This window comes from Bradyrhizobium sp. SUTN9-2, assembly GCF_003122645.1.
GTDB lineage: Bacteria > Pseudomonadota > Alphaproteobacteria > Rhizobiales > Xanthobacteraceae > Bradyrhizobium > Bradyrhizobium yuanmingense.
In genome coordinates, this window is record NZ_LAXE01000001.1 from 4,796,122 (window position 1) to 4,849,209 (window position 53,088).

The window sequence follows — 53,088 nt, forward strand, 5'->3', positions numbered from 1 at the left end:
GAGCCCACAGCAAGCAGTGACCGCAAACTGGTCCCTATCCAATCGTTTCTAATCAACAACAAGGCTGTTTTGCATGCTACAGACGGCATCTCGTCCTTCTTGATATCTGAGGCAGACGGGCTCACCGGCTATTTTGCGGGTATGCGCGCGGTTCGTTCTGTTTTGCAGCATGCTTTGCTCAACGATGGATATATTCCTATACATGCCGCGGCAGTAACAACAGACCTAGCGGCGCTACTGTTTGTTGGTCCAAAGCACGCTGGAAAAACGTCGAGCCTATTGAGTTGTCTTGCCACAGGGCGGTTTGGCTTTATGGCAAACGATACCGTCTTTTTGAAACGCCACAACGAAACGATCGTTGCCAGAGCTGTTCCCGAAGCTGCGGGCCTCAAGCGAGATACGTTGCGTAACGTTTGCAGTGCTACACAGGCCACTTTTGATCTGAGCGCACACATTGATAATAATGCGGCCGGCGACAAAATCTACGTTGCCCCGAGAGATCTTGCCGAAGCTTTTACCTGCCCAGTAAACCTGAGCGCGAGCGTCCGGGCAGCGGTATTCATCACACAGGTCAGTGGCGAATTCGGCTTGTCCAGAATCGACGCCTTGGAGGCGAAGAACTTACTTGTGGCGAACCTATTGACCGAACGGCTGGAAACGTCGGAGGGCGCCGTTCAACGACAACTCATAGCGTCTACGTTGGTCACGGCTCGTCGATTTTCAGCATTCTTGTCCCGACGCAAAACTGATTTTGATCCAAATTGGGCTCTGGATTTGCGTGCAACCCTAGGCTAGACTTCGCTTAAAGCATCGTCATTTCATTGTGGTCTAGGAGGCTCGGATGCGCACTATTAGTGCTATTGCCGTTCTTTGTGTGCCTGCTTTGGCCCACGCGCAAGGATTGGCTCCAGCTCCTGGTGCAGACCCAAACCTAATATTAGATATCTCTCGACTAAAGCTTCAAATTGCGACCGCGCCGACAACGTCGCAACTTGGAATCGCGGGATATGAGGCTCTGACGAACGAATTTCGGCGAAAGCTCGAAGAGGCCGAGCAGAAATACCGCGGCACCGCTTATGAGCCAATTGTACAACAAGACAAGAAGTGGGCGCAGTCGACCTACATGGTCACTGTATCTCGCGAACACATCCCCTCAGAGAAGATTTCGCAAATTCCCCCTTCGGATGTCCAAGGAAAGACTTTCTCCTTCCAGGCAGTGGGCGAAGCAGTCCTTCAGAGCAAGGCAGCTCGCGTTCTGAATGCGCTTGGTCAAGAGGTCAAACCTTCCATGGCGGAGATCGCGATGGCGGGTTCGAGGGTTATTGTTTGATTTGAGAAGCTCGGTTTGATCGTTTTGCTCGTTCTCGATCTGCTTGGTTGTGGCGTCGCACTGTTCATGGTCGCTTAAGCGCCTGATGGCATGCTCCAGCGGGTGAGCGCAGGTTTGCGGCCGTCCGCACAATTAGGGACTTATAGCAAGGAAGTATGCCTAGCATCGGCGCGAGATTACCCACGTGTGGCGTCTCCTTGAATCGGGGAGTTCATTAGGGCTCGCCTACTCCGCCGGCATCGGGACCAGTTTGAATCTCGAGAAGGTCAAGGAGCACGAGACTACCAACGACCTCTACGCATTTCTGACCACGGAGCCCAACGTCAAAGTCGGCGGCAATCACCCAAATGCGATGCCCGTGATTTCGGTTCACTGCCTTCCACGGCACGGCGGAGTGTCAATCGCTAACCCCTTCGTTCTCGATGGGCTCCTTGCCGGTCGCGGCACGCGAGACGTTGAGACCGTACATGCAGACGTCCGACAGTGGCCCGCCGGTAGTCAGCGGCTTGCAAAGAGGTTTGCGATACCGCCTTAAAGTGATCGAACCGGGCATCGTGCTGTGATCGGGATAGCCGTCAGCAAGCGGCTGCCATGACCGCCTTAAACTTTTTTGCCCCGTCTGAACCCTTCGCGGGTTTTGGAAGTGTTCATTTCAGCGAGGACTGCCGTGAGGACACTTTTCGGGATGGCACTAAGCTTTGCCGCGCTGGCAATGACTCCCGCAAAGGCCTGGAACAACTTCGGACATATGGAGGCGGCGGCGGTGGCCTGGAGCCAACTGACCCCCGCGGCCAAGGAAGAGGCCGCTCGGCTCCTCAAGCTCAATCCGCAGTACGAGGACTGGGTGCAGGGTGTGGCGGCCAGCCAGCATGACCAGGTGGCGTTCGTCAAGGCGGCGACCTGGCCCGATCAGATCAAGTCACTTCCTGGCTACACCAGCGACGGCACCCAAAACGGCAACGTCGCGCCGGATACGCCGGAGGCCGCGCAGAACATCGGCTACGTCGATCATTTCCGACACAAGTACTGGCATTTCATCGATCTACCGTTCTCGACCGACGGAACCGCGCTCAAGCAGCCGCAAAGGCCCAACGCACAGACTCAGATCGCCCTTTTCAAGGCCGCGCTCGCGGATAAGACGGCGTCGGACGACTTGCGCTCGTACGACTTGGCATGGTTTCTTCACGTGGCGGGGGACCTGCACCAGCCGCTCCACGCGGCCGCGCGGTTCACGCGTGCGGGAACCGACGGTGACGCTGGCGGCAACGGCGTGAAGATCAAATGCACCAAATGCGGCAGCGCGCGCGAGCTACATGCCTTTTGGGACGGCCTGCTTGGCCCCACCGGCGCGCCCCCCAGCGACGCGATCGCCGCCGGCGCCGCCCTGAAGAAGGTCGACGCTGGATCCACCGACGAGCGGGATTGGATCCAGGAAAGCTTCGTGATCGCGAAGCAGTCGGTATACGCGCCGCCGATCCGGAGCGGCAACGGCCCTTACAAGCTCACAGCTGCCTATCAGTCCCGCGCGCACCGGATCGCAAATCAGCGCATTGCGCTTGCCGGAGCACGGATCGCCGCGATCCTGAATAAGGCGTTCAAGTGATGTGATGGCCTTCCAGCGCGCCAGCGCTGCCGATCCTTTGTTTACTCAACATCAATCATCTTACCTCGTCCGCCCGAACCAGCCCAGTCACATTGATGCTGCAAAGTCTAACCAGGCTCGCCGAAATGCACTGGGGGTCCAACGCGCTCTACTGAGGCCACGAGGTCTCTCTGCCCCGATCCAACTCGGAGGGCCATTTTTTTTTGCACCCCGCCGCTGCGCGCGACCAACATCAACAACCCCGCCGACTTGAGGAAGCAGCGCGAGCAAAACGAGCCGAAGCATCGCGAAATCCTCCGGTGCCGGCCGTACGGCACCGAGGGTAGCCCACGCGACGAGGTTGATGGTGGCCTCGGTTTGAGGGTCCGCATCCCGTCCAACAGCGGCAACGGCGACATCCAAAGCTTGCCTACGCTCGACAACCGTGGCCTCGCGGTCGCGGCAAAACTTCCCCACCCCACCCTTGCACTCGCGATCTCGGGCAACCATCGCATCAGAAAGTGCACCTTGCGCCGCCGTTACGGCTGGCGTGACGCGTGACGCGGCTAACAATCCGATGACGAGGGAGCGGCGTTCCGCAGTTTCTAGCCCAGATACGACACGTCCTTCGCGCGCGACGCGAGCTCCGCCTCGATCCTGTCGATCTCCGCTTGGTTGCTGGCAATAAAGTCGGCGAGCTCGTCGCGTGACATTTCCGAGAGCGACTTTTGCTGAGAGCTCATCTCCTTGCGAGTGGGCGCAATGTGTCCTGCTCGATCCAACACTTTGATCGAGAGATCTGCTCGGACGCGCGCGCTGACGCTTGCATCTTGTAACAACGACTTTGCCACCCGATAGGCCAACGGCGCCCCAACAACAGCCAAGTCCAGCTGGATAGAGTCTGAGATCGCCGCCGCAACGGCCGGCAGCCGCATTGTCTTGTAGACGGATTTTGGGTGATAACCGGCGAGCTCGGCCGCCTCCTCGGGCCGCCTACCCTCGTTCACGATCAGGCGCACCAGTGTCCGCTGCTGCTCTGTCAAGTCATAAGCCGCAATCGAAGGCATACAAACTCCTTAATTCTCGCGAGATGCGTTTGCTGCTGCGATAAGCCGACGCAGATCAATGTTGTATTGCGGCACATTCGGGTTCTTGATCGGGCGCTCCAGTAGGTATGCGGCTACGTTCGGATCAAACCATGCCATATGAATGATCTCGTCAGCGTTCTGCTTGTTCGATGGTAGCATTTCGAGAAGCAACTTGAACCGCTTGATCAAACCGCCGCCGGCGAGATCGCCCTTGAAGTGTCGGACGGCCAGCTGCGCCCAGCCAGGAATGTTGATTTTCTCCGCAGTGTCACTACCCCCGGTCGCCCGCTTCTCGGCCTCCTTGAAGTACGACAGGATCTTGTGCGCTTGGCGCAGATTGTTCATCTCCTCCGGTGAGAAGGTCTTAGCGAGCAGCGCCTCGTTGTCTTTGAACTCCTTGGCCAGCCGCGCGAACTGGACCTCGAGCGTCTCGCCCACTTGACGCGTTCCCTGCACCTTATCGGCAAGGACTTCCGACACGGCGGCTTTCCAGCCTCGTTGCGCTTGTGCGTCGTTGCGGACCAAGGCGCTAATTTCGTCCAGCTTCTTCGATCCACCGTATTTGTCGTTAAGAATGTTTGACGCCGCCTCACTCGGGTCTTCGCGGATCAAAGTGCCAATCACCGACCGGTCCACTTCTGCCTCGGTAGCATTCCTGGCCGTACGGGCGGCCTCGAGATCGGCGCGCGCTTGCGAGTGCATCTGCTCGCCTCGACGTGCCTGTGCGACGATATCGTCGAACTCGCGCCTGATCGCTGGGAACTGCGCCAAGATATCCGCATGATTATCTGCCCACGCTGACGCTCGAATCGGGTTGATCGTGCCGTCCGCATTCAGCGCGGACATAGCCAAGCTCGAGCGGTAGTGGTCCCGGAGCGCTGTTTCGCCGGCGGTCATGGCCCGAGAGCCTTGTAGCGCGCGCGGCAGTGTGGCCGCGGCCTCCGGCGACGACAGGAACCTGCTCGCGGTCTCGCTCGGCGGCGTGGCGCCGCGGTTAAGCTCGCCGTCAGCATTCTGGCCGCCTCGGTCGATCGCCCTGGTGAACTTGGCCATCGGATCGTTCGGCTCCGGGCGGAAGCGCTCGGCGAAGCCTCGATAGTTCGCATTCGCGTCGGCGTAGCCCGGGGCACCCTCGATCGTGCGATTGATCGCCGTGCGGAGGCGGCCCAGATTGTCAGCAAGGTCGAAATTGCCACGCGCTTGCGCCTGCTGCTGCGCCGGACCGATGAACTTGCGGAGATCGGCCAGATCAGCTCCCAGTGCGGTTCCCGGGCCGCCCATGTTGACCATATGGCCGCTCCCCGGCGGATGCTCGACCATCTGCGGCCGCAGCGCATCGAGGCGTCGCATGAAGTCCTCCGGCAGCGTGCCAGGCGCAAGGTCATTGGCCTGGCCGCGGATGCGGTCGATCGCGCCGAAGACGTCATCGGCCGGGAGCTCTTGATTGCGCCCAGGGGCCGCGTCGAATTGACGGTTTTTCTCAGCGCGGGCCGGAATGTAGGTCTCCTCAACCAAGGCCCGGTCGAGGCGCCGGGATGCGTTCGCCTTTGCCTCGGAGTTGGCTATAGCGCTGAGCGGTTGCCCTTGATCGCGTCTGATCTGGTCGAGCGAGCTGACGGCGTCCTCTCGCTGTAGGACGTCGGTTTCTGCGGCGTTCATGCGCTCCGTCCGTGCTTCAGCCGCCCGGCGCATGACAGCGCCCAGATCTGCCTCAGGATCGCGCATCGCCTCCACGCGTTCGGCGGCTGCGGCCTTTACGGCCTGGTCGCGCTTAATGAAGTCGGGAGCAGACTTAAGGCGCGCGCCCTGCTCGGCTGCAATGAGGCCCGGATCTCGGGAGAGCAATCCTGAGGTCGGCATGGCCGATGCCTGGAGCGGCGCTGCGCCGTCATCGGGCTTCGCAAGGCGGGCTGCGTTTTCACGAATGTCCTGGGCAAGGGCCCGAGGCGATCCGGTCGCTGCCGACTGCATCTTGGCCGCGGCACGGTCGACATCGGAGTTGCTGTAGGGCGTCTTGGTGGCCGGATTGAGCGGGATGGGCGCCGGTGCTGATGTGAAGGTCTTCGACGCAATATTTCGGATCAGTCCGCCCAGGCCATCAACGCCTGCCTGCAAGGTGTTCGCGCCCGAAGCCCCGGCCAGTGGTGCAAGTACGTTGGTGACGTCCTTGAGGCCGTGCCCGACATAGTGGCCGAAGACGCTCGCATCGGCCGGAACGTAGTTATCGGAAGCATTGACCGCGACGCCAGCGCCGACGCCTCCGATCGTATCCCCCACTAAGGTCCGCGCCGGCGCTTCCGTGTAAGGGCGCGCCATATGGTCAAGGATCCGCCCGGGCACTGTGTCGGAACGCGTCGTCGCAGCCGCCACCTGCGGAGCCCGCCGCGCCAACATGGCGCCGGTGCCGACGGCTTGGGTGCCGAACCGGTTGGCATCGTAGGCAAGTTTCTCGCTACGCGACATCGTGGCCGGATCGATGACCGGGAGTCCGGTGGCGTCGACGGCCTGCTCGACCAGCTTGGACGCCGGCGTGGCCATCGGGATGTTCGTGCCGAACAGCTTGTTGATGCCGGTGGTAGCAAGATTCTGCGCGCCGGCCACGAGGTCGAACGGGCCGGTGACGATGTCGGTGAGCCCCTTGCCGACGCCTTGCGCGCCGACTTGGAAGTCGCGGACGGCGCCGCCGACACTGCTCGGCAGGACCGATGCGGGGCGCTCGATCGGCTTGGGCGCTGTATTTGCCGGCGTCACAACAAGACGGCCGTTCCGGATGACGACGGGCTCCGTCGCGATGGGCGGCGACGCGTCGAACTGGTCGAACGGATTCGGCGTCTGAGCCGGAACGACAGCGTCGAACTGGTCGAACGGTGGTGTCGGATCGAACGGCGGCTTGTCGAGCCTGTAGCCGGGCGGCAATGGCGGGACCGTAGCTGGCAGATCGAGTTTGTAGCCCGGCGGCAGCGGAGGCATCGGCTGCGGCACACGCGGGCGAGAGCTCAATGCGCGCTGAATCTCCGCTTGGGTGAAGTCGTCTGGAAACTCATGGCGCTGGCCTTCGAACTCTACGAGTTGCGGCATCTTCAGTGCGCCTTGATGGTGTAATTGAGGGTCAAGATGGATGCCGCTGCAACCCGGCACCGCCGGAGCCCACCGTGATAGAAAACGGACCAGGCTGAACCGACAGCGTCGAAGCCCTCGGCGCGCTCGCGCAGATGCTTCACGTCCGTTTTCAACGCACCGAGCGTCTCCGAGACTGCATGGATCTCGCCGGTCATCAGATGTCTCGGCCTCGACGATCAACCCAGCCGTAGGTCGCGACGATCAGCGTCGAGCTCGAGCTGCCCGACACTGCTCTAATCTGGCCATTGGTGTTCGTGCGTATCCGCATTTGCGACGCATGAGCGACGTTCGACGCGGGAACGACCATGTTCATGTTGCCGGCCGGGGTATTAATCGCCGCTGCTGCCTCATCTGGAGAGTTGATCAACCCGCCGACTGACGCACTAGCGTGGTTGAAAAGCACCCTGATCAACGCCTCAACTTTAACCCCGGTTGGCACACTGAGACCGTAAAGCGTGGCCGTCGTACCAAGGTTTGATACGTTCACGTTGGAGCTAGGCGTATCCCACAGAAATTCGTCACCGACCTGGACAAACTTCCCCCACTGGCTTGACCCATCCGTTACCATTGAGCCAATGCGGCGGAACAGCGTGTAATTCTCTGGCAGAGTCGGAGCGCTTGCGCTCAGCGAAACCAGAACGTCAACAACGCCCGTATCAGTACGTTTGATCAGATAGACGTGGTACCAGGTAGACGCCGCAATCGCACCTGTGTCGAGCGCGCCATTGCCAGTGCCTACAGCCCACGCGCTGGTGGTCTTCGTGTAAGCCGAAGCCAGCTTCATGAAATCGGCTTGAGTAGAATCCACCGCGACGCCGGCCGCGACGCCGAAGGTTGCCGACGAACTCGCCGTCGAAAGTGTCAGCCCGGCGAGATAGCCTCTCGAAAGGCCTACGTCAAACTGGATGTCGTTGGTCGAGGCCACCAACCCGTGGCTAAGAGTGAAGACGCCAGTGTTGCCCGCAAGCGACGTAACTCCCCCCGCATCGCCGGCGCGCGAGAACTGCACGGACAACAAATCCGCGGCTGAAAATGTGCCGTTTCCGGTCACGTAGGCGACCGTGATCTGTTCCCAAGTCGTGTTGTCGGTGACAGCGGCCGTAACCCTGAAGATTGCGAACGTTGACGGCGTTCCGATCTTGCGGATCTCGATCGTGCCGCGGTTGACGCTGCTTCCGCTGCCCCACGTCGACAGGTACGAACGGATGTTCGGGTTGCCGGTTGCGTTCGTCAGCGCGCTCACCGCGATCGCAGTGACCGAGGCCAAGGTCGCGTTGTTGAGACGCAGGAGACCCGCCCCGGGATCGGCCATGGTCGTGGTCGCGCTGAAGGCGTATTGATCGCCCATCACGACGGTCGCGTTCGCGGCCGCACTCGTCGCCGACGCCGCAGCGCTTGCAGAGGCAGTACTCGCCGCTGTGGCGCTCGACGCGGCATTCGTCGCCGACGTCGCGGCGTCGGCGGCTTGGGTAGTAGCGATTCCAGCCTGGGCGGTCGCCGTGGCGGCGTCCGCGCTTGCCTGCTCGGCCGCAGCCAAAACGGTGTCGACAGACGTGATGTCGCCAATGGCCGCCTTCACGCTAAACGTAAGCTGGTCGAAACCTACGGACTCATTCGCCAAGGCCCCGTCTGCACGGATGGACTTCTTGAGAAAATCCACGATCTCTGCCGTCGACAACGCGACCTGGTTGAGGTCGGAGTGCACTGACGTTGCTGGCAGTGGCCGATTGGGATTGGCGTTCTGATACGAAACGTAATCGTACTGGCGGAAGTATTTTGTGGGGTAGCCCATTTATCGCCGACGTGGTGAGAGGGAACTGCGCGGGATTGCGCGGTGGGTGCCGTCGGCGAAGCGGCGTAGACGTCCGTGAGATGAAGGTAACTCAGACGCGGTTATCGAAAAATGAATCGAAGATGGCGGTGAAATGAACTAATTCACCCGAGCGAGCCGCGCGCCTTCTTGTTCGAAAGCCCAACGAGCAGCTTCTTTTCCAAGATCGAAAGGCCAGAGCGCCGCGTTTAATGCAACTTCAGCGCCGCACGAGCGGCGACCTTCCTGCGGCAACACCGTGCAAGCAAATCGCTTCGAGAAGAATTCAAAGGAGCCAACTACTCCACCCGTGTAGACGAGCGAGAACACGAAAATTGCGATCCACCTGCTGATAGACGTTCGTTTCCGATAGTGTTGAACGAACGCAGGCGCCGGGAGGGCTGGGGTTGGCGGTCCAGACACTAGTGGGCGGTGGGGCGGGTCGTGTCGGTGATCCCAAGCTTCATCCTGCTCGGCGATGCTCGCCGCTATTGCGAGTGCGCTACGCCGCGCACCTACGCGCGCGTGATACCATGCCCATAGCGTGACAAGTGAAAGCGTCACGGCCGCGAAAATTGCTGCCTGCCACCACATGATGTGATTTCCGAATTTGAAACGATCGACTGAAACACCCTGAACTTCTCAAGAATCCGAAAATTAGTCGAGCGGCTTTGCGGCCTTTGGACTGCGAGCCGGCCCCTCCCCCCGGGGGGCGGATGCCGGGCCGGGGGTGGTCTCCGGCCGGGCCCTTCGCGTTCGCATGCCGGCGCGCGTCAAGTAAGCGAGCCCTTCATCGATCGTCTCGGCCAAGCGCGCCATCATGGCACGCCCCTCTCGCGTAAGCACATCTCCCCGACCAAGGTGAGCCAGGCGTTCACGCTCGAGGTTGCGCTTGGCGCGAATGCCTTGCGCTGTGTAAGCCGGGCATGTCTCGAGTTCGATGATTGCCGCCAGATACTTCGCATCATCTTCACCGGCAGCCAGGACGCGCTTGTGGGCAACGACGGCAGGATCATTTGCGGGTGAAATTCGCTTGTCCTTCATGATGCGCTCCTATTCGGCGCGCTGAGTCTAGCTAAGTCCTTGATGCAAAGCGAATCTCAGAGTCACAAAAGTGCCTGCGGCACAGCTATTTCTTGTATTGTTTTGCGAGTTTGAAAGTCGACAGGCGACAGCTACGCGAGATGAAAAGCGAGCGCGCTCAATAACAAGCGTGTCTGGTTTTACGTATTAGACTTTTCCAGACAAAATATTCGTTGCTGAGTTCTCGGCAGGCCTCATCCTGATCGCGGGTCGAAAGCCCAAACATCAGCCGATAGCCAATCCGGTCAGCGGCGATCACAAATCTTGTCCAGGGGCCGCGCGCGTATGTCCAAGGCGCACGCCCAAAGGTGCGCGGGGCCGTCTGATGTCGGTCATTTCGCCCCTGGACTGCTCATTTGCTCGAAAGGCAAAACATCATGCGCAACTCAGTCGCCCTCCGCACCTCGACGAACTCCAATGATCTCGGCGCCCTGCTCGCTCGCCGCGGTACCGACCTAATCTTAGCCATTGAAGACCGAAACGCACTTGTCAGGTGTCAGGTGAGCTCGGCGATCGCCGCCGCGATGCTGGCGCCGCTCAAAGGCAAGGCCGCTGGTCAATTCCGCGCCCTGCCCGGCAACCTGGTCGAGATCGACGCGGCCGTGACTTTGCCGACGGCGCTGCAGATGATGGAAGCCAAAGCAGCAATCGAGAACAGGCTGCACTGAACCGCTGCGCCGGCCTCTGTCAAAGCCGGCCAAAAGGCTTAAAATCTGCGCTCGTGCTTCCCCGGTGCTTCCCCGTGGGTGGCGCGGGCGCAATCGGCATGGAAAGGAGAACAAATGTCGCCGCAGTTTCAGCGGGTTGGTTGGTCGGGGCAGCTGGATTCGAACCAACGACCTGCAGTACCCAAAACTGCCGCGCTACCAGGCTGCGCTATACCCCGAATGTCCGGCGAGCCCCGTCGATACACGCTTCCCGGAGCGCCAGCAAGCTTTCCAAAGCCGCCGGCCTGGGCCGCAATCGCCCCTGCCCGTCCTATTTGCCGCCGAACAGGGGGTGGCCGACGCGATCACCGGGGCGGATGCCGTACTTCTGCGCCGTCCCCGCCACCACCTCCAGCACGGCCCGGGCGGGTCCCCGGGAGGAGATGATCTTCGTCGACAACGGCTCGGTATTCTCCGCAATGCGCAGGATGCGGCCATCGGCGCGGATGAAGATCATGTCGAGCGACACATAAGTGTTCTTCATCCACATCGAGATTTCCTGCTCGGGATTGAAGTCGAACAGCATGCCTTTGCCGTCGGCCAATTCCTTGCGGTACATCAGGCCGGTCTCCTTCTCCTCCGGGGTCGTTGCCATCTCGACCGAGAACACCTGCACGCCGTTCTTGGTGACGATCTCGAGCGGCTGGAAGCTCGCGGCGCCGGCCGGCGCGCCGGCGACGGCCCAGCCGGCGATGACGAGGATGGCGGCCAGCCAGCCCTTCAGAGCGGACCAGGCGGCCTTTCGATCAGAATTCATCGGGGCTCTCGCGGCGTGGGACTTCAATCAGTCCTTACGCGGCGACCGCCGGAAAAGGAAGAGGCGCGCCGGACTTGCAGCGCGCCTCTGCTCACAATTGCTGGAAGTCATAGCCTTAGTGCGACTGCAATCCCGGCGATCCGGTCTCGGGATGGATCTCGGCCGCCATCATGCCCTTGGAGCCGGGCCCGAAGCGGACCAGCACATACTGGCCCGGCCTCAGCTCAGTCATGCCGAAGCGGCGTAGCGTCTCCATGTGCACGAAGATGTCGGGCGTGCCCTCGCCGCAGGTCAGGAAGCCGAATCCGCGCAGCCGGTTGAACCATTTGACCTGGGCCCGTTCCAGCCCGCTGGTTGGGGTGACCGTGACATGGGTGCGCGGCGGCAGCATCTGCGCCGGGTGGATCGCGGTCGACTCGTCCATCGAAACGACGCGGAAGGCCTGGTAGCCCTTGGCGCGCTGGATGCACTCGACGACGATGCGGGCGCCTTCATAAGCCGTCTGGAAGCCATCGCGCCTAAGCACGGTAACGTGCAGGAGCACGTCCGGCCAGCCATTGTCGGGAACGATGAAGCCGTAACCTTTGGAGGCGTCGAACCATTTGATGACGCCGGTGACCTCGACGAGGTTGGCGCTGGCTTCGCCCAATCCGGTGAAGGGATTGAGCGCATTGTCGCGGCCGGCTCCGCCATGCTCGCCCGGCGTCAATCGCCCTGGCGAGGTGCCCTGTCCGGGAACTCCAAGCTTCTTGGACTCAAATCCGTCCGACGACCCCATAACCCCGGACCCCACACTGCCATGCAACCCGCCACATTGGCGGCGCCCGAATCACGCGCCTTAAGAGAATGTTCTCAATTCGACGCGACGCGAATCTTTCGACTCAAAAGATAACACTCCCGGTTGAGACGCATAGACAAAAAAGAGATTCGCCGGAACCTATGAACAGCTTGCACAGCCGCGAATCAAATTGATGCCTCAATTGCCGACAAAGGGCCCGAGCGTCTCGCCGATGTCGTGGTGGATGACGAGGTCGGCGATGTCGTCCTGCTCGGTCGGCTCGCGATTGATGATCACGAGACGTGCACCGGCGCGCTTGGCCATGATCGGAAAGCCGGCCGCCGGCCAGACCACCAGCGAGGAACCGATCGCGATGAAGAGATCGCATGCCTGCGACAGCGCTGTCGCACGCTGCATCTCCTCGTCTGGCATCATCTGGCCGAAGGAAATCGTGGCGGTCTTCACCGGCTCGTCGCAGGCGGTGCAGTTGGGCGCAGCGCCATCGCCCTCGAAACGCCGCCTCACCCAGTCCAGCGGATAGTCCTGCCCGCAGCCGATGCAGCGCGCATAAGTGGTATTTCCGTGAAGTTCAATCACGTGCTCCGGCGCGAAGCCGGAGGCCTGGTGCAGATTGTCGATGTTCTGGGTGATGACGGCGGGAACCTTGCCGGCGCGGTAGAGCGATGCCAGCGCCCGATGGCCGCGGCCGGGCTTCGCTGCGGCGAAGACCTTCTCCATCGCAAAGCGGCGGCGCCAGGATTCGTCCCGCGCTGACTGGCTCGCGACGAACTCGTCGAACGGGATCGGACGGTTACGCGTCCAAATTCCGCCCGGCGAGCGGAAGTCGGGAATGCCGCATTCGGTCGAGATGCCGGCACCGGTGAACGGCACGATGGTCCTGGCCTCGGCGATCATGTCACCGAGCCGTTCGATACCGCTCTGAAGATCCGATGCGATCAACCGCGCCTCCCGAATAGTTTGGCCTGACAGCAACATGCGCAAGCGGCAAGATCGTTGACGCTCTTATCAAGCGCTAACGCAATGCGCTCGGCAATTTCTTCCGACCTTCGCATATCACAATCCTGCAATGCCTCCTCCCCATTGACGCCCCATTCGGAAGTGCCAATGGATGTGTTGACGCGACTCAACGTGATTGCGGCGGCAGTGCTTGAGTTCGGATGTGCACATACTCAGGTGTAGAGGGGATTTGACATGACCGAAGACGAACAACGCAAAGAGCGCGAACGCGAAGAAATCGCCGCCCGTGTCGCCGCCTTCCGTGCCACGCAGGAAAAGTTCAAGCGCGAGCGCGAGGAATATTTCGTGGCGACGCTGGAGAATGCCCGCAAGGTCGAGCGGCCCTCGCTCTGGCCGTAGGCATCATCGCGCCGGCAAGCGCGAAAATGGGCGAGTAAACAAGACCTGCGAATGAAAAAAGCCCGGAGCTCCGCTCCGGGCTTTTCGCTATTCGCCGACTACCAATGACGGTAGTGGTGGTGACGGTAGTACGGCCCGCCGTAATAGGCGTACGGACCCGGTCCGTAATAGGCGGGACCGTCGTAGTAGCGGTAGCGGGGACCGTAATAGCCATAGGGCTGAGAAGCCGCGACTGCGCCCGCGGTGATTGCGCCGGCGGCGAGGCCGAACGCGAGGCCCGGGCCGATACCGCCGCGGCCACGCGCCTCAGCCGGCGCGGGCGCCGCGACCGCGGTCACACCGACCGCCGCGATGGTGGCCAGAACTGCCAGTGTCTTCTTCATGCTTGTCCTCCTTCGCGTGTCGCGGAGACAACGGCGAGCGCCTGCGATGGTTGCCGCATGGATGGAACCAGCCCGCAGGCGAGAAATGTCGATGAAGCGGGAACGAAACGGCGAGACGGGGGTTAGCCTCTCAAGTGCGGGAGCCTCCGCCATCCGGGTCGAGGCGACAGCACGAAGACCCCGTCAGCATCTCCGCGGTGCTGGCGGGGTTTTCAGTTTCATGGGAGCAGATGGCAGCAGACCATGACGGTTGCCAGCGGGGACGACAATCATGGAGGAGAGTTTGCCCTTATCCGCTTTGCTGGCCCGTATCCGCAAATTGGTTCCCAGATCCGAGGATGAACATTACGACGAGATCGTCCGCAGCTTCGGTGTCGGCACGCTGCGCCCGCCGCCGACGCCGATGAGCGACCGCGAGCTGGCGCAGGCCATCGCCGAGTTCCTCAAGGAGCAGCCGTCGAGCGAATCCGTCGCGACCCTCGGCCGCCGGCTCGACCCGACCACCCGGCTCTGAGTTTCTTCGCAGGAGTATGGAACCAGGAATGCGCGCGGACGTTGAGTCCGTTCCCTGCTGAGCGGAGAGAAAGAGATATGCCCGCCTGGCTCGAAGTCTTGCTCAACCTGTCCGGCTATGCCGGCTTCGTGGCGCTCGCCTCGCGCGGCGCCGGATGCCCGCAGGCGCGGGCCGATGACCGCCGTTGCGGCGACGAGCGTTAATTGGCGCGCGGCGTTAATTGGCGCGCGCGGCTTGGCCTGCCGTGCGGACCAGCCGGTCGGCCTTGACCGCAACGCGCGTGTCCTCGGCCTGCGGCCGCAGCGAGAAGCTGATCACAACGAAAGCAAGGCAGAACAGCGTGCCGACGACGGCGACGCGCCGGTAGGTGTGCCGGTCGCCTTGGAAAAAGGACGGAGCTGAAAAAGGCATCATGGCAAATTGCTGCTTGGGCAAATCGTTTTCGGCAAAGGCGTTTCTTGCTTGTCTTTGCCGAACACCTACCCCAAGGCGCAGCAAGCGCAACGCGATTGGGCTTTTAACCTAACCGAATAGGGTTATCGGCATCCGTATAAGCTATCGTTAGCCAGACGCATCCGGCACCTTCGCGGCGAGAGCGGCGCAAGAACGCCCGGCTTTGTTCCAGCTTCGACTCCGTTTCGTTCGCGAAGAACGAATCGGAGTCGCAAGAATGCGCGGAGAGCAACTCCTAACGATCGATGAAAGCGCTCACACCATCGACGCGGCAGGACCCTTCTTCGACAAGTCTCTTCCTCGACGAGTGTCTTCTGCAACAGACTCTTCATCGACGAAACTTCGAGAAGACTCTTCGCCGGCAAGCAGCGCGGCGAGAGATCAAGCGTGCCCCCTCGGAGCGGATCGCGCTTACGCGTTGCCGCGTGGCGTCGACAAAGTCAGGCGGCCCTCTTCGGCTTCTCCTTCGAGAAGCATTCGAGGATCTGGATGCGCAGCTCCTCCGCCGCAGGGCCCTCGACCTTTCTGAGTTCGTTCCAGAGCCTGATCACTTCGCGCTGTTTTTCGACGGTCATGAGCAACCTCCAACGGTCCATCAAGGCGCCTCACTAGAACAAAATGAGAACAAAAAGTCCAGCCCCGGACGTAAAATTTTGGTGGGGCGGCGTTGAACCTTTTCGGCGCGGCAAGCACCTATGGAAGCTGGGGATTTCAGCGCCCAGTTACACGGCAGCGCCGCCTGACGAACATACTCCGTCGTGGCGGCGCTGTTGCTTTTTGCGATTTCAACTTTAGGTTAAAGCCATGGCTGTCGGCCAGGCGCTGAAATCCCAACGCCGTCAGCCAGAAAAGCCTCGCGCGAAAGCGCGGGGCTTTTTCTTGTGAAGCGGATGAGGATGGTGAGGGAACGAAGCTCGTCGTTCAGGACGAAGGGAGTACCGCGTGCTGTTTACCCTGATGGTCGTCTTGATGTTCGGCCATCGCGATGGCCGAGCACCACCTGGTCCTCGGCCGTTGATTGCTGCGCCGGCGCGTCAATGAGCCCACCGCACCGACATCCCCGGCACGTCAGACGGCGTCCTTGGCCACCTTCAGCGGCGAGGCCTTGACCGACTTGCTGGCGGGCTTCGCTGCAAACTGCATCGGCTCCTTGGTGAAGGGATTGATGCCCATGCGGGCTTCGGTCGCCGGCTTGTTCACGACCGACATCTTCACGAAGCCGGGAATGACGAACTCGCCGGACTCGTTGAGCTCCTTGTAGCCGACCGTCGCCATGTACTCGATCACCGACTTCACGTCGTTCTTCGAAAGCTGCGTGCCCTCGGCAATTGCATCGATCAATTGGGTCTTCGTCATCTTCGCCATGGTCTGAATTCCTTTGAATGGGTGCGCGGAGCAATTCTGCTGCTGGGGACGCGGCCGGACCCGCGAGTGCGCGCTGCTGATTCATGCCAGAAGTCATGAAGCGATCGGGCTTAGACCCTATCGAGGCCAAAAACGCAAGCACGGGCTCCGCGAGGTTCCCGACTTCCTGTGCAAGACGTTGCAGGACCTGCAATTTTAGGACCTGCAATTTCTCGAGCCTGACACAGCGCCGCGGCTGCTATAAGCCAGGAAGGGTATTTGATGGGGTTCTGATGAAGGTCGCTATCGTCATCGCAGGTTTGATCGTGGTCGCCGTCGCAGCCCTCGTCGCGATCCAGCCTAGCTTCTTGAAGCCTGCGTCCTTCGCCCTCGTGAAAAAGTCCGACATGTTCGGCTTCTCGCCCGGGATGACATTCGAGGAGGCCAACAAGCTCGTCGCGCGACGCCACTATCTCTGCCGGCCGAGCCGAGGTCCGTACACGCTTGCGTGCGACATCAACGGCGCCAAGGTCGCCGTCGACGGCGACGAGACCGATCCCAGGCATCCGATCTGGCGCGTCAATGCGACGCTGAACAATCCGGGATCGCAGGAAGCTGCCGTCAAATCCATCTCCGACCAGTTCAACGCCTCGGCCATCAAGGACCGGGAAGGCTGGATCTGGATCGTCGGCCGCGGTTTCAAGCTGAGCTATGACGGCGCCAGCTTGACTCTCGTCGACGAGGCCGCCGAGGCCAGGCTGCGCAAGGAGGACGCCAAGCGCTAGATCGCATCGCGCTTCCTCGTTCGTGAAACTTGTGGCCGGCGATCCGTTGTTGACGCTTCAGTAACCTAACGCGACCAAGCTTCTGTCAGGTTGGTTGCGTTGGAGTATCCTCAAAGTGCTGGATTTTAACGAGCTGCGTGAACTCGCGGCAGATGTTCGTGTTTTTGTCGATGTCGCCGAAGACAAGGCCGAGGCGCTCAGAGCCGTGATCGCGGCCTACGACGTGGTGCTGGCGATCTTCCCCGTCGATGACGGCATGGGCCTCCACGTCATCAAGGGCAAGGGGATCCTGGACCAGATCGCGACGTCGCGCACACACGCGATGTACAGCCACACGGCGATCGCGGTTCCAGATCTCGCCCATGCCGAAGCGCTCAAGTTCCTGACGGCGCCGGTCGAACAGCGGATTGCGGCCTGAGCATCGTTCGGCCGCTCCGCTCGCGTAGAGCGGCGCGGCGACATGAAGCAGCCTTGTCCGGACGCGCGGGCTCAAGCGGTTCGCCGCTTCCGTCGCAGGCCGATGCGCGTGCCCGGCAGATTGATGCCAAGCTCGATCGCGCGCGACCTGATCGATGCAATGGGGCGCTTGAGCTTCACGATCATCAGCGTCAGGCTCTTGCCGGTTTCACACATGGATCGAAGCAGCCGGTCGTCGTCTTCCGACCAGCGTTCGTGATTGTAGGTGCGGGCAGCCATCGACGTTTGCCTCTGAGGCCAATGAGGCGGGACCTTAAGCGGGAGAATGTCAAAGGACCCAGCTTCGCCTGTTCTGAGCGCGGCGGCTGGGTGTCAGTTGAAGGGCGGCTTGTTACGCTGCCGCCTGACGCAGAGATAGTTTTTCGGCGTCGATTTTCAACCGACTTACGGATTTGTAATGGCCCGGCGCGGGCGCATCCACGTTCCAGCGACGCGGCGCACTTTCGTTTGAACTTTCTTGCCGCTCGCGCGTCTTACAGTTGAAGCGTCCCTAAGCTTCACCTCGACAGAGAACCCCGCTTCCTCAAGGGCGGGGTTTTCGCTTTTGGCGCTGCATCAGCTCGCCCGGGATTTCAAGCGCTCTTTGCCGTTGACCCGGCGGCCGTCCGGCCGCACTTTTTGCGACGGGCAGGGTTTTGAGGAGCCGTGATGCCGAAAACCCTTGTGGAATTCAGGGCGCAGAACCTTCGTTTGCTCGAGCGGCTTTGTCCCGACGACCCGCGCTACATCGCGGCCTGGCTGAAGCAGTTCGACGAGCAGAACGGGATCACACCAAGAGCTGGTCCGAAGTCCGGCAAGAGCCGTGCGGCTGCCTCTCCGCGAAGCAAGACCGCTTCGCCCGCGCGCACGAGGTCAGCGCCCTCCTCCTCGGTCTCACCGCGCTGATCGGCAACGATAGCCGCGCAGTCCCGAGAGCCGCTTGGGCGCTCACGGAATGTCCGCGGCCTTCCGGTTGTCCCCGATCGAAACCGGCTTGTTGAGGAAATACTCGCGATTGCCGGTCGCCGCTTCCGCGTATTGGTCGATGGCGACGATGATGGCCTGGACGTGGGCATAGCACCACCCTTCCCGCGTCGCTCTGCGGCGAACGTCCTCGAGCGCAGTCAGGAAGGGCGACAGGTCTCGCTCGTCGTCGAACCACCGCCTGCTCACCACGTCCTCCCGCCGAGCACCCTGCCCTTGGTCTGGCGCGGCTCTGCCGCCTTCAGCGCGTCGCGTTGCGCGCACAGGCTCTCGACCTTCGCCTCCATCCGCGACAGCAGCGCTTCGGCCGAGGCCGTCCCGATCCCCGCCCGCTGCAGCTGGAGGATCTCCTTCCTCTGCCTGCCCATCTGGATGCGCATCCGTTCGATCTCCCGCCTGAGAAAGTCCAGGTCCGGCATTGTTCCGCCTCGCGAATTCGAGATATGGCCCATGAGAACAAAAACGGAACGAAGAGTCGAGTCCGACGTTCTACGGAAAACGGAATAGGAGATGTGCGATGGCCGACAACACCCGGAAGGACCCGAAGGATTGGGTTTCCGGCGACGATCCGATGACGGGAGCCCAGGAATCCTATCTCAAGACCCTCGCCGAGCAGGCGCACCAGGACCTGCCCGAGGACGAGCTGACCAAGGCCGAGGCCTCGGAGCTGATCGACAAGATGCGGCAAAAGGCCGGGCTGGACGAGTGAGCCGTCCGATTGCGGGAACCCGGCTCCGTGCGTATGCAAACGAAATTGGGAATCGAAAATGTCTTATTTCGTTTGCGCCCGCGACGGAGCGGGCCAGATCATCTTGAAGAGAGACACAAGGGAAGCGGCCGAGAAGAAAGCCGCCGAGCTCCGCGACATGGGCTATTTCGAAGTCGAGATCGTCGCCAAGGGTGACGAGGAGACGGCGTGAGGGAGTGGGCATGGGCGGCGAAGTTGGCCGCGCATGATCAAAGCAACCCTCGCAATCTTTCCATCATTTGAAGCCAGCGCCTCATGCTTCCCTCAGCACCTTGACGGCGCTGAGAATGATGAAAGCACCCAGGCCGTAGGTCAGTGCATTCACGACCCAGGAAATGGCGATGCCGACGAAGGTCGGTCCTCCGACCGCTCCCCAGAAAAAATACGCTGCGCTGATGCCGGGCCACTCCAGCCAAAGAAACGCGAAGTCGGTCAGCGGCTCCAGCACAAGGAGCACCGTCGAGATGAGCGCCCCGATGGCCAAGGCGATGACGAGATGCGTTCTCAGCCAGGGCATCAAAGACCCAGCAGACCGGCGATGACGGGAATGAGGAAGAAGGCGGCGATCCCGAGCAGCCCGCCAACGACAAAGCGCGCCGCGCGGCCGTGAATCTTCGTATCTAGCCACGCACAGATCGCCACCACAGCCTGTCGCAGCCAGCCACCCACGAGGGTTCTGACGAGATCGAACAGGAGTTCTGCAACGAATGCGGCCATGGCGTTTGGTCGGCGTGGCCTCTGGCGGGGTTCAAGTGCGCGGGATGACCATGTCCAATCGGCAACAGCGCGAGAGTGAGAAACTTTAAGGGCCGGTAGACCGACGAACTACCGTTACAAGCTCGCGATGATCGAGCATCCGCTCGTCCTACTCGATCGACTTCATCGGCAAGGGCGAACGGCGAGAGCGATTGAAAGCCTGCATCGCTGGACTGCACCTCCCGAATAACACAAGATGGTCAGTGTCAGTGCAGCAGATCGCCTGGCGGCCAGCGTGAATTAAGTGCACCGCAAAAAATCAGAAAGCGGCAGGGAAGAACGATGCAGGGAAAAAGAAATCTGGCGCTTAATGATGCGATGGCTGGCCTGGGTCTAGTCGCGGCCATCATGGTCGTTGCGATCTCGCCGGCAAGCGCCGACAATTCGGCCAACATACCGCCCGCGCTCAAATGCGCTGACCTGACCGGCTGGAAGATGCCGGGTTCGACGGCAACAATCACCAAGGCCGAAGTAGTGCCGGAGGCGCCGCCGGGGACCGTGCAGCCGTCACCGCCGGCGCCGGCCACAGTATCGGTGGCGCTGCCGCCGAACTGCCGCGCGGACGGCGTGATCGATCAGCGCGTCGGCGTCGAGGGCAAGTCCTACGCGATCGGCTTTGCCGTTGCCCTGCCCGATCGCTGGAACGGCCGGTTCTTGTTTCAGGGCGGCGGCGGTTTGAACGGCTCGATCCGGCCACCGCTGGGTTACCACGCGGCCGGCGAGGTGCCGGCGCTGGCGCGCGGCTTTGCCGTGGTCTCGACCGATAGCGGTCATCAGGGCGCGGTGTTCGATGCCTCGTTCCTGAAGGACCAGGAAGCCGCGCTCAACTTCGCCCATGCATCCGTCGGCAAGGTGACCATGGCCGCCAAGGCGATCGTCGCGCATTACTATGGCCAGCCCGCAAAGCGCTCCTATTTCACGGGGTGCTCGACCGGGGGCCGCGAAGGCATGCTGGCGTCGGCGCGCTATCCCGAGCAATTCGACGGCATCGTCGCCGGCGCGCCTGCGCTGCGCACCGGCAATTCCAATATCGGTCTCGCCTGGGCCAACGCCGCCTTCAGCCAGATCGCACCGAAAGATGCGTCCGGCAAGCCGGAGCCCGCCAAGACGTTTTCCGCGGCCGAGCGAAAGCTGATCACCAACGCGATCCTCGATGCCTGCGACGCCAAGGACGGCGTCAAGGATGGCCTGATCTTCGACGGCAAGGCCTGTCAATTCGATCCCGCGGTCCTCACCTGCAAGGGCGACAAGACGGATGACAAGACGGATTCTTGCCTGGCGCCGCCGCAGGTCGATGCCTTGAAGAAAGCTTTTGCCGGACCGAAGAATTCACGCGGCACGCAAGTCTATCCGCCGTTCCCATGGGACAGCGGCGTGGCAGCCGAAGGCGTTGCCATTCCCGGCATCCTGACCACAGGCGCGCGCAGTCCGGTCGGACCGCCTGTTTGGGAAAACATCAACGTCGATCAACTCGAAGACCGGGTCAACGCGAGCGGGATGGATCGCCTCACCAACACCGCCTACTGGACCAACCTTTCGAGCTACTTCGGCCATGGTGGCAAGCTGCTGTTTTACCACGGAGTGAGCGATCCCTGGTTTTCGGCGAACGACACCGTGAATTACTACGAGCGCATGGCGGCGGATTCCGGCGGCATGGAATTGGTGCGGGAGAAATCGAGCCGGGCCTTCCTGGTGCCCGGCATGGGTCACTGCTCGAGCGGCGCCGCGCTCGATCGTTTCGATCTCCTCAGCGCAGTCGTGGACTGGGTGGAAGACGGCAAGGCGCCCGATCTGGTGGTCGCGACGGGGCCAGCCTTTCCCAGCCGCAGCCGGCCGCTTTGCGCCTATCCGCAACATGCGCGGTACAAGGGGCAAGGCGATCCCGAGAGCGCGGCGAGTTTTGAGTGCAAGTAGAACTTGCGAACTTGCACTAAACTTGGCGCGTAGGATCGGTAGAGCGAAGCGAAACCCATCGAGGGCTTTGTCGTGTGACGAAACGCGTTTCGCAAATGCTCTACCTATCCTGCGAGCTAACCGAGGTTGCATTGGGCCTCCTGATCTGCATTCAACAACTTGGCCTTTGGGCTCACGACGCAGAACGGTGGCTTGAATGAAAACCGCACTTGTCTTCGGCGCCACCGGCTTCATCGGCTCGCATTTGCTGCGCGACCTGTTGGACAGTCCCGATTATTCGCGCGTTGTGGCGGTGGCCCGCAAGCCGCTGGCGGTGAGCGATCCGAAGCTCACGGTGCTGATCGGCGATCGCGCGTCCCTGCCCGCACTTAAATCCCAATTGGTTGCGGACGAGATCTTCATCGCGCTGGGGACGACACGCAACCACACCCCTGACGAGGCCGAGTACTACAAGATCGATCATGATTATCCGGTGGTAGCGGCCGAGCTCGCTAGGGCGAACGGCGCGCGGTCGGTGTTTCTGGTCACGGCCGTTGGCGCCAACGCCGCTTCCGGTGTGTTCTATCTCAGGACCAAGGGCGAGGTGGAGCGGGACATTCTCGCGCTCGATTTCGAGCACACGCATATTTTCCGCCCGTCGATGATCCTCGGCGCGCGCGACGAGGACCGCCCGCGTGAACGCCTCATCATCGCGATATGGGGCGTGCTCAATCCGCTGCTCGTTGGCCCGGCCGAGCGGTATCGCGGGCTCGCCGGCAACGACATCGCGCACGCCATCGCCAAAGCCGCGAGGCATCAAACCGAGAAGGTGCGTATCTATCATTGGAAAGAGATGGCGGCACTGCTTCGAACGTGATGCAGTGCGTAGGATGGGTTGAGCGAAGCGAGACCCGTCGACGGCCTTGTCGTGTGACGAAACTCCCCTACCCACCGCTCCCGAGCAACAACCGTCGAACGACAACCAGCCGAAGGCGGAAGTGGCGTAAGACTGCAGCCCGCTGGTATAACTGGGGATGCCTATATCGAAGCTCGAAGCCGCCCAGCGCCAGCTAGATTGCGCAATCCGGCTCTTCATCAACGGCGAAGAGCTGTTGGCCGTTCATGCCTTATCACGAGCAGCTTTTCGTGTGCTCTACGACATCTACCCGTCCTATAGGGACGATGGCTTCTCGACCGACCTCGGTAAGTTTATCGAGGTTGGCGGCTGGAAGCGGTTTAACGACGCTGCAAACTTCCTGAAGCATACCGATCGAGATCCCACGGCGCAGGGCGAGGTAAGCGAGCCCGACACGCAGATGGGCATCGGTTTCGGTATCGTGCTCCATCACCGACTGACCGGAACACATACTCCCGAGATGAAGGCCTTCGATGCCTGGATGAAAGCCCTGCATCCAGACGAGTTCAAGGTCCCGCCGGATCCGGACCCGGATATCGAGAAGCTGAGCCGCGACGCGATTGAGGTCGTTAAAGCCGCACCGAGAAACGTGCAGCTTCGGCTGGCTAAAGGGCTACTGACGGTTATGAAAGAGAACCCCGACTGGCCTAAGCTGAAGGCGTGAACCTACCGCCGCCTACTTGTGCATGATGACGGTCAGGATGTTGACGCCCACCTGGACCAAGAATTTCCAGTTGCGGGCAACAAAACGTCGGACTTTCGAAAGGGTCTTCACAGGCAAGCTCCATCGTGGCGAGAACCGATATCTCGCGGGATTGACAGGGCGCCTGGGTGGAGCGAGAACCTCAGTTGTTCAGGCGGAGAGTCCTTCGGGATCTCCACCCCAGGCGTCAGGCGATTCACCTCGCCTGGCGCCATTTTAATGTTTTCGGATTCGGTACGAAGCCGGGCCTATACGGATGCCGGTCACGTCCCGGTGAGACAGCGCAAACTCACGGCCAACCAATATCACTGGGTTCGCGTGCGCGCGTAGCTGCGTCTGAGTTATCCGGGATATTCGTCCTGTCCACGGCTAAGGGAATGCGGTGGTTATCCCCACTCATTCTCGACCACTTTCTTGACAGTTACCGAACGCCCCGCCTTCGGCGCCATGCATACCCCCGCCCCGGGGCTTAAGAGGGGTGCGGCCACAGTCAGGGGCTCGACTAACTACCGCCTCCAAACTCTGCAATAGCGCCATCAGAACAAAGCGTACCCGCACGTCACCGGCGCGTATGGCAGTGCCCCCGCTGCATTTTCCTGCTATTTCCTACCCCCGCCATCCCGGCCCAATGCAAAACCCCTCCGTCCGTTCCAGGGAGCAACAACCATGCGATACCTCCACACCATGCTGCGCGTGCGCAATCTCGATGTCGCGCTGAAATTCTATGTCGATGCTTTCGGCTTGAAGGAGGTGCGGCGGATCGAGAACGACAAGGGGCGCTTCACGCTGGTGTTCCTGTGCTCGGCGGATGATCTCGAAGCTCTGAAGAAGCAGCCGCCGACGCGCGGGGCGCCGCTGGTCGAGCTCACCTACAATTGGGACGAGGAGAAGTACGGCGAGGACCGCTTCTTCGGCCATCTCGCCTATGAGGTCGACGACATCTACGCCACCTGCGAGAAGCTGATGAAGGCCGGCGTCACCATCAACCGTCCGCCGCGCGACGGCAACATGGCCTTCGTCCGCTCGCCGGACCTGCACTCGATCGAGCTGCTGCAGAAGGGCGATCCGAAGCCGCCGCAGGAGCCGTGGGCATCGATGCCCAACACCGGCCATTGGTGACGGCGCCGGCCGGAACAAGGCCCCTCGCCCGGCGTTCTCCTTTCACGAAACCGATTTGGAGGAGGATGCGATGGCGAGAGGGCTGTTGCTTTGGATGCTTGGCGTGCCGATCCCGGTGATCATTCTGTTGTGGCTGTTCTTCGGCCGCTGAGCGTCAGTTTGAACTTTGCAAGGAAAGCTCCGCCGCGTGCGGAGCTTTTTGCATGACGGACGCGATGCAATCGCGCATCGCTCCGCGCGCCGAATTCCGCTATCACCCGCAGCTGTAGCCCGGATGGAGCGCAAGCGTAATCCGGGACTGTCAGCCCTGGATTGCGCTTCGCTCATCCAGGCTACGACACCGGACAATGCGGGGAGACGCTTCATGGCCGATACCAAGCCGACGATCTGGGGCCGCGCCAATTCGGTCAACGTGCAGAAGGTGCTGTGGTGCTGCACCGAGCTCGGCCTCGCTTACGAGCGCATCGATGCCGGCATGCAATACGGCAAGACGCGCGAGGCCGATTATCTGGCGATGAATCCCAACGCGCGGATCCCGACGCTGGTCGAGGGCGACTTCGTGCTGTGGGAGTCCAACTCGATCATGCGCTATCTCTGCCTCACGCATGGCCGCGGAACGCCGCTCTATCCCGAGGCGCCGAGACAGCGCGCCTCGGTCGACCGCTGGCTCGACTGGACGCTGTCGACGGTGCAGCCGGTCGACCGCCCGGTGTTCTGGGGCATCGTGCGCACCGCGCCCGCCGAGCGCGACATGATCCAGGTGCAGCGCGATGCCGATGCCGCCGCGGAGGTTTGGGCCATCGCCGACCGCCTGCTCGCCACGCGCCCCTTCATCGATGGCGATGCGTTCACGCTCGCCGACATCGCGGTCGGATCCTACGCGCGGCGCTGGCTCGGGGTCGAAGGCATCAGCCGGCCGGCACAGCCGCACCTCACCCGCTGGCTCGCCGAGCTCGGCAAGCGGCCCGGATTTGCGCAATTCGTCGCACCGCCGATGTCGTGAGCCCCTCGCGCGGGTTAAGGTGCGGCGATCGCGCGGGAATCGGCGTTCCGGCGCGCTTCCCGCGGCATCACCGCCGCGCTTGACGGCTACTGTGCATGGGGTTGTTTTCGCGGTTTTGTTTCAGGCTTTAGCGCCAGCCGCGCTCGACCAGCAGCACGACGACGATCAGCACCAGAGTCACGGCAGCCGTGGCGAGCCGCGCGGTCCAGCTGAGGCCGCGGCCGACCCACCACAGCAGCGCGCAATACATCAGCACGGGGACGATGATGTCGAGCCGCACCAGATCCGCGGGCATGGTCTTCAGCGCCGGATGCCGGCGTCGACGCTGGTCGAGCCGCCGAGCTTGACGCAGGTCCCGGTGCCCTCGGCCATCACGAAGCCCGGGCCGTAGGCGGCGCAGGCGCCTGCCCTCGCCTTGCCGGCCGTGCTGCCGTTCAGCGGCAGTGCCTTGCCCGCCTGCGGCGGCTCGGCAGGCGGCAGGCGCAGGCTCTCAGCCGCAGTCGCGGACGTGGCCACCAAGGAGAGCAGGATGAGAAGCAGCGTGCGCATCGCCGCCTTGTAGCCCGGACCGGACCCGCGCGCCATCGCCGGCCGCGGCTAGAGGAACTTGACGCCGGCCGACTTGCCGCGGCGCCAGACCACCTGGCAGCTCCGCCCGGTGCGCGCATCGCGTGCGAAGGCCATCCGGATCACGCCGGGAAGCTGGCTTGCGTCCTCGTCGAGGGTGATCCTGGCGCCCGAATCCGAGATGTCCTGGACCAGGCAGTGCCGCGCGGCGAAGCCGCCGTCCAGCGTGATCCAGGCGTGCTGCGACAGCAGCTTGCGGGCTGCGCGCTTCTTCGGCGGTGGCATCGGCAAAATCTCCCCGTCCAGCGCTACGCAGGGAACGCTAACAAACCGTTGAAATCGCCTCCGAATGATCCCGCGCCCCGGGGCTATCCACCGGGCCGGAAAGACCGTTCCCGAACGGCTTGCCCGGGAGCGCAAAGGCCACTATACGTTCGCCCGCTGCAAGCCGCCGGGCCCTGTTCGGCCGGCCAGCGGCCGTGCCGGGACAATCGGCAGGGCCCTGCGTTTGCTCCCTTCGTCTATCGGTTAGGACGCCACCCTTTCACGGTGGAGAGAGCGGTTCGATTCCGCTAGGGAGCGCCAGCAAAATCAATCACTCAAAGATCCACTCTGCCGCCGTGTCCAACGTGTGGCCAATAAACCCGTGCGAACACCCAGGGACGTGGGGCTCGATCGCCGCCCCGCTTCGCGAGCGTAACCGGCGGGCCATCGTGCTTACCGCCTGAGCCCCGGGGCGGTGCGTCATCAGCCGCGGTCGCGCCTCCTGTGCAGCCTGCGGTCACCGCGAGGCAAGCCGCCGGCATCGCTCATCTATTTTTTTTCGAAGCAGCCAGCGGCTACCCTGTTGCCGATTGAGTAGCAATCAGGAGGATTCGGCTTTGTGACCACGTGCTGGGGCGTTTCAACTCGTGGGCTCGACCACCCCCAAAGCACAGCAAGCAGGGCCAGACCCCCGAGTATCGCGAGCGCAACCATTTCAGGCGTGACGAGAGCGGGGCGCCGACAGAGCCCCTGGGGTGCAATCTGCTTCAATGAACACAACTCTGAACTGTAATAATCTAAACTGTAATAAAAATATCATATGTTAATTCCGGTTCCATTGCAAATGACAGTTGTTCCACGCGGAAATGCCCGAAACGAACGGCCCGCCAGCGTGAACCGGCGGGCCCTGCTCAATGGTGCTTCATTGGTCGCGCTCCGCCAGGATGCGGTTGATCTCGGCCGTCACGATCAGCTGGTGCTCAGGCGTGAGCTGGGCATACCTCGCGAAAGGGCTCGCTCAGCCCTCTGGTGCCCTCGGCGTTCGTCGATCATCCTCTTGAGGCCCCTTAGATCACCGTCGAGTATCCAGTCGACGTTGATCCCGTGCTTCCGGCAGTAGTCGCACAGCTCGGCGCTGGGCGCGGGACCGACCTTCGGAGCTCGCTCCAATCCCCATTCGATCGCGAGCCACAACAGGCGCCGGTTGTTGTTCTGCGCTGACGACGCGCCGTCGGCGTCGAGCCGCCCCAACGGTGTCCGGAGGCGTAGCCGCCGACGCTTGGCGGCGTTGCGGCGCCGCGTGATGCCAGCGCGGGTGATGGGCTTCTCCTTTGCCTTGGCCATGCCTCAGCCCTCCATCGACCGGGCCGCAATGATCGCAGCGCTCAACCTCTTGGCCGCTGCCGTGAGTAGATCAACCCGGGCGGCCCAGTTCTCTTGATCGCGTGTCAACTGCCCGCGGATCTTCCTGAGCTTCGTTTGTGCCTTGTCGATGCCTATTTTTACGGAGGTGGACGGCCATGGACCTATTCTCATCTCTTTCACGGTGGAGAGGGCGGTTCGATTCCGCTAGGGAGCGCCAGAGGCGCAAAGCCGCCGCGGCAGCGTGAACCTCCTCGCCCCTCGTCTCCGACCAATGTCAGGTCGTAACCGGTCGAGGCCCATGCCGCAGCTCAAAGCCGACATTGCAGACGCATCGCAGATGCCGGCGCTTCCCACATGGCTGCGCCACCCGCGCCAGCATGCGCCGCACCGGCGCGCCAAGATGCTGGCGCACATGGCCCACCTCCAATCACTGCCGGAGCGCCAGGCGGCGTTGACGCCGCCCTCGCCGGAGCGGTCAGGCCAGGCCGTCGCTGACATTCTCGGCGATGCCTTCGGCTACATCGTGCTGTTCGGTGTCATCGCCCTGCTCTTCCATTCGCGCGTTCCGCTCTACCTCGGTGCCTTTCTCTTCCTGACCGATGGCGAGCGCATCGAAAGCGCGCTGGCAAGCATCGGTATCCGCCTCGAGCCCGAAATGATCGGCCAAGACCTCGTCAAGCGCTTTGTATTCTGGTTCGGATGGTTCGCGTTGCTCGGCCCCCTGAAAGCCTCGGTTCCCGCCTGGCTCGCGTCTTGGCTGCCTCCGACCCAGTCATGGTCTTCCCTGGCCGGCATTGCCATTCTGCTCGCCCTCGTCGAAGCATTGACCGGGCTCGCGCTGCGGCGCGCATTGCCGCGCCTGCGATGGGAGATCCGTCCGAACGTACTGATATGGACGATGATCCAGTTCGCCTTTGCCGCATTGGCTATCCTGGTGCTGTTCGGACCTCGCTAGCCGTCGCTTATGCCGCGCTTCCCGCTGCTCTGCCGACCCGCGCCATTTACCGAAAATTCACCCCAGCTATTAGGCAGCAGTATCATTTGCTTAGAATTTGCTCGCTACCGTGGAACTACGGCAATCACCCGAACCCCCGGTCAGCGCTCATGTCCGTCGCAGACTTCCTGAGGCAGCGAGCAGTGGATGTTACGGTCAGCGGCAGCTACTCGCTGCCCCGCTGGTACGATTGCGAGGGCAAGCTCCGCAGCTTCGCCTGCCGCACCAAGCGCGTCTCGCCGTTCCGGATGATCGTGGACGTGCCCGTGGTCGGCAAGGTCGGCGAGCGCTTGACCTCCTACTTCGAGGATTTCGGCGAATTCCAGGGCACCATCAGCGCGACGCTGAAGGCGGGCTTCCTGATGGAGCTCGAGATGACGCGGGCGCGGCGCGCCTGGATGTCGGAAAAGCTGACCTGGCTCGAGAAGAAGCAGAAGGATGTCAATGTTCGGGACCTGCGGCGTGACGCGCGTTTCGTTCCGCAAGTCTCGCACACCGTGCTGACCCTCGCGGACGGCAGCTGCCATCCGTGCTTCATCATCGACGTCTCGACGGCCGGCGTCGCGGTGTCCTCCGAGTATGATCCGGTGGTCGGAACCCCGCTTGCGGTCGGCGCCTGTGTCGGGCGGGTGATCCGCAAGTTCGAGCACGGCTTTGCGGTCAAATTCGCCGAAAAGCTGGACCGGGACGACCTTGTCCGCCTGATCGTCCGCGCGCCCTTGCTGAAGTCGGCCTGAATTCGCCGCCCTATAGCGGCCCCAATGCCGGATCAGCTTTTGCAGGTCTGTGCCTCGGGCCGGACGTCATTTTGCAGACTTGCGATCGGGGGACCGAATGGCAGTCGACAAGATCACCTGGGACAGGGTCGGCCGGGTCACCGAGCCCGGACGCTACATGTACACGTTCGGTTGGCTCACCATCACCGCCGGCGACCTGGAGATCTGGAAACGATACCCGCAGGCCGCGTTCACGCTGCTGGCGCAGAGTTCCGGGTCGCCCGAGTCCGCCGGCGAGGAATTCCATCTCGGCGCCTTCGACGTCGCACCCGACGCGCCGCCCGCGATCACGACGCACTGACTAGACTAAGGCCAGCAGCCGGCACGCTGCGCAGATGCGCCAAGAATCGAGGAATCCCGCGCATTTCCTTGAGCTCGCTTGCAAATCTCGATCCGCAGCGCACCGGGCAATCGTTACGGTGACTGGCGAGCCTCTGCCATCATGCGATTGATTGCGCTCGTATTCTACTCCCCACAATGAGCCCGGATGAACGGCAGCTGTCGCGCACCTTCAGGGAGCCGACAGCCGGCGCATGACACATGGTCGCATCGGAGAACGTAGATAAGCGGATCAAGGGAACTTATTTTCGGCGCCAATGTACCTGATCGAAGCGCTCCCCACCGTCGTTGGAACTGCCGCTATCGCCCCGGCGCTGCTGTTGCTCTGGCTCGTCATCGCTGCCGAGGAACGCCCGGGGCCGCCGGCCCAGGTCTGGACCGCATTCCTGTTAGGGGCGGCGAGCATTTCGCTCCTGGGCCTCGCCCGCGCCCCCTTCGCCAAGATGATCGCCGCCCCCGACGATCCCTGGGCGGCGCTGGCGATGCATTCGATCTTCGGCGTCGCGCTGCCCGAGGAAGCCGTCAAGGTGCTCGCCATCGTGCTGGTCTCCTCGACCAAGCGACGCACCTTTGCCAATCCGATGGACACCGTGGTCTACGGCGCCGCGGTCGGCCTCGGCTTCGCCGCCTACGAGAATCTCGCCTACCTGGTCCAGCACGCCGACATGTGGCGCTCGCTTGCCGCGCTGCGCAGCGTCCTGACCGTGCCGTTCCACGGCGCGCTCGGCATCATCGCCGGCGCCTACCTGACCATCGCGCGCGCGGGCACGGCGCTTGGCGCAAACCGCCACCATCGCGATTGGGCCCGTCTCTCCAGCCGGCTGCTGATCTTCGGTGGCCCGCTCGCGCTTCATACGGCCTTCGACTTCCCGCTGCTGACGCTCCAGCGCATGCCCGATCTCGATCCGACACTCCGCATGTGGTTGGGCGCTGCAAGCCTGTTGATCGGCTTCGGCTCGATCGCCTTCGCCATCCGCCTGGTCCGGCGCGTCGCGCGCCACCACGCGCCGCGAACCGATGTCGCGCGCGAGCGGCTCAGCCAGCTGCGCCGGATGTGGGCGCTGCTGCTCGCCGGCGGCGGCATCGGGTTCGTCGGGCTCGCCTTCGTCCTGACCTCGATCCATCACTGGCTGATCAACCCCGAGCGCAACCTGACGCTGGCGCTGATTCCGATCGGTTTCGTCTCGATCCTGCTCGGCCTTGCGCTTCTGATTGTCACATCGGCGATCTACATTCTCGGCCGCAACCGCATTCGCACCAACGCGGAAGGCTTTTCGTCGGCGCCCGGCGGCACTTGATCCAACGCATGGCGAACGCGCGACAGGCCCACTAGATTGGGACGCAATCTCTCGTTCCGGAGCCAGACGATGACATCGCCCGAGGAATTTGCCCGCCTCCAATCCGAGATGAACCAGACGGTCAAGGCGCACTGGAAGGCTTTTCTGTTCGAAGGGATCCTGCTTGTCGTCCTCGGCATTGCCGCGCTCGTCCTGCCGCCGCTCGCCAGCCTTGCGACTGCGATCTTCCTCGGCTGGATGTTCCTGATCGGCGGCATCGGCGGACTGATCGCGACCTATTGGGCGCGCAGCACGCCGGGCTTCTGGTGGTCGCTGATCTCGGCTGCGCTCGCTGTGCTCACCGGCCTGCTGCTGCTGGCCCGGCCGATGCAGGCCGTGCTGACGCTGACCATCGTGCTCGGCGCCTATTTCCTCGCCGAGGGCGTCGCCACCATCATGTACGCGCTAGAGCACCGCCGTGAGCTCAGCGGCCGCTGGTCGTGGCTGCTGATCTCGGGCCTCGTCGACATCGCGATCTCGTTCATGGTGATCACGGGACTGCCGAGCTCGGCGGAGTGGGCCATTGGCGTCCTCGTCGGCATCAACCTGCTGTTCGGCGGCGCCACCCTGATCGGCATGGCGCTGGCGGCACGCAATGGCAACACCTGAGGCGCCTCGTCGCTCCACATTCTGATTGGGGGGTGACAAGGCGCCAGCGGCACGCTATATGGCCTTTCCATGATCACCGTCGCCACCAGCTATTTTTGGTACTTTAGCTACGACAGCTCGCTGGCGGCGGGAGGATCGCGCTCAATCTGAAACATTGCAGCAAACGTCCGAACAGCCGCCAGACCCTGGCGGCTTTTTTGTTGGCCGGCAGGTTCTAAAACAGACAGGAGCCCGCCGTGCTGAGCACGACCGACGATCTTCGTATCCGCGAACTGAAAGAGCTGAGCACGCCGGAAGAGGTGATGCGGGAAGTCCCGCGCACGCTCACCGCGACGCGTGTGGTGATGGCCGCGCGCAACGCCATCCATGCCATCCTGAGCAATCAGGACGACCGCCTTCTGGTCGTCGTCGGCCCCTGCTCGGTGCATGATCCCAAGGCGGCGCTCGACTATGCCGAGCGGCTAGCAAAGCTTCGCGAGGATCTCGCCGATCAGCTCGAGCTCGTGATGCGGGTCTATTTCGAGAAGCCCCGTACCACGGTCGGGTGGAAGGGCCTCATCAACGATCCCGACCTCGACGGCAGCTTCGACATCAACAAGGGGCTGCGGCTCGCGCGCAACGTGCTCGCGGCGGTGAACAATCTCGGCCTGCCCGCCGGCACCGAGTTCCTCGACATGACGACGCCGCAATACATCGCCGACCTCGTCTCCTGGGCCGCGATCGGCGCGCGCACGACCGAGAGCCAGATCCATCGCGAGCTGGCGTCGGGGCTGTCCTGCCCGGTCGGCTTCAAGAACGGCACCGACGGCAATGTGCGGATCGCGGCCGATGCGGTGAAATCAGCCTCGCATCCCCATCATTTCATGGCCGTCACAAAGCTCGGCCGCTCGGCGATCGCCTCGACCGCCGGTAACGAGGACTGCCACATCATCCTGCGCGGCGGAGCTGAGCCGAACTACGACGCGGCAAGCGTTGCGTCGGCCTGCAACGAATTGACCAAATCCGGCGTTGCCCCGCTGGTGATGGTCGATGCCAGCCATGCCAATTCGAGCAAGAAGCCGGAGAACCAGCCGCTGGTGATGGCCGATATCGCCCGTCAGATCTCGGGCGGCGAGAGCCGCATCATGGGCGTGATGATCGAGAGCAACCTCGTCGCCGGCCGGCAGGATGTCGTACCGGGCAAGCCGCTCACTTATGGGCAGAGCATCACGGACGGTTGCATTGACTGGGCAACGACGTCGAAGACGCTCGAGCAGCTCGCCGACGCGGTCGAAATCCGCCGCAACATCCGGCGCGCCGGACTGCACGAGCGATCAGCCTGACGGATGGCCGAGCTTGGGATGGCTCATTCCTCACCTCTCCCCGACGGGGAGAGGTGAAAGCCTCAGCAGCCGCGGCAGATGCTCTTGATCTTCTTGTCGAGCGCCTGGTTTTCCTTGCTGAGCGGATCGTTGGGATCGCTCAGATTCTTCTCGCTAGGCACATCGCTGGCACGCGGCTGGCGATGACCGACCGGCGCCGGCAACACCGACCCGGACGATGCGCCGCTTGAGGTCGATCCCTTGGAGCCGCCGGTCTGCGCAACAGCCGCGCCGCCAAGCAAGACCACGAGCGATACTGCCAGCATGATCTTCGTCATGTCCATTTCTCCATTCTCGAATCAGCGTCCAAGCCCAGCACTCAAGTCAGCGTCGATGCCATCGCCACTCATGCCTCGGGCGGATAAAGATGAACGTCGCCGCAATAGTCGACGATACGATAGCGCGTTTCTGATTCCGCTTCACTTGTCTCGTTTGCGGTATTTGGCACCGCCAACACGTAATTGGGACCCACCGGCGACTTGCCGGCACCGCCGGGAATGTCGATGACATAGTCCGGCTGACACAGGCCGGACACCCGCCCGCGCAACTGCCGCATCAAGGCCTGCCCCTCTGCCAACGTCGTGCGCAGATGCGCCGTTCCCGGGGCGAGATCGCCGTGGTGCAGATAATAGGGCTTGATCCGGCATTCGACGAAAGCTCGCATTAAATCCGAGAGAGCGGCGATGTCGTCATTGACGCCGCGCAAAAGCACGGACTGGCTCACCAGGGGAATTCCAGCATCGACGAGCCGCGCGCAGGCATCGCGCGCGGCCCCCGTCAGTTCGCGCGCGTGATTGGCGTGTACCGCGACCCAGGTGGCCGCGCCCGCAACCTTCAGGGCTGCAACCATCTCCGCGCTGACGCGCGCTGGTTCGGCCATCGGGACACGGGTGTGGAGACGGATGATCTTGACGTGATCGATGGCCGCAAGGTCAGCCATGATCTCGCTCATCCGCCGGGGCGACAGCATCAGGGGATCGCCGCCGGTCAGGATCACTTCCCAGATCTCGTCATGCGACCGGATGTAGTCGATCGCGGTGCGATAGGCGCTCTCCGACAGCGCATTCTCCTTGCCGGGCCCGACCATCTCGCGGCGGAAGCAGAAGCGGCAATAGACCGCGCAGACGTGCACGAGCTTGAACAACACCCGGTCGGGATAGCGGTGCACGATTCCCGCCACCGGCGAATGCGGGTGATCGCCGATCGGATCGGCATTCTCGCCCGGCTGCGCCTCGAGCTCGGCCGAAACAGGAACGAACTGCCGCGCGATGGGATCGTCGGGATCCGTCGCGTCGATCAGCCCGACCAGATCCGGCGTGATCGCCACGGCATAGCGCGCGGCGACGCGTTCGAGCGCCGGCAGCGCCGATGCGGGGACCAGGCCCTCGGCTACCAGCTCGGCAGGTTCGCGCAGAGTGCGTGCAAGGTTCGTCTTTGTCATCTCTCATCCGCAGGCGGTGTCCACACCACCTGATCAATTCGTGTGGCGCCGCTCGCCAGCATCACCAGCCGGTCGAAGCCGAGCGCGACACCGCTCGCCTCCGGCATTGCGGCGACCGCCGCCAGAAAATCCTCGTCGAGCGGATAGGCTTCGCCGTAGCGGCGCTGCTTCTCCGTCATGGATTCCGTGAAGCGTTTGCGCTGCTCCCCGGCATCGGTCAGCTCTCCAAAGCCGTTGGCGAGCTCGACGCCGCAGGCATAGACCTCGAAACGTTCGGCGACCCTCGGATCGTCCGTCTTCACCCGCGCCAGCGCCGCCTCTGGAGATGGGTATTCGAACAGGATGGTCAAACGCCCCTGCCCCAGCTGCGGCTCGACGTGTTCGACCAGCACCTTGCTGAAGATGTCGGACCAGGTGTCATCCTCGGCGACACGGACCTTCCCGGCTGCCGCCTCGGCGAGCGCCGCACGGTTACCCTCGCCGCCCGAGATTGTCGACAACAGGTCGACGCCGGCGAACTGCGCGAAGGCGCCCGCGACCGTCAGGAGCTCCGGCTCGGCGAAGGGATCGGCGGTTCGGCCGCGGAAGGAGAAGGTCCCGATCGCGGTCGCCTGCGCCGCCCGGGCGATCACGACGACGCAATCGGCCATGATGGCATCATAGGGCGCTCCCGCCCGGTACCATTCCAGCATGGTGAACTCGGGCAGATGCAGGTCGCCGCGCTCGCGGTCCCGGAACACCCGTGCGAACTCGAAAATCCGCGTCTCGCCCGCCGCCAGCAGTTTCTTGCAGGCGAACTCGGGCGAGGTGCGCAGGTATCGGCTGGCCCGGCTGCCGTCGGGCCGCATGATCTCGGTCCGGGGGGCGTGCAGATGGGTCTCATTGCCCGGAGAGACCTGGAGAACGGAGGTTTCGACCTCCACAAACCCCTGTTCGGCGAAAAAACCCCGCAAAGCTCCGGTCACGGCGGCCCTGGCCTGGAGGAACGGCCGTCGGTCGAGGTGGCGCGCGGGCGACCAGGACGGCGACATCGGCTTGTCCCCAGCCATCAACCGACCGCCCCGGCCGGCAGCAAAATGCTGGCATCCAACGGCAAAATCAGTATGTTGCGGCCCGAAACGGGTGCCGAGGTCCGGTTTGAGGCCCCAAGTCCCCCAGCAATTCGACCACGTCCTGGCTGGTGCCGGGCCAAGCAAGCAGGAAATACAGCTTTGAGAGTCATCGCCAGTTCTATTCGCAAGGGCAACGTGATCGAGCAAGACGGCAAGCTCTATGTCGTCGTGAGCGCCGAGAACATCCATCCCGGCAAGGGAACCCCGGTCAGCCAGATCGAAATGCGCCGAATCTCGGACGGGGTAAAGATCTCGGAACGCTACAAGACCACCGACCAGGTCGAAAAGGCCACCATCGAAGAGCGCAACTACACCTTCCTTTACGAAGATGGCGATGGCTACCACTTCATGAACCCCGAGACCTACGACCAGGTTCAGGTTTCCAAGGACGTCGTCGGCGACGCGGCCGCGTATCTCCAGCCGGACATGACCGTCAAACTGTCGATGCATGACACCAATCCGGTGTCGATCGCACTGCCGCAGCGCGTGACGCTGGAAGTGGTGGAGACCGAGCCGGTGACCAAGGGCCAGACCGCCTCCTCCTCCTACAAGCCGGCGGTGCTGTCCAACGGCGTGCGCACCACCGTGCCGCCGCACATCTCGGTCGGCACGCGCATTGTGGTGATGACCGAAGACGGCTCCTACTCCGAGCGTGCTAAGGACTAAACGAGCCATCGAGGATCGGAACAGGTACCGCCGGGGGGCGAAGCAGTGGGCAGGAACAGTCTCCGCTTCGTCTCGCTTCTCCTGGCGTTGCCGTCGCTCCTCGTTGCTGCACCGATCGCTGCGGACGAGTTCCGCAGTCCCTCGCTGACGGCCCTGCGCATCGAGTGGCGCGCGGCGCTCGATCAGCTTCGCAGCGAGATCAACAGCCGTCCGCAAATTGCGGGCGACTTCATCTTCGCACCGCGCCGTTCGGTGCCGCGCTACGATCCGCGCGCGATGCCGGCACTGGTGCAGCTCAACGCGGTCTCCTCGCGCTTCTTCACCGGCATTACCCGAAGTCCCGTCCCCGTGCTGCTGCCGTTCGACGCCGCCGCGTATCTCGACGCGCAGCGCAGCGGCGCGCCGGCGACGCTCGCGCTGTCGCGCTACCAGGCCGACTTCAATCCCGTCGACATGTTCGATGCCGGTCCTGCCGGCTACAGCGCGACCTTCTCGCTCGATCCCGGCGCCGGTGACGGCATGCCGAGCCGGGTGTACGCAAAGCCTGTCGAGGTGCAGATCACGGGCTCGGCCCTGGTCTACGACATCGCCGATCCGGCCGGGGGCAAGGGCGAGCCAGTCAAGCCGCTCGCCGCAACCTACCCGGATCTACGCAGGTTCATCCGGGAAGGCTATGTGCGCTACGCCTTCACCCGCTTCGGCGCCGCCTATGTGGTCTCGATCCCGTGCCTCGACAGTGTCGCGAGGCCACGGCGGCTCGCCTGCAAGGAGGCCTATCCAGTCGCCGAGCGCTTCCTGAAGGCACTGCGGGTCGCAGGCGGCCAGCGCATGCGGCCCCTGGCGGACGTTGCCTCCAACATTATCGATCGCCCCGCGGTGCGTTCACCGGATTTCAGCTACCGGCCGAGCGGCGACATCATTCCGAACACCGGCTATCGCAAGCAGGGCGGTCATCCCGACGCCATGGCCTATGCCCAGATCCGCTTTCCCTTGGAGAAGGCGCCCGCCTTCGTGCGCTCCCAATCCTTCGGCAAGCGCGACAAGAGCGAAGGCCCGACCGCCTATCCCTGGCGCGACAATTTCTGCGAGTCGCGTAGTTTCGAGGTGTGGCAATGCGGCGGAGGTTACGGCCACCAGGGCGAGGACATCCGCGCCGCCGACTGCCCGACGCCCGGTGAAGGCCGCGAGCCGTGCGATCCCAAGCGGCGCGGCGTCGTCGCCGTGCGTGACGCGATCGTTATCCGTGGCGCCAAGGACCAGGCCGCAACGCTTCAGGTCAATAGCCGCACCGAGCACATCCGTTTCCGCTACATGCACATGAATCCGCATGCGATGAACGCCGATGGCGTCATCAACGGCCGCATCGTCACCGAAGGCGAGAAGATCGGCGTGATCTCGAACTACCTCGACCGTCCCGCCGGCACCTCGATGCACCTGCATTTCGACGTCCAGGTGTTCACCCGCGATGGCTGGATCTGGGTCAGCCCCTACGCGACGCTGGTCTCGGCCTATGAACGGCTGATCCGCGCGCGCGGCCGCGAGATCGGCCCGGAGATCGCGGTCACGGCGCAGCCGGTGGCCCATGCGCTGCCGGAAGACGTGCTCAAGCCTGACCTGCGCGAGGGAGCGGGCGGCGAGGAGAACTGACAGCGTACTGGTTCGTTGCTGGAGCGGGCAGGACGCATCTGGTCGCGCACTCCCCCGCTCGAACGAAGAAGGATGGGTTGATGAGTGTCGGACTGATCGGTCTTCTCGACGATATCGCGGGGATCGCAAAGGTGGCTGCAGCCTCGCTCGACGATGTCGCTAGCCAGGCAGCCAAGGCAGGCACAAAGGCGGCTGGCGTGGTCATCGACGATGCGGCGGTCACGCCGAACTACGTCATCGGTTTCGCTTCGAAACGCGAGCTGCCGATCGTCGGCAAGATCGCGGTCGGATCGCTACGCAACAAACTGCTGATCTTGCTGCCGATTGCCCTGCTGCTCGGCTATTTCCTTCCCGCTGCGGTCACGCCGCTGCTGATGCTGGGCGGCGCCTTTCTCTGCTATGAGGGCGCCGAAAAGGTGCTCGAAGCCGTGATGCCGCATCATGCGCACGAGCACGAAGCTCAGCTCGAGCCGATTGCGTTGAATGCCCAGTCGGTCGAGGACGAGAAGGTCGCTGGCGCCATCAAGACGGATTTCATCCTGTCGGCGGAGATCATGGCGATCACGCTGGCGGCCCTCCCGGCGGGCAGCATCTGGACGCAGGCGCTGGTGCTGGCGCTGGTCGGCCTCTTCATCACCGTTGGTGTCTATGGCGTGGTGGCCCTGATCGTGAAAGCGGACGATGCCGGCATCGCCCTCGCGCGGTTCGACGGCGCCTCGCTCGCCGGCGGCGCGATCCGATTGCTTGGGCGCGCGCTCGTCCGCGGCATGCCCGTTTTCCTGGCGGTGCTGAGCACGATCGGCACCGCCGCCATGATCTGGGTCGGCGGTGGCATCATCCTGCACGGCATCGAGAAATACGGCCCACCCGCGATCGGCCACACGGTCCATGCCATAACCGAGGCTGCCGCACATCTCCTTCCATCCGTTGCCGGCATCGTCGAATGGTCGGTCGAGGCAGCCATCTCGGGTGCGCTTGGACTGCTCGTCGGCGCAGTCGCCATTCCGGTCGTCCAATACGGACTCGCGCCGGCCTGGAAGCGGTTGAGGCGATCGCGATCGGCCTGAGCACAGCCATTGCGGATGACGCGCGCAGCCTATTCCAGGAACGTCGTCAGTTGCGCGCCCTCATCCGCCACGAACACCGCGATCAGTTCCGCCGGCTCGGTCATGCTGGCATTGGCCGAGACCAGATGCGTCGAGCCCGGCGGTTCGAAGAAGGACTGGCCGACGCCGAACGTCTCGACCGGGCCGCCGCCGAGCTGCGAGCGGATCTCGCCCTTGGTGATGTAGGCGGTGACGGAGCCGGAGTGACGATGCGGCCGCGAAAACCCGCCCGGACCGTAGGACACGCGCACGATGGTAACGCGTTTGCCGGGCACGTTCGGAAGCGCGTAGGAGCCGATCGGCTCAACCTTGTCGAGCGGCGAGCCTTCCGCCGCCGTCGCGCAGAGCGGCGCGAGGGCACTGGACACGCTGTCGATCGTCACCGGCAAAGCTTTTCCGATTGCCAGTGCACAGACTAATCCTGCGATGACGGCGAACGCTGTCGAACGTGACGGCAACGGGTACTGCACGGCTGAAAGGCTCATGACTGTCATCGTGATCTTCCCCTCTCTCCGTCAGGACGAAGCTGCGACGGCGGCCGCCGGCCGCTTTGCAGGCGTCCAGCGAAACGCCGCGCCAAACCGGTTCCAGACGTTGATCGAGGCGACCGCTGAGGTCAGATACGTCAGTTCAGTCTCGGAGAATTCGCGGGACGCCTCGGCGTAAACCTCCTCGCTGACCCCGTCAGGCAGACAGGTCAGCGCCTCGGCCCAGGCGAGCGCGGCCCGCTCGCGCGGCGAAAAGATCGGCGCCTCGCGCCAGACCGCGAGCAGATGAAGCTTGTCGAGGGGAACGCCGATCCGTTCCGACAGCAGGACGTGATGCTGCACGCAGAACGCGCAGCCGTTGATCTGCGAGGCGCGCAGCTTGACCAGCTCGAGCAGCTGCTTGTCGAGGCCGGCCTTGGCCGCAAGCTGGCCCAGCGCCAGCACCAGATCAAACGCATCGGGCGCGATCCGCTTGAAATCTTCGTATTCGCTGCGGGCGTGTGACATTGCCATTCACCTCGGCATATTATAAGAGCACGGACATCTTATAAGAGCTATTATATGTCGCGCAAGACGAATGTCACGAAATCGCAATCGGGACCCAAGGCCGTTGCAGCCGGTGCGGTGCACGTTCCAGCACCGGGCGAAGGCAAGCGCGGCGAGCAAGGCTATCTCGGTTACCTGCTGCGCCAAGCCCACGCCGCCGTTCGGCTGACGATGGAACGCACGCTCGCCGATCTCGGCGTGACCTCGCCGCAATTCGCGGTGCTGACGATGCTGAACGCCTATCCGGGCCTGTCGGGAGCCGATGTCGCCCGCCTCACCTTCCTGACGCCCCAGACCGTCGGCGTCATCATCCGCAATCTCGAACGCGACGGCGCGATTGCGATGACGCCTCATCCCGTTCACGGCCGCATCCAGCAATGGACGCTGACGCCGCGAGGCGCGACGCTTTTGAAGGCGTGCCGGCAGCGTGTGCTCGAATTGGAGAAGCGGCTCGCTCGCAATTTGGATTCAAAGGCGGAAACCACGATCCGGCGTTGGCTTTCCGGAATCGCGGCTGAGCTTCAGGAGGACTAGGCGGCCTGCATTCGCGGCTGTCGTGGCCGCTGGTGCTACCCGCCTTTCAAGGCGTTCTTGACTGCGCCGTCCGGCCAGCTCTCGTCGGCCGCGATCACCCGCACGCGGGTCTGGTCGGCGGGATTGACCAGCACGTGCGAATTCACCCGCTCACCGCTCGGCTCCAGACGCAGATCGGTTTCGGGCTTCCAGCTCAGCGTCGTCGCGAGGTCGCCGGGAAAGATCTTCCATTGCGATCCGTCGTCGAGTTCGACGATATGGCTTTCGGCATGTGTGCGTATCTTCATTCCACCCCGATGCTTCGATGAACAGGAAGGACGGCCCGACCACGGCCGGCTCTTCTCCTCGTCCTGGCGTGGAGGGAATGCGGGAGTGCGGCACTTGTTCCGGTGGGAACGACCGACGGGGTCGGGCCGAGTTGCCGCACGCGGCCGTTTCGGAACCGACTCACGCGTGCCATGTTTCCGGCTAGAATGTGCCCATGAAGCACACTGATTCCTCGCCCCGTCACACACGCCGCGCCCTGCTCCAATCGACGCTCGGTGCAGCCGCTTTGCTCGCGCTTCCCACCCGCGCTCTCGCCGCGCCTCCCGGCTTCGACGAATGGCGCGAGAGCTTTCGTGCGCGCGCGATGGCAAAAGGTATTTCCGCCGCGACATGGCAGCGCGCGATGGGACGGGTCGAACCGGACATGAGCGTGTTCGCGCAGATGCGCAACCAGCCCGAATTCCGCGAGCAGGTCTGGCAGTACATCAACCGCCGCGTCTCGGACTGGCGCATCATCAACGGCAAGATCGCGCTGAAGAACAACGAGGCGCTGTTCGCCCGCATCGAGCGCGATTTCGGGGTCGAGCGCGGCACGCTGCTGGCGCTTTGGGGCGTCGAGTCCGCCTATGGCGATCCGCTGGTGCAGCAGAACCACATGAGGCCGGTGTTTCCCTCGCTCGCCGCGCTCGCCTGGAACGAGCCGCGCCGCAAGGCCTATTGGGAGACCGAGCTGATCAATGCACTGCGCATCGTCGACAAGGGCTGGTCCACGCCTGAGGACATGCGGGGATCATGGGCCGGCGCGATGGGCCATTCGCAATGGATGCCGGAGGTCTGGCTCAATGTCGGCATCGACTATGACGGCAACGGCAAGGTCTCGCCATTCGGCAAGCCCGACGACGCGCTGGGCTCGACGGCAAAGTATCTCGTCAATCGTGGCAAGTGGCATCGCGGCGAGCACTGGGGCTACGAGGTGCGCGCGCCCGCCAACATGAGCGGCAGCCGGACCTATGCGGCCTGGCAGGCGGCCGGCGTGACGCGTGCCGACGGCCAACCATTTCCGCAGCCCAACGCATCCGCGCAGATGTGGACGCCGGTTGCGGGCGGGCCGACCTTCCTGCTCGGGCCGAATTTCTACTCGGTGAAGAGCTACAACCCTTCCATGAACTACGCGCTGGCGATCTGCCATCTCGGGGATCGCTGCCTGGGAGCTCCGCCCTTCATCCAGCCCTTCCCGGGCTCCGAGCGTGCGTTGACGCTCGCCGAAGTGCAGGAGATGCAGACGCGCCTGACCAAGGCCGGCTTCGACACCGGCGGCACCGACGGCCGGGTCGGCAACGACACCATGAAGGCAGTCAAGGAGTTTCAGCAGAAGGTCGGGATCGCGCCCGCCGACGGCTACGGCGGGCTCAAAGTGCTGGCCAAGCTGCGGCAAACCAACTAGCACGGCTGGGAGCGTCGGTGCTGGCGCCTCCGCCGCCGCTGCAGCCGACCCTTAAGCCGCGTTTCGCTGTTCTGTCAGCTTCAGCAGCTCGTCGACGAGGTCATCCACGGCACGCTCGGCCGCGGCAATCGACGCCTGCAACCGATCGTCGGCGAATTCGTCGTACTCGACTGCGATGCTGTGGAAGGCCGTGATCCCGATGAAAGCAAACACGTCCCGGACGGCTCCTTCGACATGATTGACGGCGGCCATACGCCCGCCCGGATCGTACCCGTAGTCTCCGCGCGAACCGAGCAGGACAAGACGCTTGTCCATGCCCTCAAGCAGCGCCGAATATGGATTGTCCGGGCGTGATCGGTCGAAGCCAAACGTGCGTCCGACCCGAACGATGTTGTCTATGTATGCCTTGAACTGCGCTGGCACACCGAAGTTGTACATTGGCACGCCCGCGACGATCAGATCAGCTGAGATCAACTCGTCGACCAGCGCATCGCTTTCCGCCAAAGCCTCTCTCATCCATGGCTCGCGCCAATCGGGCTTCGCGAAGGCCGCCTTGACCCAGTCGTCCGTCACCGGACTCGGTGCGAAGCGACCGAGGTCGCGGCTGACGACGCGATCCCCCGGCCGCGACTGTAGCCATCGTTGGACGAAACGCTGAGTCAGACGCCTGGTGTGCGAACCGCGCGGATTTGCATCTGAAGGCTCGAACCGCGCGCTTGAATCGATTTGTAGCAGTTGCATTGCAGCACTCCTCTCATCTATTTGCCCAATAGATCGGTTCAGGTCCCGTCGTTGACAAACGAAAGTTGCTCAGCCTATGGATGAACTGCATTCATCCTTGAGTTCGCGATGAGAAGGCTTCCTCCGCTGGCGGGATTGCGTGCATTTGAAGCGGCGGCACGTCACCTCAGCTTCAAGCGCGCCGCCGATGAGCTTCACGTCACGCCGACCGCGATCAGCCATCAGGTGCGACAGCTGGAGCAGACGGTCGGGGTCAGGCTGTTCGAGCGCCGGACGCGGCAGGTTCTGCTCACCGCGGAAGGTCAGGTCCTGCTTCCGGTCCTGCGCGACGGCTTTGATGCGTTTGCGCGTGTTCTGGAGGGATTGAGCCGCAAGCGACGCCGGGCGGTGGTCACACTTTCGGCGACGCCGGCTTTCACAGCCAAATGGCTGGTGCCGCGTCTTGCTGGGCTCCGAAAGAAGAGAGCCGACATTGATCTCACATTGCTTGCGAGCTTGGAGGTGGCCGACCTCAATTCGACCGCGGATCTCGCACTTCGCTACGGTTCCGGTCCTTATCCCGATCTGATTGCCGAGCCGCTCACGGTCGATCGTTTCGCACCGGTGGTCAGTCCGCGCTTGGGCATCCGAAGACCGAGCGACCTGCGCTCAGCAACGCTGCTACATTTCGACTGGCACCGTCGTGATGCCCGAAATCCGACCTGGCGGCGCTGGTTCAAGACGGCCGGCATTGACGACGTTGATGCGCGCGCCGGCGTGCGTTTCAGCGATGAAACCCATGCCATCCAGGCAACCGTCGCCGGCGCTGGTGTCGCTTTGCACAGTCTTGTGCTCGTCGCCGACGAACTTTCGCAGGGAACGCTGGTCGCACCATTCGGGCCGGAGCTGGAAGGCTCTTCGCTGCACTTGGTCCGCAGCCGCGACCGGCCGCTCACCGAGCCGGTCGAGGCTGTACGACACTGGCTGAAGTCAGCTGATACGCGCAGCTCTAGCGCGCCCGGAATGACATCGTGGTCAGTGCCGATATTGCGGCTCTTCCGCATCGAGCTGCCGCCGGATCGCGGCGAGATGCAGCCGGGCGGATTCGGTATCGCCCTCGCGCATCTGCCTGTAGGTCTCCGCCGCAACCGCGGGATCGACCGGCAGCACCTTCCGCCCCGTCGACATCGCCAGCACCTGCACCTCGGCGGCGCGCTCGAGATAATAGAGATCGTCCCAGGCTTCCGCGATGGTCGGCGCCAGCACCATCACGCCGTGATGCTTCATGAAGACGATGTCGGCATCGCCGACGGCGGACGCGATGCGGGCACCTTCGCGGCTGTCGAGCGCGAGGCCGTTGTAGTCGCGGTCGACCGCGGTGCGGCCGTAGAATTTCAGCGCGGTCTGGCCGGCCCAGATCAGGGGCTCGCCTTCGGTCATCGACAGCGCTGTCGCGTAGGGCATGTGGGTGTGGAAGGCGACCTTGGCGCGCGGCAGCAGCCTGTGCATCTCGGCATGGATGTAGAACGCGGTCGCCTCGGGCACGCCCTCGCCGTCGAGCACGTTGCCGTGGAAGTCGCAGATCAACAGCTTCGACGCGGTCAACTCGCGAAAGGCGTAGCCATAGGGATTGACGAGGAACAGATCGTCATGGCCCGGCACGACCGCCGAGAAGTGGTTGCAGATGCCCTCCTCAAAGCCGTTGCGCGCGGCCATGCGGAAGCAGGCGGCGAGATCCTCGCGCGCGGTGCGGATCGCGTCGGTGGCGAGATCCGGCCGGTTGGAACGGAATGGCGCGGGCGCGGGTGAAGAAGCGTGAAGGCTGTGCGCCATGGCGAAGGACACCTCTCTTGGTCGGGAGCTGCCCAGTGTTGTACAGGGACTGCGCCTGCGCGTCAGCCCCTGCGGCCGCCACCCTGCTCTGCGCAGCTCAAGCGCGCCGCGGCACGCCGCCGGCATTCATGCCGCCGTCGATGACGAGCTCGCTGCCGGTGACGTAGCGCGAGGCATCGGAAGCCAAGTATAGCACGCCCGAGGCGATCTCCGCCGCCTGGCCCGCACGACCGAGCGGCGTCACCACCTTGGCGCGCTCCTCCGGATCGATCGGGGCGTTCTGGCCGGCGCCGGCCGCCCCCGTCGGGATCTTGCCCCAGATCGGGGTGTCGATGATGCCGGGGTGAACCGAGTTGACCCGGATGCCGTCGCCCGCCGCCGCGCACTCCATCGCAATGGATTTGGCGAACAGCCGCACGCCACCCTTGGTCGCCGAATAGGCCGACAATCCGGGCGAGCCGCGCAGGCCGGCGAGCGAGGACATCACGACGATCGAGCCGCCACCGGTTTTGCGCATCAGGGGCAGGCAATGCTTCACCGAAAGAAACACGCCATCGAGGTTGATCGCGTTCTGCTTGCGCCAGTCGGCGAGGGTCATGTCGACGATCGAAGGCACGGAGATGCCGATCCCGGCATTTGAGACGAGCACGTCGAGCCGGCCATATCGCTTTGCGATCTCGGCGACGATCTCGATCCAGCGCTCTTCGCTCGTGACATCCTGCTCCAGGAAGATCGCCTTGCCGCCCACGTTTGTTACGCGCCTGGCGAGCTCCGGGCCGCGCAGCTCGTCGATATCGGTGATGACGACAGTCGCGCCCTCGCGCGCGAACAGCTCGACGATGGCCTCGCCTATGCCGGAGGCGCCACCCGTCACCAGCGCGACCTTGCCCTCAACCTGCCCTGCCATGCTCACTCCCTTTTTTTGTTGTTTGGAACCGTTGTCTTTGATCGTTGTCGGAAAACCGCTTCGCACTTTTCCGGATCATGCATCATCTAATCACGGATGGCCCCTGATCCGGTAGCGCGACGTCGACAACACGGAATTGCACGCGCTCGGCGCCCTGGTAGCGGTCGACGGACAACGAGCCCGCGACATGCATCGGCTGGCCGCGATTGGCGAGCAGCGCATTGCCCAGCTTCTGGCCGACCGAACGGAACGCGATGCCGTTGACGATGGCGCCGTCACCCGCCTTGAAGCGCAGGCGCAGATGCGCCTGCCCGACCTCGTCGGCAAACACGAGTTGATGCGCCGGCAGCGCCAGCACCGGCTCCGGGTTGCCGCTGCCGAAGGGACCTGCGCGGTTGAGCGTCGTCGCAAGCTCCGGCGTCACCGCACGCGCCGAGACCGCGCCGTCGATATAGAGCTCGTTGACGTGGCGCGCCTCGGCGACGTCGCGCGCTAGCGCGCTCTCGATATAGGCTCGAAATACGGCGAGCTTCTCCTTGCGCAGCGTCACGCCCGCGGCCATCGCGTGGCCGCCGCCCTTGAGCAGGATGCCGTCGGCGACCGCCTGCCGCACCGCCTTGCCGAGATCGACGCCGGCGATCGAGCGACCGGAGCCGGTGCCGATGCCGCCCGGCTCCAGCGCAATGGCAAAGGCCGGCCGCGAGAACTTCTCCTTCAGGCGGGAGGCAACGAGGCCGACCACGCCGGGATGCCACCCTTCCGAGGCCGTGACGATCACGGCGAGCTTGTCCTCCAACCCGATCGAGGCCAGCGCCTCGGCTTCGGCCTGGGCTTCTGCCGCCTGCTCGATGACGCGACGTTCGCTGTTGAGACGGTCGAGCTCGGCCGCGATCCGCGCCGCCTCGACGCTGTCGCCTTCGAGCAGCAGCCGCACCCCGAGATCGGCGCGGCCGATGCGGCCGCCGGCATTGACGCGCGGGCCCAGCATGAAGCCGAGATGCCAGGCCTCCGGCGGGCCGTTGAGCCGCGCCACGTCCATCAGCGCGGTGTGGCCGACATGGTCGCGCCGCCGCATCGCGATCAGCCCCTTGGCGACGAAGGCGCGGTTGAGACCGATCAGCGGCGCGACGTCGGCGACGGTGCCGAGCGCGACGTGATGCAGCATGCCCAGGAGATCGGGCTCGGGCATCTCGCTGGTCCAGAAGCCGCGCTGGCGCAGCTCGCGATTGACCGCCACCAGCGTCACCAGCACGAGGCCGACGGCGGCGAGATGACCGAGGCCGGAGAGATCGTCGAGCCGGTTCGGATTGACCAGCGCATCCACCACCGGCAGCTCCGTGCCAGCCTGGTGATGGTCGATCACGACCACGGACATGCCGAGGCGCTTGGCCTCGGCGAGCGGCTCTATGCTGGTGGTGCCGCAATCGACTGTGATCAGCAGCGTGGCGCCCTTGGCCGCGAGCGCGCGCACCGCTTCCGTGTTGGGGCCATAGCCCTCGAAAATCCGGTCGGGAATATGGATCAGCGGATCGAGCCCGCAATGGCGCAGATGCCAGGCCAGCAGCGCCGCCGAGGTCGCGCCGTCGACGTCGTAGTCGCCGAAGATCGCAACCTTCTCGCCCTTGGTCGCGGCATCCGTAATGCGTTTGGCAGCGGCCTCCATCTCCGTCACCGTGAACGGGTCCGGCAGCAGCTTTCGGATGGTCGGATCGAGAAAGTCGGACACCGCGTCGATGTCGACACCGCGGCCCGCCAGTACCCGCGCCAGCAGCTCCGGCAATTGGTGCCGCTGCACGATGGCGAGCGCCTGGGCTGCCCCGCGGGCATCAAGCCGGTCGCGCCACAGCTTGTCGGTGAGCGAGCGCGCCACGCCCAGGAAGGCCTGGGGCGCTTCGATAGGCAAGGCGGTGGCTGGCGGCGTCATGACAGAGGCAGATGTTGGGGAACTCGAAGGGCCAGGCGGTCACGCGAACGCAGAGTCACTGGCTTCAGGGGATTGGTCGGCATCCGGGACGGATTTGCAACGGTCCGGCCGCACAAAGCGGTGGATGGCCGCCCCGACGGGCGCACTGACTATCATTTAGGCATCCCGTCAAACAGCAAATTAAGCAGGCGTTAGGCGGAATCCTCGAAAAAGAATCGTATTCGATCTGTAAGTCGTTGTTCCGGGTTCATTGCAGATCAGACCTCATTGCCAAGGGAAGTCCCCGATGTCTGCTGCGCTGGGTCTGAAAGCCAAGCCGATCGCCACCGAGCCCGCGGACGATGATTCCGACATCTCCGCGCTGATCAACCGTCTCACCGCCGAGGTCAACCAGATCGCGGTCGACAAGACCAAGTCGATCCAGCAGATCACCAACCAGATGAAGATGCTGGCGCTGAACGCGCTGATCGAGAGCTCGCGCGCCGGCGCGCAAGGCGCGGGCTTTGCGGTGGTGGCGCAGGAGGTGCGCGGCGTCGGCCAGCAGGTCGAGACCATCGCCCGCGAGCTCGAGACCCAATTGACGAAACGCACCGGCGATCTCGTCGCCTCGATCGACCGCATGAGCCAGCGCTCCCGCGGCGAGCGGATGGTCGACCTGTCGCTCAACGCGATCGAGCTGATCGACCGCAATCTCTACGAACGCACCTGCGACGTGCGCTGGTGGGCGACCGATTCCGCCGTGGTCGATTGCGCGGCCTCGCCCAGTGCTGCGGCCGTCTCCCATGCCTCGCAGCGCCTCGGCGTGATCCTCGGGGCCTACACCGTCTATCTCGATCTCTGGCTCTGCGACCTCGACGGCAACGTCATCGCCAACGGCCGCGCCGACCGCTTCCGCGTCGTCGGCCAGAACGTCGCCCACACCAGATGGTTTCGCGACGCGAAAGGCCTTCGCTCCGGCGACGATTATGTCGCCGGCGACGTCGAGAACCAGCCGCTGCTCGGCAACGCGCAGGTCGCGACCTATTGCGCCAGCGTCCGCGCCGGCGGGCAAGCCAACGGCGCGCCGATCGGGGTGCTCGCCATCCATTTCGACTGGGAGCCGCAGGCCCGCGCCATCGTGCAGGGCGTGCGCGTCGGCGACGGCGACAAGGCGCGCGTATTGCTGGTCGATTCCAATTTTCGCGTGATCGCGGCCTCCGACGGCCAGGGCATCCTCAGCGAACGCATCTCGCTGTCGCTGAACGGCCAGCGCTCCGGCTTCTATCAGGAACGCACGGGCACACTGGTCGCGTTCCATGCCACCCCAGGCTACGAGACCTATCGCGGGCTCGGCTGGTACGGCGTGATCGTCTGCGGCGCGTGAGGCGAGCGGGCCCGCCTCGATCAAAACTCGCGAAAACAACCCCATGCACAGTAGCCAAGGGGTTGTCTTGCCTCGCTGTTTTTGCACGCGCGAAGATTCTTTGACACGTCGGGCAAAACAGAAGGAATCCGGCTCGGCGACACCTCATCGGGCGCGGCGATCTAGCACAGCGACATCGCCGCCTCCCTTCACCTTTCCGACATTTGCGTGTTGACCTTCCGAGCTGCCGCGGCAGCCAGCTTGCGGTACTGATCTTCGTACTGGCGCGCCATTCGGTATGCGGTGAAGCGTTCCTCGAAGCGGGCGCGCACTCTCCTTCGATCCAGCTTGCCCAATTCGCCGACCGCCTTGACCGCCTGCTCCTCGTTCTCGACGATGAAACCGGTTAGGCCGTGCTCGATGACCTCAGGGACAGAGCCGGAGCGATAGGCGATCACGGGCGTTCCGCACGCCATCGCCTCGATCATGACCAGCCCGAAAGGCTCCGGCCAAGCGATCGGAAATAGCAGAGCGGCTGCTCCGCCAAGGAATGATTGCTTCTTCACGTCGTCGACTTCGCCGATAAGCTGGATCATCTCGCCGTCGATCCGGGGCGCAAGGTGTTTCCTGAAGTAGGCAGTCTCGGCGCGTGGAATCTTCGCGGCGATGCGAAGAGGCATCCGGGCTGCGTGCGCGATGCGGATGGCGTCCTCCGGACCCTTGTCCTCCGTGAGACGGCCAAGAAACGCCAGATAGGATCCCTCCTCATAGGATGGATCCAACAGCTCCGACGACAGCCCGTGCTGGATCGTTCCAATCCATTTCGCATCCGGAAGCGGCAGGCGCTGGTGATCCGAGATCGACACGAAGCTTGCTTCTGGGAACTGCCGAACCACGTCAGGCAAGCCAGGCAAGTCAAGGCGGCCGTGCATGGTCGTCAGGAACGGTACGCCAAGGCGACTGAGCAACGGCAGCGGAAGCCAGTCGATATGGGCGTGGATCACGTCGAAGTCGTTGGCTCGTCTCGCGATCGCTTCCAGCAGCATCGCGCAGGCTGCGTTCGGATCGGCGCCCTTCCGGCCGAGACGCAGCGCGCGTGGCCATACCGGGTGGAGTTTGCCTCTCGTTCGGGAGTCACCGCTGGCAAACAGCGTGACGTCGTGACCGAGCTCGACAAGCTCATCCACAAGCCAGGCTACCACCCGCTCGGTGCCGCCGTAGAGCTTCGGAGGGACGCTTTCGGCAAGCGGAGCCAGCTGGGCGATACGCATTGGAGCTCGCTATATCGCTGAACGCACGATCAGCACGATGGCCGCAGACAGAAGGTTCGAAATCGCGAGCAAGGTCCAATCCGGCCTTGCGCTCGCGCTAGCCAGCCGACAGATACCGCCCTCGATGAGCCTCAACATTCGTCATCGGAAAGCCGCTCGAGATAGGCAAGCCCGAATGCTGCGAGTTCCTGGGCATCACCGTTACTCTCGCGCGCTTCCCGCCTCCCTTGCAGATGACGCTCGAGCAGGCAACGACGGCCATCCGCTGCATCGACGCTGCGATGCCGGGCAAGGTACACGCACCAAGCGGTGTCCACCGCTGTTCGTAGCGGGCTGTCGTCGACCATGTTCCAGCTCCGACGTGGAAGATGTTCATGGGGCGCCAACTCCTCGCGACGGCGGAAGTTTCCAGTTTTTCCCTAAAGTCTAAGTCTGCGCGCAAGGCGAGCGCAATCAGCGGTCGCTCCCTTCGCGCGTGCAAGTTCAGCCGAGACGACGCGCCGCCATCTCCGCGGCGAGCAGCAACGCCGCGCGGCTGGCGCCAATCGATGCGATACCTTGACCCGCGATGTCGTAGGCGGTGCCGTGCGCGGGCGTGCAGATCGGGAACGGGAAGCCGCCGAGCAAGGTCACGCCGTGATCGAAACCCATCAGCTTCATCGCGATCTGGCCCTGGTCGTGATACATCGTCAGCACGGCATCGAAGGCGCCGGCCTTGGCGCGCAGGAACACGGTGTCGGCCGGAAACGGTCCCTCCGCGGCAATGCCCTCGCTCTGGCTTGCTGCGACCACCGGAGCGATCACGTCGATCTCCTCGCGGCCGAAATTGCCGCCGTCGCCGGCATGGGGGTTGAGGCCTGCGACCGCGATGCGCGGCCGCGCAAAGCCGGCGTTCCGCATGCAGGAATCGGTCAGATCGAGCGCGCGACGGATGCGTTCGCCGGACAGCTTCGCAGCGACGTCCCTGAGCGGAATGTGCGAGGTGACCCGTGCGTTCCAGATCCCGTCGAGCACGTTGAATTCGCTTGCCGGCGTCTTGAGACCGACGATTTCGGCCGAGAACGCGATCTCGTCGTCGTACTCGGCACGGGCAAGGCGCATCGCCTGCTTGTTAAAGGGGGTGAAGCAGACCGCGTCGACATGGCCGTCGCGGCCGAGCTCGAGCGCATGCCTGTAATTGGCCAGCGCAAATTTTCCGCCGGCAAGGGTCGCTTTCTTCGGCTCGACCTCTCTGGGGTCGAGGTGGCGGAGATCGACGAACAGCGCATCTTCCTGCGCTGCGCGAAGATCGGCGCCCTGCTCTAGCATCTTCAGCTCCGGCTTGACGCCGGCAATGCGCGCGCCCTCGTCGAAAATGCGGCGGTCGCCGATGACGACGAGCCGGCAGCGCGCGCGGATGTCGTCCTGCGCCACGAGCTTGGCCGTCAGCTCCGGGCTGATGCCGGCTGGATCTCCCATGGCCAGCACAATCAGCGGCTTTGCGGTCATATGATTGCCCTTTCCTGGACTGGCGCATCGGTCGCGGGCGACGCAGGTTTGCGCCAGAGCCGCGGCAGCTGCAACAGAAGCGGAAGCAGCAGCAGCGCGATGCCGCCCACGATCAGGCACGTCACCAGCTTGTTCGCAAAGAAAATGCCGAGAGATCCCTTGGAGATCAGCATCGACTGCCGGAAGGCGTCCTCGGCCTTGTCGCCGATGACGATCGCGAGCACGAGCGGCGCCAGCGGATAGAACAGCTTCTTGAAGAGATAGCCGACGACCCCGAAGCCGAGCATCATGACGACGTCGAGTTAGGAGTTCGACACCGAATAGGCGCCGACGACGCAGATGATCACGATCAGCGGCGCGATCACCACGAAGGGAATCCGCATCAGGGCGGCGAACACCGGGACCGTCAGCAGCACCAGGGCGACGGCGACGATGTTGCCGACATACATCGAGGCGATCAGGCCCCAGACAAAATCCTTTTGATCCACGAACAGCATAGGCCCGGGATTGAGGCCCCAGATCATCAGCCCGCCCATCATCACGGCCGCGGTCGCCGAGCCCGGAATGCCGAGCGAAAGCATCGGCAGCAGCGCGCTGGTCCCGGCGGCATGATCGGCCGTCTCCGGCGAGACGATGCCTTCGACCTCGCCCGTGCCGAAATGTCGGCCGCGCCGTGAAAAGCGCCGCGCGATGCCGTAGCTCATGAAGGAGGCCGCGGTCGGGCCGCCCGGCGTGATGCCCATCCAGCAGCCGATCGCGGCGCTGCGCAGCAGGGCGACGCCGTGCCGCGGCAGGCGGCCGACGGCGCGAAACACCTCGCGCCAATCGATTTTGGATGAGACGGCGCGGGCGTGAAATTCCTCCTCGACGGCCACCAGCAGCTCGCCGATGCCGAACAGGCCCATCACCGCGACGACGAAGCTGACGCCCTTGACCAGCTCATCCACGCCCATGGTGAGGCGTACGCTGCCGGAGACCGTGTCGATGCCGATGGCGGCGATGGCGAAGCCGAGCGCCAGCGCCACGACGGTCTTGATCGGCGCCGCACCGC

Annotated in this window: 65 protein-coding genes, 2 tRNA genes and 3 pseudogenes (1 of these 70 only partly in view); 33 read left to right on the plus strand and 37 right to left on the minus strand. The window is 63.5% G+C overall.

Annotated features, from left to right (window positions below; genetic code table 11):
• From XF30_RS37840 to XF30_RS38200, 5 genes and pseudogenes are all read left to right on the plus strand, one after another.
• Positions 1–795: phosphoenolpyruvate carboxykinase (ATP) (locus tag XF30_RS37840; protein WP_502696136.1), on the plus strand; the 795-nt coding region annotated here is incomplete at its 5' end.
• A gap of 46 nt (positions 796–841) precedes the next feature.
• A complete protein-coding gene (locus XF30_RS22135) occupies positions 842–1,330 on the plus strand; it encodes a hypothetical protein (RefSeq protein ID WP_109143854.1) in 489 nt (162 codons plus the stop codon).
• Positions 1,331–1,550: 220 nt separating this feature from the next.
• Positions 1,551–1,694 (plus strand): annotated as a pseudogene (locus XF30_RS39440) (SOS response-associated peptidase); the annotation flags it as partial.
• A 303-nt stretch (positions 1,695–1,997) separates the two neighbouring features.
• Entirely contained in the window at positions 1,998–2,933 is a 936-nt protein-coding gene (locus XF30_RS22145; RefSeq protein ID WP_244608998.1) for a S1/P1 nuclease, read from the plus strand.
• 249 nt (positions 2,934–3,182) lie between these two features.
• On the plus strand, positions 3,183–3,473 hold the full coding sequence (locus XF30_RS38200) for a hypothetical protein (RefSeq protein ID WP_158284409.1): 291 nt from the start codon (positions 3,183–3,185) through the stop codon (positions 3,471–3,473).
• Positions 3,474–3,517: 44 nt separating this feature from the next.
• Here the strand turns inward: XF30_RS38200 and XF30_RS22155 are convergent, their stop codons facing one another.
• The 6 genes from XF30_RS22155 to XF30_RS22175 all read right to left on the minus strand — a co-directional run bounded on the left by XF30_RS22155 (position 3,518) and on the right by XF30_RS22175 (position 9,974).
• Positions 3,518–3,979, minus strand: coding sequence for a DUF1192 family protein (locus XF30_RS22155; protein ID WP_109143856.1), 462 nt, complete (start codon positions 3,977–3,979; stop codon positions 3,518–3,520).
• Positions 3,980–3,988: 9 nt separating this feature from the next.
• A complete protein-coding gene (locus tag XF30_RS22160) occupies positions 3,989–7,078 on the minus strand; it encodes a hypothetical protein (RefSeq protein WP_109143857.1) in 3,090 nt (1,029 codons plus the stop codon).
• 2 nt (positions 7,079–7,080) lie between these two features.
• Positions 7,081–7,275, minus strand: coding sequence for a hypothetical protein (locus tag XF30_RS22165; protein ID WP_109143858.1), 195 nt, complete (start codon positions 7,273–7,275; stop codon positions 7,081–7,083).
• On the minus strand, positions 7,275–8,912 hold the full coding sequence (locus tag XF30_RS22170) for a hypothetical protein (protein WP_109143859.1): 1,638 nt from the start codon (positions 8,910–8,912) through the stop codon (positions 7,275–7,277). The genes XF30_RS22165 and XF30_RS22170 overlap by 1 nt, the downstream gene beginning before the upstream one ends.
• Positions 8,913–9,050: 138 nt before the next feature.
• On the minus strand, positions 9,051–9,260 hold the full coding sequence (locus XF30_RS37845) for a hypothetical protein (protein WP_146207744.1): 210 nt from the start codon (positions 9,258–9,260) through the stop codon (positions 9,051–9,053).
• Between the two features lie 327 nt (positions 9,261–9,587).
• On the minus strand, positions 9,588–9,974 hold the full coding sequence (locus XF30_RS22175) for a hypothetical protein (protein ID WP_109143860.1): 387 nt from the start codon (positions 9,972–9,974) through the stop codon (positions 9,588–9,590).
• Between the two features lie 416 nt (positions 9,975–10,390).
• Between XF30_RS22175 and XF30_RS37850 the strand changes: the two genes are divergently transcribed.
• A complete protein-coding gene (locus tag XF30_RS37850; RefSeq protein WP_146207745.1) occupies positions 10,391–10,681 on the plus strand; it encodes a hypothetical protein in 291 nt (96 codons plus the stop codon).
• Positions 10,682–10,822: 141 nt separating this feature from the next.
• On the opposite strand, the gene XF30_RS22180 is transcribed toward XF30_RS37850, so the two are convergent.
• From XF30_RS22180 to XF30_RS22195, 4 genes are all read right to left on the minus strand, one after another.
• Positions 10,823–10,899 (minus strand) — tRNA-Pro (locus tag XF30_RS22180).
• A gap of 92 nt (positions 10,900–10,991) precedes the next feature.
• On the minus strand, positions 10,992–11,477 hold the full coding sequence (locus tag XF30_RS22185; RefSeq protein WP_035999663.1) for a DUF192 domain-containing protein: 486 nt from the start codon (positions 11,475–11,477) through the stop codon (positions 10,992–10,994).
• A 115-nt stretch (positions 11,478–11,592) separates the two neighbouring features.
• Positions 11,593–12,255 carry a cold-shock protein gene (locus tag XF30_RS22190; protein ID WP_157284234.1) on the minus strand — a complete coding sequence of 221 codons (663 nt, stop codon included), beginning with the start codon at positions 12,253–12,255 and terminating at the stop codon, positions 11,593–11,595.
• Positions 12,256–12,453: 198 nt separating this feature from the next.
• Entirely contained in the window at positions 12,454–13,215 is a 762-nt protein-coding gene (locus XF30_RS22195; protein WP_192893219.1) for an SIR2 family NAD-dependent protein deacylase, read from the minus strand.
• Positions 13,216–13,467: 252 nt separating this feature from the next.
• Between XF30_RS22195 and XF30_RS38605 the strand changes: the two genes are divergently transcribed.
• On the plus strand, positions 13,468–13,632 hold the full coding sequence (locus XF30_RS38605; RefSeq protein WP_167361660.1) for a hypothetical protein: 165 nt from the start codon (positions 13,468–13,470) through the stop codon (positions 13,630–13,632).
• A 98-nt stretch (positions 13,633–13,730) separates the two neighbouring features.
• Here XF30_RS38605 and XF30_RS22200 read toward each other — a convergent pair whose 3' ends face one another.
• On the minus strand, positions 13,731–14,015 hold the full coding sequence (locus XF30_RS22200) for a hypothetical protein (RefSeq protein ID WP_036045604.1): 285 nt from the start codon (positions 14,013–14,015) through the stop codon (positions 13,731–13,733).
• A 271-nt stretch (positions 14,016–14,286) separates the two neighbouring features.
• Here XF30_RS22200 and XF30_RS22205 point away from each other — a divergent pair, with 271 nt between their 5' ends.
• Entirely contained in the window at positions 14,287–14,529 is a 243-nt protein-coding gene (locus XF30_RS22205; protein ID WP_244608999.1) for a hypothetical protein, read from the plus strand.
• A 77-nt stretch (positions 14,530–14,606) separates the two neighbouring features.
• Positions 14,607–14,732 (plus strand): hypothetical protein, encoded by a 126-nt coding sequence (locus tag XF30_RS39845; protein ID WP_057029130.1) that lies wholly within the window; start codon positions 14,607–14,609, stop codon positions 14,730–14,732.
• Positions 14,733–14,745: 13 nt separating this feature from the next.
• On the opposite strand, the gene XF30_RS22215 is transcribed toward XF30_RS39845, so the two are convergent.
• The 3 genes from XF30_RS22215 to XF30_RS22220 form a co-directional block, all read right to left on the minus strand.
• Positions 14,746–14,943: a hypothetical protein gene (locus XF30_RS22215; RefSeq protein WP_036045621.1), complete on the minus strand. Its 198-nt coding sequence runs from the start codon at positions 14,941–14,943 to the stop codon at positions 14,746–14,748.
• Between the two features lie 479 nt (positions 14,944–15,422).
• Positions 15,423–15,557, minus strand: a complete 135-nt coding sequence (locus XF30_RS39850; protein WP_260347228.1) for a hypothetical protein — start codon at positions 15,555–15,557, stop codon at positions 15,423–15,425.
• A 493-nt stretch (positions 15,558–16,050) separates the two neighbouring features.
• On the minus strand, positions 16,051–16,347 hold the full coding sequence (locus XF30_RS22220; RefSeq protein ID WP_008558895.1) for an HU family DNA-binding protein: 297 nt from the start codon (positions 16,345–16,347) through the stop codon (positions 16,051–16,053).
• 272 nt (positions 16,348–16,619) lie between these two features.
• Between XF30_RS22220 and XF30_RS22225 the strand changes: the two genes are divergently transcribed.
• Together XF30_RS22225 and XF30_RS22230 are read left to right on the plus strand one after the other, a co-directional pair.
• Positions 16,620–17,111: a hypothetical protein gene (locus tag XF30_RS22225; protein WP_109143863.1), complete on the plus strand. Its 492-nt coding sequence runs from the start codon at positions 16,620–16,622 to the stop codon at positions 17,109–17,111.
• 115 nt (positions 17,112–17,226) lie between these two features.
• Positions 17,227–17,529, plus strand: a complete 303-nt coding sequence (locus XF30_RS22230) for a hypothetical protein (protein ID WP_036022979.1) — start codon at positions 17,227–17,229, stop codon at positions 17,527–17,529.
• 71 nt (positions 17,530–17,600) lie between these two features.
• On the opposite strand, the gene XF30_RS22235 is transcribed toward XF30_RS22230, so the two are convergent.
• Positions 17,601–17,807 carry a hypothetical protein gene (locus tag XF30_RS22235; RefSeq protein ID WP_036022978.1) on the minus strand — a complete coding sequence of 69 codons (207 nt, stop codon included), beginning with the start codon at positions 17,805–17,807 and terminating at the stop codon, positions 17,601–17,603.
• 429 nt (positions 17,808–18,236) lie between these two features.
• Between XF30_RS22235 and XF30_RS37855 the strand changes: the two genes are divergently transcribed.
• Entirely contained in the window at positions 18,237–18,473 is a 237-nt protein-coding gene (locus tag XF30_RS37855) for a hypothetical protein (RefSeq protein ID WP_146207746.1), read from the plus strand.
• A gap of 42 nt (positions 18,474–18,515) precedes the next feature.
• Here XF30_RS37855 and XF30_RS22240 read toward each other — a convergent pair whose 3' ends face one another.
• Both XF30_RS22240 and XF30_RS22245 read right to left on the minus strand, forming a co-directional pair.
• Entirely contained in the window at positions 18,516–18,740 is a 225-nt protein-coding gene (locus tag XF30_RS22240; protein ID WP_085974320.1) for a hypothetical protein, read from the minus strand.
• Entirely contained in the window at positions 18,737–18,970 is a 234-nt protein-coding gene (locus XF30_RS22245) for a hypothetical protein (RefSeq protein ID WP_036022975.1), read from the minus strand. Before XF30_RS22245 ends, XF30_RS22240 begins: the two co-directional genes overlap by 4 nt.
• A gap of 98 nt (positions 18,971–19,068) precedes the next feature.
• Between XF30_RS22245 and XF30_RS22250 the strand changes: the two genes are divergently transcribed.
• Both XF30_RS22250 and XF30_RS38205 read left to right on the plus strand, forming a co-directional pair.
• Positions 19,069–19,260, plus strand: coding sequence for a DUF3072 domain-containing protein (locus XF30_RS22250; protein ID WP_035999694.1), 192 nt, complete (start codon positions 19,069–19,071; stop codon positions 19,258–19,260).
• A 58-nt stretch (positions 19,261–19,318) separates the two neighbouring features.
• Entirely contained in the window at positions 19,319–19,471 is a 153-nt protein-coding gene (locus tag XF30_RS38205) for a hypothetical protein (RefSeq protein WP_156447126.1), read from the plus strand.
• A gap of 81 nt (positions 19,472–19,552) precedes the next feature.
• Here XF30_RS38205 and XF30_RS22255 read toward each other — a convergent pair whose 3' ends face one another.
• Together XF30_RS22255 and XF30_RS22260 are read right to left on the minus strand one after the other, a co-directional pair.
• Complete coding sequence (locus XF30_RS22255; RefSeq protein ID WP_109143864.1) at positions 19,553–19,816, minus strand: hypothetical protein; 264 nt, start codon at positions 19,814–19,816, stop codon at positions 19,553–19,555.
• Entirely contained in the window at positions 19,816–20,016 is a 201-nt protein-coding gene (locus tag XF30_RS22260; RefSeq protein WP_035999700.1) for a hypothetical protein, read from the minus strand. The genes XF30_RS22255 and XF30_RS22260 overlap by 1 nt, the downstream gene beginning before the upstream one ends.
• A gap of 321 nt (positions 20,017–20,337) precedes the next feature.
• On the opposite strand from XF30_RS22260, the gene XF30_RS22265 reads away from it, so the two are divergent.
• The 5 genes from XF30_RS22265 to XF30_RS22285 all read left to right on the plus strand — a co-directional run bounded on the left by XF30_RS22265 (position 20,338) and on the right by XF30_RS22285 (position 25,689).
• The gene (locus XF30_RS22265) at positions 20,338–21,969 is read left to right on the plus strand and encodes a tannase/feruloyl esterase family alpha/beta hydrolase (RefSeq protein ID WP_109143865.1); all 1,632 of its coding nucleotides are present in this window, start codon (positions 20,338–20,340) and stop codon (positions 21,967–21,969) included.
• Between the two features lie 196 nt (positions 21,970–22,165).
• Entirely contained in the window at positions 22,166–22,825 is a 660-nt protein-coding gene (locus XF30_RS22270) for an oxidoreductase (protein ID WP_109143866.1), read from the plus strand.
• Positions 22,826–22,982: 157 nt separating this feature from the next.
• Entirely contained in the window at positions 22,983–23,528 is a 546-nt protein-coding gene (locus XF30_RS22275; protein WP_109143867.1) for a hypothetical protein, read from the plus strand.
• 705 nt (positions 23,529–24,233) lie between these two features.
• Positions 24,234–24,686 carry a VOC family protein gene (locus XF30_RS22280; protein ID WP_035703627.1) on the plus strand — a complete coding sequence of 151 codons (453 nt, stop codon included), beginning with the start codon at positions 24,234–24,236 and terminating at the stop codon, positions 24,684–24,686.
• Between the two features lie 364 nt (positions 24,687–25,050).
• On the plus strand, positions 25,051–25,689 hold the full coding sequence (locus XF30_RS22285; protein ID WP_109143868.1) for a glutathione S-transferase family protein: 639 nt from the start codon (positions 25,051–25,053) through the stop codon (positions 25,687–25,689).
• 127 nt (positions 25,690–25,816) lie between these two features.
• Here the strand turns inward: XF30_RS22285 and XF30_RS22290 are convergent, their stop codons facing one another.
• From XF30_RS22290 to XF30_RS22300, 3 genes are read right to left on the minus strand one after another with little or no spacing between them, the layout of a single operon-like run.
• Complete coding sequence (locus XF30_RS22290; RefSeq protein WP_036022969.1) at positions 25,817–25,984, minus strand: hypothetical protein; 168 nt, start codon at positions 25,982–25,984, stop codon at positions 25,817–25,819.
• A gap of 5 nt (positions 25,985–25,989) precedes the next feature.
• Positions 25,990–26,238: a hypothetical protein gene (locus tag XF30_RS22295; RefSeq protein ID WP_109145816.1), complete on the minus strand. Its 249-nt coding sequence runs from the start codon at positions 26,236–26,238 to the stop codon at positions 25,990–25,992.
• Between the two features lie 48 nt (positions 26,239–26,286).
• Entirely contained in the window at positions 26,287–26,541 is a 255-nt protein-coding gene (locus XF30_RS22300) for a PilZ domain-containing protein (protein WP_057029117.1), read from the minus strand.
• Between the two features lie 225 nt (positions 26,542–26,766).
• On the opposite strand from XF30_RS22300, the gene XF30_RS22305 reads away from it, so the two are divergent.
• Positions 26,767–26,841, plus strand: a tRNA-Glu gene (locus XF30_RS22305).
• A gap of 648 nt (positions 26,842–27,489) precedes the next feature.
• Here the strand turns inward: XF30_RS22305 and XF30_RS22310 are convergent.
• Positions 27,490–27,864: a hypothetical protein gene (locus XF30_RS22310; protein WP_109143869.1), complete on the minus strand. Its 375-nt coding sequence runs from the start codon at positions 27,862–27,864 to the stop codon at positions 27,490–27,492.
• 319 nt (positions 27,865–28,183) lie between these two features.
• Between XF30_RS22310 and XF30_RS22320 the strand changes: the two genes are divergently transcribed.
• The 6 genes from XF30_RS22320 to XF30_RS22345 all read left to right on the plus strand — a co-directional run bounded on the left by XF30_RS22320 (position 28,184) and on the right by XF30_RS22345 (position 33,262).
• Positions 28,184–28,840: a hypothetical protein gene (locus XF30_RS22320; protein WP_109143871.1), complete on the plus strand. Its 657-nt coding sequence runs from the start codon at positions 28,184–28,186 to the stop codon at positions 28,838–28,840.
• Between the two features lie 149 nt (positions 28,841–28,989).
• Complete coding sequence (locus tag XF30_RS22325) at positions 28,990–29,616, plus strand: pilus assembly protein PilZ (RefSeq protein WP_036022965.1); 627 nt, start codon at positions 28,990–28,992, stop codon at positions 29,614–29,616.
• A 97-nt stretch (positions 29,617–29,713) separates the two neighbouring features.
• On the plus strand, positions 29,714–29,956 hold the full coding sequence (locus XF30_RS38610; protein ID WP_035999767.1) for a hypothetical protein: 243 nt from the start codon (positions 29,714–29,716) through the stop codon (positions 29,954–29,956).
• Positions 29,957–30,251: 295 nt separating this feature from the next.
• A complete protein-coding gene (locus XF30_RS22335; RefSeq protein ID WP_035999770.1) occupies positions 30,252–31,292 on the plus strand; it encodes a PrsW family glutamic-type intramembrane protease in 1,041 nt (346 codons plus the stop codon).
• A gap of 69 nt (positions 31,293–31,361) precedes the next feature.
• Positions 31,362–31,940 (plus strand): HdeD family acid-resistance protein, encoded by a 579-nt coding sequence (locus XF30_RS22340; RefSeq protein WP_109143872.1) that lies wholly within the window; start codon positions 31,362–31,364, stop codon positions 31,938–31,940.
• Between the two features lie 236 nt (positions 31,941–32,176).
• A complete protein-coding gene (locus XF30_RS22345) occupies positions 32,177–33,262 on the plus strand; it encodes a 3-deoxy-7-phosphoheptulonate synthase (RefSeq protein WP_057029112.1) in 1,086 nt (361 codons plus the stop codon).
• Between the two features lie 62 nt (positions 33,263–33,324).
• Here XF30_RS22345 and XF30_RS22350 read toward each other — a convergent pair whose 3' ends face one another.
• The 3 genes from XF30_RS22350 to epmA form a co-directional block, all read right to left on the minus strand.
• Complete coding sequence (locus XF30_RS22350; RefSeq protein ID WP_035999808.1) at positions 33,325–33,579, minus strand: hypothetical protein; 255 nt, start codon at positions 33,577–33,579, stop codon at positions 33,325–33,327.
• A 68-nt stretch (positions 33,580–33,647) separates the two neighbouring features.
• Positions 33,648–34,742, minus strand: a complete 1,095-nt coding sequence (locus XF30_RS22355; RefSeq protein ID WP_109143873.1) for a lysine-2,3-aminomutase-like protein — start codon at positions 34,740–34,742, stop codon at positions 33,648–33,650.
• The gene (gene epmA / locus XF30_RS22360; protein ID WP_109143874.1) at positions 34,739–35,791 is read right to left on the minus strand and encodes an EF-P lysine aminoacylase EpmA; all 1,053 of its coding nucleotides are present in this window, start codon (positions 35,789–35,791) and stop codon (positions 34,739–34,741) included. Before epmA ends, XF30_RS22355 begins: the two co-directional genes overlap by 4 nt.
• A 162-nt stretch (positions 35,792–35,953) precedes the next feature.
• Here epmA and efp point away from each other — a divergent pair, with 162 nt between their 5' ends.
• The 3 genes from efp (at position 35,954) to XF30_RS22375 (ending at position 39,234) form a co-directional block, all read left to right on the plus strand.
• Positions 35,954–36,520: an elongation factor P gene (gene efp, locus XF30_RS22365; protein WP_028136595.1), complete on the plus strand. Its 567-nt coding sequence runs from the start codon at positions 35,954–35,956 to the stop codon at positions 36,518–36,520.
• A 45-nt stretch (positions 36,521–36,565) separates the two neighbouring features.
• The gene (locus XF30_RS22370; protein WP_109143875.1) at positions 36,566–38,167 is read left to right on the plus strand and encodes a peptidase M23; all 1,602 of its coding nucleotides are present in this window, start codon (positions 36,566–36,568) and stop codon (positions 38,165–38,167) included.
• Positions 38,168–38,247: 80 nt separating this feature from the next.
• Positions 38,248–39,234, plus strand: a complete 987-nt coding sequence (locus XF30_RS22375) for a DUF808 domain-containing protein (protein ID WP_036033438.1) — start codon at positions 38,248–38,250, stop codon at positions 39,232–39,234.
• A 29-nt stretch (positions 39,235–39,263) separates the two neighbouring features.
• On the opposite strand, the gene XF30_RS22380 is transcribed toward XF30_RS22375, so the two are convergent.
• Both XF30_RS22380 and XF30_RS22385 read right to left on the minus strand, forming a co-directional pair.
• Positions 39,264–39,767: a cupin domain-containing protein gene (locus XF30_RS22380; protein WP_109143876.1), complete on the minus strand. Its 504-nt coding sequence runs from the start codon at positions 39,765–39,767 to the stop codon at positions 39,264–39,266.
• Positions 39,768–39,788: 21 nt separating this feature from the next.
• Positions 39,789–40,268 (minus strand): carboxymuconolactone decarboxylase family protein, encoded by a 480-nt coding sequence (locus tag XF30_RS22385; protein WP_109143877.1) that lies wholly within the window; start codon positions 40,266–40,268, stop codon positions 39,789–39,791.
• Positions 40,269–40,322: 54 nt separating this feature from the next.
• Between XF30_RS22385 and XF30_RS22390 the strand changes: the two genes are divergently transcribed.
• Positions 40,323–40,841, plus strand: coding sequence for a MarR family winged helix-turn-helix transcriptional regulator (locus XF30_RS22390; protein WP_109143878.1), 519 nt, complete (start codon positions 40,323–40,325; stop codon positions 40,839–40,841).
• Positions 40,842–40,876: 35 nt separating this feature from the next.
• Here the strand turns inward: XF30_RS22390 and XF30_RS22395 are convergent, their stop codons facing one another.
• On the minus strand, positions 40,877–41,128 hold the full coding sequence (locus tag XF30_RS22395) for a hypothetical protein (protein WP_035999836.1): 252 nt from the start codon (positions 41,126–41,128) through the stop codon (positions 40,877–40,879).
• A 194-nt stretch (positions 41,129–41,322) separates the two neighbouring features.
• Between XF30_RS22395 and XF30_RS22400 the strand changes: the two genes are divergently transcribed.
• Positions 41,323–42,552, plus strand: a complete 1,230-nt coding sequence (locus XF30_RS22400; protein WP_035999838.1) for a lytic murein transglycosylase — start codon at positions 41,323–41,325, stop codon at positions 42,550–42,552.
• A gap of 51 nt (positions 42,553–42,603) precedes the next feature.
• On the opposite strand, the gene XF30_RS22405 is transcribed toward XF30_RS22400, so the two are convergent.
• Positions 42,604–43,293: an FMN-dependent NADH-azoreductase gene (locus XF30_RS22405; RefSeq protein WP_109143879.1), complete on the minus strand. Its 690-nt coding sequence runs from the start codon at positions 43,291–43,293 to the stop codon at positions 42,604–42,606.
• Between the two features lie 108 nt (positions 43,294–43,401).
• Between XF30_RS22405 and XF30_RS22410 the strand changes: the two are divergent.
• Positions 43,402–44,205: pseudogene (locus XF30_RS22410) on the plus strand (LysR substrate-binding domain-containing protein); the annotation flags it as partial.
• A gap of 102 nt (positions 44,206–44,307) precedes the next feature.
• On the opposite strand, the gene XF30_RS22415 reads toward XF30_RS22410, so the two are convergent.
• From XF30_RS22415 to recJ, 3 genes are all read right to left on the minus strand, one after another.
• Positions 44,308–45,105: an aldolase gene (locus tag XF30_RS22415; RefSeq protein ID WP_035999848.1), complete on the minus strand. Its 798-nt coding sequence runs from the start codon at positions 45,103–45,105 to the stop codon at positions 44,308–44,310.
• A 97-nt stretch (positions 45,106–45,202) separates the two neighbouring features.
• On the minus strand, positions 45,203–46,012 hold the full coding sequence (locus tag XF30_RS22420; RefSeq protein ID WP_192893220.1) for an SDR family NAD(P)-dependent oxidoreductase: 810 nt from the start codon (positions 46,010–46,012) through the stop codon (positions 45,203–45,205).
• A gap of 82 nt (positions 46,013–46,094) precedes the next feature.
• Positions 46,095–47,936, minus strand: coding sequence for a single-stranded-DNA-specific exonuclease RecJ (gene recJ / locus XF30_RS22425; RefSeq protein WP_109143881.1), 1,842 nt, complete (start codon positions 47,934–47,936; stop codon positions 46,095–46,097).
• 286 nt (positions 47,937–48,222) lie between these two features.
• Between recJ and XF30_RS22430 the strand changes: the two genes are divergently transcribed.
• Positions 48,223–49,299, plus strand: a complete 1,077-nt coding sequence (locus tag XF30_RS22430) for a methyl-accepting chemotaxis protein (RefSeq protein ID WP_035999854.1) — start codon at positions 48,223–48,225, stop codon at positions 49,297–49,299.
• Positions 49,300–49,487: 188 nt separating this feature from the next.
• Here the strand turns inward: XF30_RS22430 and XF30_RS22435 are convergent, their stop codons facing one another.
• The 4 genes and pseudogenes from XF30_RS22435 to XF30_RS22450 all read right to left on the minus strand — a co-directional run.
• Positions 49,488–50,549, minus strand: coding sequence for a glycosyltransferase family 4 protein (locus XF30_RS22435; protein ID WP_057029103.1), 1,062 nt, complete (start codon positions 50,547–50,549; stop codon positions 49,488–49,490).
• Between the two features lie 131 nt (positions 50,550–50,680).
• Positions 50,681–50,896 carry a hypothetical protein gene (locus XF30_RS22440; RefSeq protein ID WP_074447910.1) on the minus strand — a complete coding sequence of 72 codons (216 nt, stop codon included), beginning with the start codon at positions 50,894–50,896 and terminating at the stop codon, positions 50,681–50,683.
• A gap of 136 nt (positions 50,897–51,032) precedes the next feature.
• Positions 51,033–52,037 (minus strand): 4-hydroxythreonine-4-phosphate dehydrogenase PdxA, encoded by a 1,005-nt coding sequence (locus XF30_RS22445; RefSeq protein WP_109143882.1) that lies wholly within the window; start codon positions 52,035–52,037, stop codon positions 51,033–51,035.
• A pseudogene (locus XF30_RS22450) lies at positions 52,034–53,088 on the minus strand (tripartite tricarboxylate transporter permease) (it continues 484 nt past the right edge of the window). The gene XF30_RS22445 and the pseudogene XF30_RS22450 overlap by 4 nt, the downstream one beginning before the upstream one ends.

Bases quoted from the DNA above. Each gene is read 5' to 3' on its own strand.
- XF30_RS22355 (WP_109143873.1), bottom strand. From the start codon at position 34,742: ATGACAAAGACGAACCTTGCACGCACTCTGCGCGAACCTGCCGAGCTG.
- XF30_RS37855 (WP_146207746.1), top strand. From the start codon at position 18,237: ATGCCGAAAACCCTTGTGGAATTCAGGGCGCAGAACCTTCGTTTGCTC.
- XF30_RS22220 (WP_008558895.1), bottom strand. From the start codon at position 16,347: ATGGCGAAGATGACGAAGACCCAATTGATCGATGCAATTGCCGAGGGC.
- XF30_RS22270 (WP_109143866.1), top strand. From the start codon at position 22,166: ATGAAAACCGCACTTGTCTTCGGCGCCACCGGCTTCATCGGCTCGCAT.
- XF30_RS22310 (WP_109143869.1), bottom strand. From the start codon at position 27,864: ATGGCCAAGGCAAAGGAGAAGCCCATCACCCGCGCTGGCATCACGCGG.
- XF30_RS22265 (WP_109143865.1), top strand. From the start codon at position 20,338: ATGCAGGGAAAAAGAAATCTGGCGCTTAATGATGCGATGGCTGGCCTG.
- XF30_RS22285 (WP_109143868.1), top strand. From the start codon at position 25,051: ATGGCCGATACCAAGCCGACGATCTGGGGCCGCGCCAATTCGGTCAAC.
- XF30_RS22420 (WP_192893220.1), bottom strand. From the start codon at position 46,012: ATGGCAGGGCAGGTTGAGGGCAAGGTCGCGCTGGTGACGGGTGGCGCC.
- XF30_RS22225 (WP_109143863.1), top strand. From the start codon at position 16,620: ATGAAGGTCGCTATCGTCATCGCAGGTTTGATCGTGGTCGCCGTCGCA.
- XF30_RS38610 (WP_035999767.1), top strand. From the start codon at position 29,714: ATGGCAGTCGACAAGATCACCTGGGACAGGGTCGGCCGGGTCACCGAG.
- XF30_RS22170 (WP_109143859.1), bottom strand. From the start codon at position 8,912: ATGGGCTACCCCACAAAATACTTCCGCCAGTACGATTACGTTTCGTAT.
- XF30_RS22390 (WP_109143878.1), top strand. From the start codon at position 40,323: ATGTCGCGCAAGACGAATGTCACGAAATCGCAATCGGGACCCAAGGCC.
- XF30_RS22190 (WP_157284234.1), bottom strand. From the start codon at position 12,255: ATGGGGTCGTCGGACGGATTTGAGTCCAAGAAGCTTGGAGTTCCCGGA.
- XF30_RS22250 (WP_035999694.1), top strand. From the start codon at position 19,069: ATGGCCGACAACACCCGGAAGGACCCGAAGGATTGGGTTTCCGGCGAC.
- XF30_RS22400 (WP_035999838.1), top strand. From the start codon at position 41,323: ATGAAGCACACTGATTCCTCGCCCCGTCACACACGCCGCGCCCTGCTC.
- XF30_RS22200 (WP_036045604.1), bottom strand. From the start codon at position 14,015: ATGAAGAAGACACTGGCAGTTCTGGCCACCATCGCGGCGGTCGGTGTG.
- XF30_RS22445 (WP_109143882.1), bottom strand. From the start codon at position 52,037: ATGACCGCAAAGCCGCTGATTGTGCTGGCCATGGGAGATCCAGCCGGC.
- XF30_RS22235 (WP_036022978.1), bottom strand. From the start codon at position 17,807: ATGGCTGCCCGCACCTACAATCACGAACGCTGGTCGGAAGACGACGAC.
- XF30_RS22320 (WP_109143871.1), top strand. From the start codon at position 28,184: ATGCCGCAGCTCAAAGCCGACATTGCAGACGCATCGCAGATGCCGGCG.
- XF30_RS22290 (WP_036022969.1), bottom strand. From the start codon at position 25,984: ATGCCCGCGGATCTGGTGCGGCTCGACATCATCGTCCCCGTGCTGATG.
- XF30_RS22335 (WP_035999770.1), top strand. From the start codon at position 30,252: ATGTACCTGATCGAAGCGCTCCCCACCGTCGTTGGAACTGCCGCTATC.
- XF30_RS22300 (WP_057029117.1), bottom strand. From the start codon at position 26,541: ATGCCACCGCCGAAGAAGCGCGCAGCCCGCAAGCTGCTGTCGCAGCAC.
- XF30_RS22205 (WP_244608999.1), top strand. From the start codon at position 14,287: ATGGAGGAGAGTTTGCCCTTATCCGCTTTGCTGGCCCGTATCCGCAAA.
- XF30_RS22215 (WP_036045621.1), bottom strand. From the start codon at position 14,943: ATGATGCCTTTTTCAGCTCCGTCCTTTTTCCAAGGCGACCGGCACACC.
- XF30_RS38205 (WP_156447126.1), top strand. From the start codon at position 19,319: ATGTCTTATTTCGTTTGCGCCCGCGACGGAGCGGGCCAGATCATCTTG.
- XF30_RS22435 (WP_057029103.1), bottom strand. From the start codon at position 50,549: ATGCGTATCGCCCAGCTGGCTCCGCTTGCCGAAAGCGTCCCTCCGAAG.
- XF30_RS22340 (WP_109143872.1), top strand. From the start codon at position 31,362: ATGACATCGCCCGAGGAATTTGCCCGCCTCCAATCCGAGATGAACCAG.
- XF30_RS22385 (WP_109143877.1), bottom strand. From the start codon at position 40,268: ATGTCACACGCCCGCAGCGAATACGAAGATTTCAAGCGGATCGCGCCC.
- XF30_RS22155 (WP_109143856.1), bottom strand. From the start codon at position 3,979: ATGCCTTCGATTGCGGCTTATGACTTGACAGAGCAGCAGCGGACACTG.
- XF30_RS22350 (WP_035999808.1), bottom strand. From the start codon at position 33,579: ATGACGAAGATCATGCTGGCAGTATCGCTCGTGGTCTTGCTTGGCGGC.
- XF30_RS22275 (WP_109143867.1), top strand. From the start codon at position 22,983: ATGCCTATATCGAAGCTCGAAGCCGCCCAGCGCCAGCTAGATTGCGCA.
- XF30_RS22255 (WP_109143864.1), bottom strand. From the start codon at position 19,816: ATGCCCTGGCTGAGAACGCATCTCGTCATCGCCTTGGCCATCGGGGCG.
- XF30_RS38605 (WP_167361660.1), top strand. From the start codon at position 13,468: ATGACCGAAGACGAACAACGCAAAGAGCGCGAACGCGAAGAAATCGCC.
- XF30_RS22260 (WP_035999700.1), bottom strand. From the start codon at position 20,016: ATGGCCGCATTCGTTGCAGAACTCCTGTTCGATCTCGTCAGAACCCTC.
- XF30_RS22395 (WP_035999836.1), bottom strand. From the start codon at position 41,128: ATGAAGATACGCACACATGCCGAAAGCCATATCGTCGAACTCGACGAC.
- XF30_RS22185 (WP_035999663.1), bottom strand. From the start codon at position 11,477: ATGAATTCTGATCGAAAGGCCGCCTGGTCCGCTCTGAAGGGCTGGCTG.
- recJ (WP_109143881.1), bottom strand. From the start codon at position 47,936: ATGACGCCGCCAGCCACCGCCTTGCCTATCGAAGCGCCCCAGGCCTTC.
- XF30_RS37850 (WP_146207745.1), top strand. From the start codon at position 10,391: ATGCGCAACTCAGTCGCCCTCCGCACCTCGACGAACTCCAATGATCTC.
- XF30_RS22295 (WP_109145816.1), bottom strand. From the start codon at position 26,238: ATGCGCACGCTGCTTCTCATCCTGCTCTCCTTGGTGGCCACGTCCGCG.
- XF30_RS22375 (WP_036033438.1), top strand. From the start codon at position 38,248: ATGAGTGTCGGACTGATCGGTCTTCTCGACGATATCGCGGGGATCGCA.
- XF30_RS22415 (WP_035999848.1), bottom strand. From the start codon at position 45,105: ATGGCGCACAGCCTTCACGCTTCTTCACCCGCGCCCGCGCCATTCCGT.
- XF30_RS22165 (WP_109143858.1), bottom strand. From the start codon at position 7,275: ATGACCGGCGAGATCCATGCAGTCTCGGAGACGCTCGGTGCGTTGAAA.
- XF30_RS22440 (WP_074447910.1), bottom strand. From the start codon at position 50,896: ATGGTCGACGACAGCCCGCTACGAACAGCGGTGGACACCGCTTGGTGC.
- XF30_RS22380 (WP_109143876.1), bottom strand. From the start codon at position 39,767: ATGACAGTCATGAGCCTTTCAGCCGTGCAGTACCCGTTGCCGTCACGT.
- XF30_RS22160 (WP_109143857.1), bottom strand. From the start codon at position 7,078: ATGCCGCAACTCGTAGAGTTCGAAGGCCAGCGCCATGAGTTTCCAGAC.
- XF30_RS22405 (WP_109143879.1), bottom strand. From the start codon at position 43,293: ATGCAACTGCTACAAATCGATTCAAGCGCGCGGTTCGAGCCTTCAGAT.
- XF30_RS39850 (WP_260347228.1), bottom strand. From the start codon at position 15,557: ATGACCGTCGAAAAACAGCGCGAAGTGATCAGGCTCTGGAACGAACTC.
- XF30_RS22325 (WP_036022965.1), top strand. From the start codon at position 28,990: ATGTCCGTCGCAGACTTCCTGAGGCAGCGAGCAGTGGATGTTACGGTC.
- XF30_RS22175 (WP_109143860.1), bottom strand. From the start codon at position 9,974: ATGAAGGACAAGCGAATTTCACCCGCAAATGATCCTGCCGTCGTTGCC.
- XF30_RS22135 (WP_109143854.1), top strand. From the start codon at position 842: ATGCGCACTATTAGTGCTATTGCCGTTCTTTGTGTGCCTGCTTTGGCC.
- XF30_RS22430 (WP_035999854.1), top strand. From the start codon at position 48,223: ATGTCTGCTGCGCTGGGTCTGAAAGCCAAGCCGATCGCCACCGAGCCC.
- XF30_RS22245 (WP_036022975.1), bottom strand. From the start codon at position 18,970: ATGCCGGACCTGGACTTTCTCAGGCGGGAGATCGAACGGATGCGCATC.
- XF30_RS22280 (WP_035703627.1), top strand. From the start codon at position 24,234: ATGCGATACCTCCACACCATGCTGCGCGTGCGCAATCTCGATGTCGCG.
- epmA (WP_109143874.1), bottom strand. From the start codon at position 35,791: ATGGCTGGGGACAAGCCGATGTCGCCGTCCTGGTCGCCCGCGCGCCAC.
- XF30_RS39845 (WP_057029130.1), top strand. From the start codon at position 14,607: ATGCCCGCCTGGCTCGAAGTCTTGCTCAACCTGTCCGGCTATGCCGGC.